This window comes from Azospirillum soli (assembly GCF_017876165.1).
GTDB lineage: Bacteria > Pseudomonadota > Alphaproteobacteria > Azospirillales > Azospirillaceae > Azospirillum > Azospirillum soli.
In genome coordinates this window covers 1-57671 of the sequence record NZ_JAGINQ010000014.1, presented here as the reverse complement: position 1 = coordinate 57671, position 57671 = coordinate 1, and the positions used below count along the sequence as shown (strand labels likewise).

The following is a 57671-nucleotide window of genomic DNA, read 5'->3' as shown; positions in this document are numbered from 1 at the left end:
TGACTGGTGCTGCGGACGCGCTGGTCCGGCGGCAGCGGGCCGACGGGCATTGGGTGTTCGAGCTGGAAGCCGACGCCACCATCCCCGCCGAATACCTGCTTCTCCAGCATATCCTCGACGAGATCGACCCGGTTCTGGAGGGTGAGCTGGCCGCCTTCATCCGCGCCGGCCAGGGGGCGGACGGCGGCTGGCCGCTGTTCCACGGCGGCGCCATGGACGTCAGTTGCAGCGTGAAGGCCTATTTTGCCCTGAAGGCGGCGGGCGACCCGCCGGACGCCCCGCACATGCGCCGGGCGCGCGAGGCGATCTTATCGCGCGGCGGGGCGGCCCGCTGCAACGTCTTCACCCGCATCCTGCTGGCCCTGTTCGGCGAGATCCCCTGGCGGGCCGTGCCGGCCATGCCGGTGGAGATCATGAACCTGCCGGAGTGGTCGCCCTTTCACATCTCGCGCATCTCCTACTGGTCGCGGACGGTGGTGGTGCCGCTGCTGGTGGTGATGGCCTATCGCCCGCGCGCCGCCAATCCGCGCGGAGTCCGCATTTCGGAGCTGTTCACGGAACCGCCGGAGCGGGTCCGCAACTGGCACAGCAACACCGGCCGGAGCGGCTGGGCGACCCTGTTCCGGGCGCTGGACGCCGCCCTGCACGCGGTGGAGCCGCGCTTTCCCGCCGACTGGCGGCAGCAGGGCATCGACCGCGCCGTCCGCTTCGTGACGGAGCGGCTGAACGGGGAGGACGGGCTGGGCGCCATCTTCCCGGCCATGGCGAACGCGGTCCTGATGTTCCACTGCCTGGGCCACAGCCCGGACCATCCGGACGCCGCCATGGCCCGGCGGGCTCTGCGCGGGCTGCTGGTGCGGCAGCCGGGGCGGACTTACTGCCAGCCCTGCCTGTCGCCGGTCTGGGACACGGCCATCATCTGCAACGCCCTGTGCGAGACGGGCATGCCGGTGGCGGTCGAGGCGGCGCGGCGCGGCGCCGACTGGCTGGTCGGGCGGCAGATCCTGGACGTGGTCGGCGACTGGGCATGGCAGAGGCCGGGGCTGGCGCCGGGGGGCTGGGCCTTCCAGTACACCAACCCCCACTATCCGGACACCGACGACACCGCCATGGTGGTCATGGCGTTCCAGCGCATCGACGCCGGGCGGTACGACACGCCGATCCGGCGCGCCCGCGACTGGATCGTCGGCATGCAGAGCCGCAACGGCGGCTGGGGCGCCTTCGACGCCGAGAACCAGCACGACTTCCTGAACCACATCCCCTTCGCCGACCATGGCGCGCTGCTCGACCCGCCGACCACGGACGTGACGGCCCGCTGCGTCATGATGCTGGCCCGGCTGGGGGAGGACCGGGACACCTTCGCCCTGCGGCGCGGGCTCTCCTTCCTGGAGCGGGAGCAGGAGGCGGACGGCGCGTGGTTCGGACGCTGGGGCACCAACTACGTCTACGGAACGTGGTCGGCGTTGGAGGCGCTGGCCGCTGCCGGGGTGCCGTCCTCCGCGCAGGAGGTGGCGCGGGCGGCGCGCTGGCTGCTGTCGCGGCAGAGGCCGGACGGCGGGTGGGGGGAGGACGGCGCCTCCTACTGGCCGGACGGCCCGCGCGGCGAAGGGCCGGTCGCCACGCCCTCGCAGACCGCCTGGGCGCTGCTCGGCCTGATGGCGGCGGGGCAGGTGGACCACCCGGCGGTGGCGCGCGGCATCGATTACCTGCTGGCGACCCGCAACGCCGAGGGCCTGTGGAGCGAGGAGCCCTTCACCGCCGTGGGCTTCCCGCGCGTCTTCTACCTGAAGTACCATGGCTATCCGGCCGCCTTCCCGCTGTGGGCGCTGGCGCGGTACCGGGCGCTGCGGGGGTGATGGCGCAGCTCGCCTTGGCGCTTCTGCTGGCCGCCGCGCCGGCCATGGCGGGGGCCATGGCGGGGGAGGTGGCCGTTCGGGTCCAGGGTGTCCGGAACGACCAGGGCAGCATCGTCGTCGGCGTCTGCGCGGAGGAGGTCTTCATCGGCGGAACCTGCGCCTTCCGGGCCTCCGTTCCGGCGCAGGCGGGGGCCGTCACGGTGACCGTGCCCGGCGTGCCGCCGGGGACGTACGCCGTGCGCGTGTACCATGACGAGAACGGCAACGAGCGTATCGACCGCAACTTCCTCGGCGTGCCGCTGGAGGGCTTCGGCTTCAGCAACGACGCCCCCGTACGCATGGCCCCACCCAGCTTCAAGAACGCCGCCGTCACGGTCGGGCCGGGCCGGTTGGAGACGAGCTTGACCCTGCGCTACTGGCTCTCCCAATGATGCCGGCCCTGCTCACCGGCATGGCGGTCGAGGCTCGGCTTGCCCGCCGGACCGGCCTTCCCGTGGCCTGCGCGGGCGCCGACGCCGAAGCGGCGGCGGAGGCGCTGCTGGATGCCGGGACGGTGGGTATCGTCAGCTTCGGCGTTGCCGGCGGCTTGGCGCCGGACCTGCGGCCGGGAACGCTCGTCCTGGCGACGGCGGTGGTCGGTGACGGTGTTTCCTACGGTACGGATCCGGTGTGGCGGAGCCGGTTGGCCGGTGCGTTTCCGCAGGCCCGTTCAGGGGCGGTGGCCGGGGCCACCCGCCCGGTCGTCGCCGTCTCTGAAAAGACCGATCTCCACACCCGCACGGGGGCGCTGGCCGTCGATATGGAAAGCCTCGCCGTGGCGCGGGTGTGCCATCGGCGGGGGCGGCCCTTCGCCGTGCTGCGCGCCGTGGCCGACCCGGCGGGCCGCGCGCTGCCGCCGCTGGCGTTGTCGGGGCTGGACGGCCAAGGGCGGATCGCGCCGGCGGCGGTGCTGGCGCGGCTCGCGGGGGAGCCCCGGCAGGTTGCCGGGCTATGCCGGCTGGGCCTGGACTTCGGGTGGGCCTTGCTGGCGCTACACGCGGCTGCCGGCGCGTTTCCGGGGGGCGTCCTCGGCCTCGATCCGGTGGAGCGCGTCGGCGACGTGGCGTGAGAAGACTTCCTGCGCCGGGCGCTGGCGGTCCAACGGGATCTCCGGAGCCATCGGACCGTCCGTCCGGGGACCCCGCAGTGCGGCGGCCATGGCCTTCAGCGGGTGGCGCACGGCCTCGTCCACGGCGGTCGGCTCATAGCCGCTGTGGACCATGCAGTTGGCGCACTTCTCGTAATGGCCGGTGCCGTAGGCGTCCCAGTCCGTCTCTTCCATCAACGCGCGGAAGCTCGGCGCATAGCTTTCGCCCAGCAGGTAGCAGGGGCGCTGCCAACCAAAGACGTTCCGGGTCGGGTTGCCCCAGGGGGAGCAGTGGTAGGTCTGGTTCCCCGCCAGGAAGTCGAGGAACAGCGGCGACTGCGCGAACCGCCAACCCTTGCCCCGGCCGCGCGAGAATACGGCGCGGAACAGTTCCTTGGTCTTGCGGCGGTTCAGGAAATGCTCCTGGTCCGGGGCGCGTTCGTAGGCGTAGCCGGGCGACACGGTGATGGCGTCGATGCCGGCCGCCATGGCCTCGTCGAAGAAGGCGGCGACCTTGGCCGGCTCCGCCCCGTCGAACAGGGTGCAGTTGATGTTGACGCGAAAGCCCCGCGCCTTCGCCGCCCGGATCGCCGCCACGGCGCGGTCGAAGACGCCGTCCTGGCAGACCGCCCGGTCATGCTCCTCCCGCCCGCCGTCGAGGTGGACAGACCATGTGAAGAAGGGGCTTGGCTTGAAGCGGTCCAGCCGCTTTTCCAGCAGCAGGGCGTTGGTGCAGAGGTACACGAACTTCCGCCGCGCCGTGATCCCGGCCACGATCCGGTCGATCTCCGGATGCAGCAGCGGCTCGCCGCCGGCAATGGAGACGACGGGCGCGCCGCATTCCTCCACCGCGTCCAGGCATTCCGCGACCGACAGGCGGCGGCGCAGGATCGGTTCGGGATAGTCGATCTTGCCGCAACCCGCGCAGGCGAGGTTGCAGCGGAACAGCGGTTCCAGCATCAGGACCAGCGGGAAGCGCCGGTTGCCGCGCAGATGCTGGCCCACGACGTAGGCGCCGACCATCGCCGCCTGGATCAGAGGAACCGCCATGCCGTTGTTCACTTTCAGTTGTGGACGGAACTCCGTTGTGGACGGAACTCCGTTGCTCAGTTTGCGCAGGCCATGGACGAGCGGCAGGTAGATTACTGTATGATACCCGGCCCGGACCCATCGCCCCGCCCCCGGTGTTGTCGGAAGGGTCATCGAGACGCGAATCCATGGACCGACGCAATCCTCTCGAACCCCGGCGCGGGCTGCTGCGCCTGTACGGTGCGCTCTGGCACTTCGCGGCCGGCTGCCGCCATCTGGTCGTCCTGTTCTTCGTCCTGCTGATCGCGGCGCAGCTGGCGCGGCTGGCCGTGCCGTATTTCTTCGGCATGGCGGTCAACGCGTTGCAGGACACCCGCGCCCAGGACATCGAGGCGGCGGCCAAGGCGCTGCTTCTGATGCTGGGGGCCGGCGTGGTCGGCTGGCTGCTGCACGGCCCCGGCCGGGTGGTGGAGCGCTTCACCGCCCTGAAGATCCGCGAACGCTTCTCCGACGCCGTCTACGCCAAGCTGATGCGCCTGCCCATGGGCTGGCACGAGACCCACCATTCCGGCGAGACGATCCAGCGGGTCGGCAAGGCCAACCTCGCCCTGTTCGGCTTCGCGCAGAACCAGTGGACCTACCTGCGCAACGGCGTCGGCCTGTTCGGGCCGCTGGTGGCGCTGTTCGCCATTTCCCCGCCGGTCGGGGCGGCGGCGATCGCGGCCTACGCCGTGCTCGGCCTGATTGTGCTGCGGCTGGACCGCACCATGGCCAAGCTGATCGACGACGAGAACGTGGCCGAGCGCCGCTACACGGCGGAGATGGTGGACAGCCTGGGCAACGTCGGCACGGTGCTGACGTTGCGGCTGGAGGAGGCCACCCGCTCCGCCATGATGGGGCGCCTGCACGCGGTCTTCGCGCCGTTGCGGCGGAACATCGTGGTCAACGAGGCGAAGTGGCTGACCATCGAGCTGTTCGGGCAGTTCCTGCGCGTCGGGCTGGTCGCCTTCTACGCCTGGACGGAGTGGCGGTCGGCGGGCGTCATCATGGTCGGCACGGCGGTCATGGTCTACCAGTACTCCGAACAGATCGGCGAGGTGGTCGGCTCCTTCGCCACGCAGTGGCAGGACATCGTCCGCCACGGCACCGACCTGTCCGGCGCCGACGCGATCTTCGACGCCGAGGACCGGCGCGGCTCCGGCGGGCACGTTCCCGACGACTGGCGGGAAATCCACGCCGAGGGTTTGCGCTTCCACCACCCGAACCGCCGCCGCGCTGTGCCGACCCTGGACGACGTGTCGATCACGCTCCGGCGCGGCGACCGCATCGCGCTGGTCGGCGAGAGCGGGTCCGGCAAAAGCTCCCTCATGCGGGTGCTGAGCGGGCTATACGAGCCGGGCTCCGTCCGCTTCGTCATCGACGGGGTGGAGCATCCGGAGCTGGTGGACCTGCGTTCGGCCTCCACACTGATCCCGCAGGACCCGGAGATCTTCGAGAACACGGTCGAGCACAACCTGACCATGGGCATCGAGCATTCCGACGAAGCCGTCCGGCACGCCTGCGACCTCGCCCGCCTGACGCCCATCGTCGATGCCATGCCGCATGGGCTGAAGACCCGCATCGTGGAGCGCGGCGGCAACCTGTCCGGCGGGCAGAAGCAGCGGCTGGCGCTGGCGCGCGGCATCCTGGCCGCCAAGTTCAGCCCGATCATCATGCTGGACGAGCCGACCAGCAGCCTTGACCCCGCGACGGAGGCGCAGGTCTACGCCAACCTGATGGCGGAGTTCCCGGAATCCTGCATCGTGTCGGCCATCCACCGGCTGCACCTGCTGCCGCGCTTCACGACCATCGTCTACATGTCCGACGGGCGGGTTCTGGACGTCGGTTCCCTGAACGAACTGCTGGTTCGCCAGCCGCGCTTCCGCGAACTGTGGGAGCAGGCGACAGGGGAGATGGGGCGTGGCGAAATTTCCCCTCTCCCATCCCCGATGGGAGAGGGCGGGACCCGCGCCGAAGGCGTGGGAGGGTGAGGTCATGCACTTGGCGCATAGCGTGGATTGTGCATCGTTGTGCAGATTGTGCAGACCTTCAAAAATGCACAATGACGGAAATCGACGTTTTTCCGCATCGGATCATAGTGTTGCCGGTGTTCGTTCGTGTGCTGCCATTGTGCAGTCGATGCACAACGATTTGTGTGCGGATGTTTTGCTGGCTATGCGCTGGACGCGGAACGTGCAACATCATGCAACATTCATCCGGTGAATGTTACACTGGTTAACGGGCGCATTTCGGGTGTTGTTGGACTGAGTTTAGCCAAAGCGAGGGTTTGAGGCAAGGCGCCGGCTATTGCCCAGCGCCGCGCTGGGTTGCAAATGCGACTGACTATCAATACGATCGCTCCGGTCTGTTGGACGAAGGAGCGACCGGATGATTTTGTGCATTGCCGACCTGCTTCCGCCGGAGGAGGTCAAGGCGGTCCGTGAGGCCCTGGACGAGGCCACCTTCTTCGACGGCAAGAAGACGGCAGGCTGGCACGCCAAGCTGGTGAAGGAAAACCTCCAGCTCGCGTCCGGCAATCCGGCCATCGACGCGCTGCGCGAACGCCTGACCGCCCGCGTGCGCGAGAATGAGCTGTTCCAGATGGCCGTGCGGCCGAAGGCGGTGACGCCGGTCATCGTGTCGCGCTACGAGCCGGGCATGCGCTACGGCACCCATGTGGACGACGCGGTGATGCACGGCATCCGCACCGACGTGTCCTTTACCGTCTTCCTGGAAGACCCGGAAAGCTACGACGGCGGCGAACTGGTGATGGAGAGCACCGCCGGGGAAGAGGCCTTCAAGCTGCCGGCCGGAGCGGCCATCGTCTACCCGTCCGGCCAGCTGCACCGGGTGGAGGAGGTCACGCGCGGCGCGCGGGTCGCCATCGTCGGCTGGGCGGAAAGCATGATCCGCGATCCCCGCCAGCGCGAAATCCTGTTCGACCTGGACAGCGCGCGGCGGACGATCTTCCAGAGCCAGGGCAAGACCGCCGAGTTCGACCTGATCACCAAGTCGGTCGCCAACCTGATCCGCATGTGGGCGGAGACGTAACCGGGCCGCTTTTCCGATATTGCGACTTACTCGCATTTTCATTATAGCGTCGATGACGCTAGCATCCGCTACAGACGCCACACGAGGAAAGGCACCCCATGCACAAGAAGACGCTTAAGCTTTGGATGGGTATCGGCACGTTCGCGCTTCTCGGCGCCGGAGCGGATGCCGCCGAGCTGCACGGCAAGGGCCATGCCGATCATGCGCCGCTCCAGGTCGCGCAGGCCGCCCACCAGCATGGCGCCGGCGGCGAGGGTGGTGAAGGCGGTGAGGGTGGCGAGGGCGGCCACGAGGCCGACGCCTTCGCCGAAGCTCCCGCCGGCGAGGCTCTGGTCGGGCGCCTGCTGATGCTGAAGGGCCACCTGACGGTCGGCAAGGAGCTGTACGCGGCCGGCCGCCTGGACGACGCCGCCCCGCATTACCTGCACCCGGCCGAGGAGATCTACGGGCTGGTCGAGGGTGAGCTGAAGAAGCGCAAGCTGAACCAGTTCGACAAGGATCTGAAGGCCCTGGCCGATCTGGTGAAGGCCAAGAAGCCGGCTGCCGACGTGTTCGCCAAGCAGGACGCGGTGATGGCCAAGGTGGACAAGGCCATCGAGGGCGCCGACAAGAAGGCCCCGGCCTTCACCATGGGGGTTCTGCCCGGCGTGCTGGCGACGGCGGCGGACGAGTACAAGGAAGCCTTCGCCGAAGGCAAGCTGGTCAACGTGGTCGAGTATCAGGACGCGCGGGGCTTCGTCATCGCGGCGCGCGGCTATGTGTCCTCGCACGCCAAGGAACTCGGCGCCAAGGACAAGGAAGCCTACGGCAAGCTGGCCTCCGACCTCGATGCCCTCGCCAAGGCCTTCCCGACGGCGGTCCCGCCGCAGCCGGTCGTGATGGACGCGGGTGCGGTGCAGGCGCTGGTCTCCAAGGTTGAGCTGCTGAAGGGCTCGTTCAAGTAAGACGGGCACGCAAGACGGCTATGAAGGACCGCTCCGGCCAGCGCGCCGGGGCGGTCTTTTTCGGCGTTGCCTTGGCGCTTCCGGCTCTCCATCTCAAGGAGTTGGGATGTGGTCGGAGCGGAAAGGAAACGACTCGTGGATTCGCCCGAAGAAGCCCTGCCGTCACGGCTGGAGCGCGCGTGCGCCGAACGGGGGTTGAAGATGACCGGCCAGCGCCGGGTCATTGCGCGCGTTCTGTCGGAATCCGCCGATCATCCGGACGTGGAGGAGGTCTACCGCCGCGCCGCCGAGATCGATTCCGCCATCAGCCTAGCGACTGTGTACCGGTCCATGCGGCTGTTCGAGGACATCGGCATCATCCAGCGGCACGATTTCGGTGACGGCCGCGCCCGCTATGAAGAGGCGCGGGGAGACCATCACCACCACCTGATCGACATCGAGTCGGGCGAGGTGGTGGAGTTTCAGGACGCCCAGCTGGAAGCGGCCGTCGCGCGGATCGCGCGGGACCTGGGCTTCGACCTGATCGGGCAACGCCTGGAAATTTTCGGGCGCCGAACCAAGAGCAAGACCAAGGGAAACGAGCCGACGTGATTTCGGGCGAAGACGACGAATCCGCGCGCTTCGCGGCTTGCGAGTCGGCGGTCTGCGGCTGCCGCCCCATCGTGGAGCGCGCCTATCGGGAACTGGTCGGCCGCGGCCGGCCCGACCGGCACGCGCTGGAGGCGGCGACCGTCGTCCTGCGCTGGCATCACCCCGAGTTGCCCGAGCCGGAGGCCGTGCTGATCGTCGAACGCTGGGTCGCGGGCGGCGTGCTGCATTGACCCCAGTTAAGCATTGATTCCAGGCGGCCTTAGAGCGGATTTCGATCCGCTCTGGACCGCGACGGCGGGCCCGGACGCTCATGCGTCCGAAGCCCGGCCGGCAAGTGAGGCCATTTGAATCTAAAGCGAACGACAGTTCGCTTTAACGCGCGGGTTTCGTGCCGGCCATGCGCTCCGCCTGACCGCGGCAGTCGGCCAGGATGTTGCCGACGGTGACGCGCTCGCGCTCGTCCATGGTCAGTTCCCAACGCGCCTTCACGGCGATCCAATCGACCACATAGACGCAGATGTAGTCCTCGCGTGGCGGCAGCCACTCTTCCGGCCCTTTTGAACCTTTGGCGCGGTTGGCGGCGGCGGAGACGGTGACCAAGGTCAGCGGATCGGTCAGGTCGTTGGCGTAGGCGGCGCGGCGCTCGCGCGTCCAGTCGTAGCCGCCGCTGGCGTAGGCTTCCTCCAGGGGGACGCGGTGGTCGATGTCCACCTTGCGCAGGTCGGTGAAGGTCTCCCCCGTGTAGGGATCGCGCCAGACGCCGGACAGCACGGTGCAGCCGTTGGGCGTCAGCTTCGCCCGCTCGACGGAATCGCGGATCAGCACCTCCTCCCGCGTGTTCAGGCAGTTGTTGTTGAGGGTGAGCCAGTGCGGCCACTCTTCGCGCTGATAGCCGCGCCGCTGCTCCGCCTCGACCTGGATGCTGTCCAATTGGGCCTGCGCCCGCGCGTAGTCGATGCGGTCGTCCGGGCGGTGGACCGGCCGGGGCGGCGGGCGGTTGGCGGTGCGCCTGGGCTGCGATTCCTCCTGGCCGAGCAGGGCGTCCAGCGTGCCGCGCGGCACCAGATCGTACCGCTCCGCCACCCACACCACGCCGAGCACGAGCAGGACGGCGATCAGGCCGCTCAACGACAGCGAACGGCCGCGCCGCGTCCCCTTGCGCGCACCCCGACGTGGCGGGATTCCGGAATTCCACTTCGCCATGCCAGCCCCCTTCGCGCAGCCGGACTGAACCGATGCAAACAGCCGGCAGGCCGAAAAGAACCGGCCCGCCTGCGCTTGTAACGCAGACGGGCCGGTTTGGGGTACGGTGCGATTACTTCTTCTTTCTGGCGCCGGCCGGGGCGGCGGACACCGACGGCAGCGGCGGCATGCCGCGCACCGTCTTCACGACGTTGTTGTAGGCGTCCATCAGCGAGGCGGCGATGACCTGACCTTCCGGCGTGTTGGAATAGCCGCCGACCGCGCCGCCGAGGCCGCCGCCAAGCCCGGCGCCGAACAGCGAGGCGCCGAGGCTCATGTCGCGCGCGGTCGCCGTGCCCTGCGCGGCGGAGACCTGCACGCCGCTGCGCACGTCGGTCAGGGTCAGGACGCTCTGCGCCGAGGTGAACTTGACCGATCCGGCCACCGCCGAGGCGATGACGCCGCCCCAGCCGGGGATCAGCGCGCCGGCCAGACCGGCCCCACCGCCGCCCGTGTTGCCGCTGAAGATGATGTTCGGCGAGAGCACGAGATCCGCCGCGACCATCTGGCCGCCGCCCATGTTCGAGCCGGCGCGGGTCTGGCCCTGCTGGGCGAGCGCGCGCTCCTGCATGATGTTCTGCATGGCTTGGCCGCGGTCCACGACCATGAAGCAGTTCGACTGCTGCATCAGCAGGCGCAGCACCGGGATCGGCGAGCCGAGGCCGAAGGAGGCCAGCGACGACTGCATCGACGGATCCTGCCCCTCGACCAGCGCGATGACGCCCAGCGGACGCTCGCAGCGCTCAAGCTGGGAGGAGGCGTCGGCGGACGCGCCGTTCGGACCGGCGGCCCCGGTCACGACGCCCTGCTTGGTGCCCATGGTGGTTTCCTGGCAGGCGGTCAGCGCCAGCGCGGCGACGCAGGAAACAAGAATAGTCTTGATGGCGGTCATGCGGTTTCCAATCCCGGCTGTTTGTTGATCGACATATGCCTTCTGTTGAAGCTTTTCGGTGTCGCGCTGCCAAGACGCGGCACCTTGTTTGGCGTTCATAAAAAGCGGTTCATTGGTCCCTACCAACGCAATCATTTGGTTGTCAATTCGGATGGATTGAGGAGTTTCCGCGCTATTTGATTCAATTGTTTTCGGGGTGACTGCGGCAAAGCGTCTCGCTGGTTTCACGGAATTATGGTGGGGAAAGGCTTCAACGCCGGACCGAAGGGCGTATAGTTGACCGGTCACAGTCGCGACGCGGGGTGTCGCCCATGGAGCGCACCGGAACGGTGAAGGACCGGCTGGCCGGCAACGGCAAAGCCGTCGTTGGCATCGAAGGATTGGACGCCCTGATCGCCGCGCTGCGCGACGACGGATACGCGGTCATCGGGCCGCGCGTGCGCGACGGCGCCGTCGTCTATGATCCGCTGGACAGCCCGGCGGACCTTCCCTGGGGCTGGATCGACGAGCAGGACGGCGGGCGCTACCGGCTGGTGCGCGAGGGCGAGGCGGCGTTCGGGCATGTCGTCGGACCGCAGAGCTGGAAAACCTACCTCTACCCGCCGCGCCAGACTCTGTGGACGGGCAGGCGGGACGGTCCGGGCTTCACCGTGTCCGCGCCGGACGGGGCCGTGCCGCGCTACGCGTTTCTGGGCGTACGCGGCTGCGAGTTGGCGGCCATGGCGGTGCAGGACCGCGTGTTCGGGGTGACGCCGCACGGCGGGCGGGCCGTGGGGGAACAGCAATTCACCGACAGCGGCTACGCCGCGCGCCGGAATGCCGCCTTTCTCATCGCGGTCAACTGTGGGCGGGCCGGCGGCACCTGCTTCTGCGCGTCCATGGGCACCGGGCCGAAGGCGGCGGGGGGCTACGACCTCGCGCTGACCGAACTGGTCGGGGACGGGCGGCACGAGTTTCTGGTGGAGGTGGGCTCCGAGAAGGGGGCGGCCGTCCTCGAACGCCTGCCGCGCCGGGCCGCCGAGACCCGCGACGTGGACGCGGCGGAGCGCGCGGTGGAGCGTGCCCGCACCCACATGGGCCGGACGATGGTGGAGGACCCCGCGTCGCTGCTCGCCCGCAATCTGGAGCATCCGCGCTGGGACGAGGTCGCGGCGCGCTGCCTGTCCTGCGCCAACTGCACGATGGTCTGCCCGACCTGCTTCTGCACGACAGTGGAGGACAAGACCGACCTGACGGGCGACCATGTGGAGCGCTGGCGGCGCTGGGATTCCTGCTTCACGGTGGACTTCAGCTACATCCACGGCGGGGCGATCCGGCAGAGCGCCCGATCCCGCTACCGGCAATGGATGACGCACAAACTGTCCAGCTGGTGGGAGCAGTTCGGCACCTCGGGCTGTACCGGCTGCGGGCGCTGCATCACCTGGTGCCCGGTCGGCATCGACATCACCGAAGAGGCGCAGGCGATAAAAAACAGCGAGGGGAGGGGCTGACCATGGTGCAGGTCGAGGGTCTGGGCCGGCTTCTGGCCGAGCATCCGTTCTTCCGGGACATGCCGCCCGACGTGCGCGACGTGGTGGTTGGCTGCTGCGCCAACGCCCACTGGCGTCCCGGCGAGTTCCTGTTCCAGGAGGGCGGCAAGGCCGATCACTTCTACCTGATCCGCCAGGGCAGCGTGGCGGTGGAACTGCACGCCCCCGGCCGCTCCGCCGTGGTGGTGGAGAACATCGGGGAGGGCGACATCATCGGTTGGTCCTGGCTGGTGCCGCCCTTCGTGTGGACCTTCGACGCCCGTGCCATCGATCAGGTGCGCGCCATCACCATCGACGGCGCCTGCCTGCGCAGCAAGATCGACGCGAACCACGAGCTTGGCTACCACCTCTACAAGCGCTTCATCCCCGTGATGGGCCGCCGTATCGCCGAGGCGCGCCTGCGCATCGTCGATCTGGCCACCGATGGGGCGGATTAAGGGAGGGCATGGTCATGGATGCCGCCATCCTCTCACCCGTTCCCGCCGTTGCTGTGGATCCCATGGTGCCTCGGCCCTTCCGCATCGTGCGGCGGGTCAAGGAGGTGGACGGCTGCTTCACCCTGCATCTGCGCAGCCTGGACGGGCGGCCCTACGCCTTCAAGCCGGGGCAGTTCAACATGCTCTACGTGTTCGGGGTGGGGGAGGTGGCGATTTCCGTCTCCGGCGACTGCCGCGACCTGAACCGGCTGGTGCACACGATCCGCGAGGTCGGCACGGTCACCCGCGCCATGGCCCAGTTGAAGGTCGGCGACACCATCGGCGTGCGCGGCCCCTTCGGCAATCCCTGGCCCATCGAGCCCGCCTACGGGCACGATGTGCTGTTCGTGACGGGAACGGTGGGGCTGGCGCCGCTGCGCCCGCTGGTCATGGAGGTGCTGAACCGGCGCGAGCATTTCGGCAAGGTGGTGGTCTGCTACGGCTCGCGCGGGACGCACGACATTCTGTATGAGACGCTGCTGCACCAGTGGCGCGGCCGGTTCGACATGCAGGTGCACGTCACCGTGCATTCGGCACCGGCGGGCTATCGCGGGCGGGTGGGCAGCGTGGCGGGCCTCGTGAAGATCGCGCGCTTCGACCCGGAACAGACCGTCGCCTACGTCTGCCGATCGGAGACGATGACCCGCCCCGCCGTGCAGGCGCTGTATGAGCGCGGCGTCACCGCCGACCGCATCTACGTGACGCTGGAGCGCAACATGAAATGCGGCGTCGGCTTTTGCGGGCACTGCCAGATGGGCGGTTCCTTCATGTGCAAGGATGGCCCGGTCTACCGCTACGACACCATCGAGCACGTCTTCTCCGTGCGGGAGCTGTGATCATGGGCCAGCGCAGACCCAAACTGGCGGTGTGGAAATTCTCGTCCTGTGACGGGTGTCAGCTGTCGCTGCTGGACTGCGAGGATGAGTTGCTGACCGTCGCGGGGGCGGTGGAGATCGCCTATTTCCTGGAAGCGACGCGGGTGGAGATCCGGGGACCGTACGACGTCTCGCTGGTCGAGGGCTCCATCGGCACGCCGCACGACGCGGAGCGCATCCGGAAGATTCGACAGCAATCGAAGACGCTGATCACCATCGGCGCCTGCGCCACGGCGGGCGGCATCCAGGCGCTGCGGAATTTCCGCGACGTGGAGGGCTTCATTCGCGCGGTCTACGCCCGGCCGGAATTCATCGACACGCTGGCGACCTCCACCGCCATCCAGGACCATGTAAAGGTCGATTTCGAGCTGCGCGGCTGCCCGATCAACAAGGAGCAGCTGCTGGAGGTGCTGAACGCCTTCTTGAACGGCCGCCGCCCGGTCGTCCCGCCGCACAGCCAGTGCGTGGAGTGCAAGCTGCATGGCACCGTCTGCGTGATGGTGGCGCGGGGGACGCCGTGCCTCGGCCCGGTGACGCAGGCCGGCTGCGGCAACCTGTGCCCGCGCCACGACCGGGGCTGCTACGGCTGCTTCGGCCCGAAGGAGACACCAAACACGGCGGCGCTGGCCAAGCAGCTGACGGCGCTGGGGTGGAACGATGCGGACATCGCCAACGCCTTCCGCTCCTTCAACGCGAACGCCGAGGCGTTCCGGAGGGAGGGGGATGTCCATGAGGGGTGAGTTTGCGTGGTCGTACCCGGCCCCTACCCCGACCCTCCCCCACCTTCGGCGAGGGAGGGAGCTTGGCGTTCATTCCCTCCTCCGTGCGCAGCATGGGGGAGGGTTAGGGTGGGGGCTCAACGCGACGACGTTCGGGAGGCTGTGATCCATGGCCTACACGCCGAGAGCCACGAGGACGCAGGCGCGGTCCCTACGGACCAATCCAACGGACGCCGAAAGGAAGCTTTGGGCGCTGCTGCGCGGGCGGCAAATCGACGGGCTGCGGTTCCGGCGCCAGCACCCGGTGCCGCCCTACATCCTCGATTTCGCATGTGTGGAGATGATGGTCGCCGTGGAGGCGGATGGCGGACAGCACAATGAATCGCAGCACGATGCGCATCGGGATGCGGAACTGCGGTCGTTCGGCTGGCGCGTGCTGCGGTTTTGGAACACGGACATTCTGCAAAACCCGGAAGGCGTGGCCGAGACGATCCGGGCGGCGCTGGTCGGGGACGGGCGAGAGGTTTGAGGATGGAAACACGCACCATCAAGGTCGATGCGCTGGCCCGCGTGGAGGGGGAGGGGGCGCTGTATGTCCGGGTCAAGGACGGGGTGGTGCGAGACCTGAAGTTCCGCATCTTCGAACCGCCGCGCTTCTTCGAGGCGCTGTTGGCCGGGCGGCCCTACGGCGACGCGCCGGACATCACGTCGCGCATCTGCGGCATCTGCCCGGTCGCCTACATCGTGGGGGCCAGCCAAGCAATGGAGGAGGCGCTGGGCGTCACGGTGCCGGAGCCGGTCCGCAAGGCGCGGCGGCTGCTTTATTGCGGCGAGTGGATCCAGAGCCATGTCCTGCACACCTACCTGCTGCACGCGCCGGACTTCTTAGGCTTCGAGGATTCCATCCAGCTGTCCAAGGCGCATCCTGGCGTGGTGGAGCGGGCGCTGGACCTGAAGAAGACCGGCAATCGGATTTTAGAAGTGCTGGGCGGGCGCGCTGTCCATCCGGTGAACACGCGGGTCGGTGGGTTCTGGAAGGCACCGGCGAGGGGGGAGGTGCGCGGGATGCTCGATGCGCTGAAACGGGCGCGGGACGAGGCGCTGGCGACCGTCCGGCTGTTCGGCGGGTTCGAGTTTCCGGACTATGAGGACGACTACACCTTCGTGGCCCTGCATCATGGGGACGAGTACGCGATCGACCGGGGACGCATCGTGTCGAACCGGGGCATGGATATTCCGGTCGGCGCGTTCGAGGAGCATTTCGCCGAGGAACATGTCGCCCATTCGAACGCGCTGCACGGGATGATGGTCGGGGCGGGCAAGCCGTACCTTGTGGGGCCGCTGGCGCGCTATGCGCTGAATTACAACCAGCTGTCGGACTTGGCGAAGGAGGCCGCGCGGGATGCCGGGTTGCCGCGCGTGGTTCGGAACCCGTTCAAGAGCCTCGTCGTGCGGGCGGTGGAGACGCTGTACGCCTGCGAGGAGGCGGTGAGACTGGCCGAGGAGTATGAGGCGTTCGACCCGGCCGCCGTGCCGATCACGCCGCGCGCCGGGCGGGGCACCGGCTGCACGGAAGCGCCGCGCGGCATCTGCTATCACCGCTACGATCTGGACGGGGAGGGGCGCATCGCCTCGGCCAACATCGTGCCGCCGACCTCGCAGAACCAGAAGCAGATCGAGGCCGACCTGCTGGGCGTCGTCCAGGCGAACCTGCATCTGCCGGATGACAAGCTGAAATGGCGGTGCGAGCAGGCGATCCGCAATTACGACCCCTGCATCTCCTGCGCGACGCATTTCCTGGCGCTGACGGTCGAGCGGGACTGAACTTTATGCCCAGACCGGTTCGGGCAGGCTTTCGACCAGCATGCGGGCGACGAGGTTAGCGCCGTCGCCGCGCGTGCCCTCGCCGACCAGAAGCGCCAGTTCGGTTTCGGGCAGGGCGGGCAGGCCGTCCGCCGGACCGAGCATGCGGGCGCCGGGCGGCAGGGCGCTTTCCGGCAGAACGCTGATGCCGAGCCCGCCGGAGACCGCCGCGCGCACGCCCGCGTGGTTGGGGCTGGAATAGGCGACGCGCCACGCCCGGCCGGCGCGATCCAGCTCATGAACGGCGCGGTTGCGGTAGACGCAGCCCAGCGGGAACAGAACCAGCGGCAGCGGGTCCTCGCGGTGCAGGTCCTCGCCCTCCGGGCCGACCCAGCAGAGCGGTTCGCGCCATGTGGTCCGGGCGCCGGGACGCCCCGGCTCCTGCTTGACCAGGGCAAGGTCGAGGTCGCCGGCCTCCACCTCCGCGCGCAGCCGCACCGACAGGTCGCAGCGCACGTCCAGCCGCACCCGGCGGTTCTGCCGGGCGAAGCCGGCCAGCAGGCGCGGCAGCCGCTCTACCGCGTAATCCTCCGGCACGCCGAGGCGCACGACCTCCGCCACCGGGCGGCCGGACAGCACCGTGCGCGCCTCGTCGTTCAGCGCCAGCATGCGCCGGGCGTAGCCGAGCAGCCGTTCGCCGTCGTCCGTCAGCGCGACCGAGCGGCTGTCGCGGTCGAGCAGCGTCAGTCCCACCTGCTCCTCCAGTCGGCGGATCTGCTGGCTGACGGTCGATTGGGTCTTGTGCACGCGCTCGCCCGCACGGGTGAAGCCGCCGGCATCGACAACCGACACGAAGGTGCGCAGCAGGCCAAGGTCCATCTCGCGCATGGCTGAGCCATTCATGATGTGAATGAAAAGGATCATACCATTCCATTTCCAAATGGCAAGGGGGCGCGCCATCCTTCAGGCCAAGGCAAAAAATGCAGGAGCGCCCGCCATGTCACTCGCCGATGCCCTGTCCAGGTCGAAGACGTCCCGCGCCGCCTCGACCGGGGCGCCGCTGCATCTGGTCGTGCCCTTTTGTCTGGCCTGGAGTTCGGCCTTCGCGGCGGGGAAGATCGGGCTGGCCGACTGCCCGCCGCTGCTTCTGCTGGCGCTGCGATTCCTGATCGCGGGGGGCTTGCTGGTTGCCGTCGCGGCTCTGAGGGGCGAATACCGGGGGGTGAACTGGGCGACCTTCGCGGTGCTCGCCCTGCTGGGGCTGCTGAACCACGCGCTGTATCTTGGCCTCAGCTACAGCGGCATGACGATGGTGCCGTCTGGCTTGACGGCGCTGATCGTCAGCGCCAACCCGGTGCTGACCGCCGCCTTGGCGACCGTCCTGCTGGGCGAGACCATGTCCCTGCGCAAAGCCGCCGGGCTGGTGCTGGGCGTGGTGGGGGTGGCGCTGGTGGTGCGCGGGCGGCTTGGGTCTGGGTTGGACGAACCGGCTGGGATCGCGCTGGTCGTCGGTGCGCTGTGCGCGCTGTCCTTCGGGACGCTGCTGTTCAAGCGTCTGGCGCCGAACGCCGGCCTGCTGGCGGGCACCGGGGTGCAGGTTCTGGTCGCCGGGATGGCCCTGCTGCCGGTCAGCCTGGGACTGGAGGATGTCGGCGCCCTGCGCCTGACGGCGAGCTTCGTCGGGTCGCTGGCCTTCCAGGTGCTGATGGTGTCGATCGGCGCGTATCTCCTGTGGTTCCACCTGCTGCAGCGGACCACCGCGACGGAGGCGAGCGCCTATCACTTCCTGATGCCGCCACTGGGCATGCTGTTCGGCTGGCTGCTGCTGGGCGAGGCTGTTCAACCCCTTGATTTGTTGGGCATCGTGCCGGTCGCCCTGGGGATCCGGCTGGTGACGCGGGGGTAAGGGCCACCCAACCGACCCTACGCGAAAGAGGTAGCCCTTTCGCGTAGGGTCGGGTTTGAGACACCGACTGTTACGGTTTTGTGAAGCTCTCAAACTTTTCAAAGCCGGAGAAACGCCATCACCCCCGTCCCTGTATCCCCCACACTCGTTTTGATCGACATTCTCGGCGCGGTGGCGCTGCTGCTGTGGGGGCTGCGCCTCGTGCGCACGGGGGTGTTCCGATGCGGGGGCGGGACGCTGCGGCGCTGGGTCGGGCTGGGGACGCGGAACCGGGTCGTCGCCGTGCTGGCGGGGACGGGCGCCACGCTGGCCCTGCAAAGCAGCACGGCCACCGCCCTGATGACCGCCGCCATGGCCGGGCAGGGCTTCATCACCACCTCCATGGCGCTGGCGGTCATGCTGGGCGCCGACGTGGGAACCAGCCTCGTGGCGCGGGTGCTGGCGGTCGACCTGCACTGGCTGTCGCCGAGCCTGCTGGTGCTGGGCGGCGCGCTGCACGCGCTGGGCGAGGGGCACCGAACGCGCCGGGCGCTGGCGCGCGTCCTGGTCGGCGCCGGGCTGATGCTGCTGGCCCTGCGGCTGCTGGGCGCCGCGACGGAGCCGGTGCGGGAGTCGGCGCTGGTGCAGGCCATGCTGGTGGCATTGGGAGGCGAGCCGCTGTTCGCGCTGATCGTCGCAGCGGTGCTGACGGCGGCGGTGCATTCCAGCCTCGCTGTGGTGCTGCTGATCGCCTCGCTGGCCGGGGCGCGGGTGATCGGGCCGGATTTGGCCTTGGCGCTGATGCTGGGCGCCAATCTGGGCGGGGCCGTGCCGGCGCTGCTGGCGACGATGCGGGACGGCGCGGCAGCGCGGCGCGTGCCGGTCGGCAACCTGATCGTACGGGCGCTGGCGGTTGCGGTGGCGCTGCCGCTGATCCCAGTCGTGGTGCCGATGCTGGCGGGGATGGCGCCCTTCACCGCCGTGGTCACGGCGCATGTGGGGTTCAACGTGGCGCTGGCGCTGGCTTTCCTGCCGCTGGTCGGGCCGCTGGCGCGGCTTGCCGAGCGGCTGGTCCCGGACGCACCGACCGCCGAGGACGCGGCGCAGCCCCGGCATCTGGACGAATCCGCGCTGGAGGCGCCTTCGGTCGCCATCGCCGGGGCGTTGCGCGAGACGTTGCGGCTGGGCGACCTCGTCGAGGACATGCTGTGCCGCAGCCTGGAGGCGCTGCGCCACGACGACGAGCGGCCGATCGCCGAGATCAGCCGGACCGACGATCAGGTGGACCGGCTGCACACGGCCATCAAGCTGTACCTCGCCAAGCTCGGTCGGGGGCATCTGGACGAGGCGGAGAGTCGGCGCGTCAACGACATGATGGCTTTCGCGATCAATCTGGAGCATGTCGGCGACATCATCGACAAGAGCCTGATGGACCTCGCCACCAAGCGCGTCCGCCACCGGCTGCACTTCGCGCCGGAGGATTTCCGCGAGGTGGAGGAGCTGCACCGCCGCACGGTGGAGAATTTGCGCACGGCGCTCGGCACCTTCATCGCCGAGGACCGGCGGCTGGCCCGGCAGCTGATCGCGGGGAAGGACGCCGTGCGGGCGCTGGAGCGGGATGCCACGGCCCGGCACCTCGACCGCGTGCGGCGCGGCGACGCGGAGAGTATCGAGACGAGCGCGCTCGTGCTCGACATCCTGCGCGACCTGAAGCGCATCAGCGCCCACGTCGCCGCCGTCGCCCACCCGATCCTGGACGAGGTCGGGGAACTGAGCGAGAGCCGGCTGAAGGTGGTCGGTTTGCCGCGCCTGGAACGTCGCGACGTGTGACGGGGCTTCGGCTATTCTTCAAGGTAGGGTGCCGGTGGGGCATGCCCTGGGGGCCGTGGAACGATGATCGAGTTGGTTTTGGGCATCGGCAACCGCTACCGGTCGGATGACGCGGTCGGGCCGGTGGTGGCCGACCGGCTGGCGGCGCTGGGGCTTCCGGCGCGGGAGCACAGCGGCGAGGGCGCCGGCCTAATCGAGGCGTGGAGCGGGGCGGGGCGCGTCGTGGTGGTGGACGCCACGCAGTCGGGCGCTCCCCCCGGCACGGTCAGGCGTTTGGATGCGGGGGCGGAGGCGTTGCCCGTGGGCATGTTCCGCTATTCCAGCCATCGCTTCGGCTTGGCGGAGGCGGTGGAGACGGCGCGGGCGCTCGGCCGGTTGCCCGAGAGCCTTGTGATTTACGGAATCGAGGGACGGGCGTTCGGGTTTGGTGAAGCTCTGTCGACGGAGGTCGCCGAGGCGGTCGAGGAGGTGGTGCGGCGGGTGGCCGGGGAATAAGGCACGGTCACCGTGCGATCAGCAGGAACACCCCCTGGCCGAGGTAGGCGGTTCCGGTCAGGACGATCAGGCGTTGGCTCCAGCTGCGGAACTGGGCGTCGGTCATGCCATCCAGCGCACGGCGCGACAGGCTGGTGCCCAGCACGGCGGTCGCGATGCACATCAGCGTCGCGACGATCTCCAGCGATTCGGACTCCGATCCGGCAACCAGGGAACCGAAGTAGACTGCCTTGAACAGGTGGCCGAAGACCTGCGTCGTGGCCTTGGTGGCGACGATGCTCTGGCGCGACAGGCCGGACTTTACGAAGAACACGTCGAGCAGCGGGCCGGAGATGCCGGCGATCATCTGCACGCCCATGCACAGCAGGCCCGCCAGCACGCTGTGGCCGCGCCGCGTCACGTTGGGTGACCAGTGGGCCGGCACAGCCATCGCCATGAAGGGCGACAGGCCCAGCACGATCAGCGACACCGCCTTGTCCGGCACGTAGCCGATCAGTGCGAAGATGGCGACCGCCATGGCTCCGCCCAACAGGAATTGCGCCACGACACCCCAACGCACGTGCCGGCGCCACAGCCACGCCCGCCAGCCGTTGGAGGTCATCTGCGTGATGCCGTGCAGCAGCATGGCCGAGGTGACGGGCAGCATCAGCAGCAGAACGCCCATAAGCACCATGCCGCCGGCCATGCCGAACAGGCCCGACAGGAACGAGGTGACCAGCACCGCAAGGCCGAGTCCGACCGTCAGGGGAAACGTCAGCATCCCGCTCCATCCAGTTTTTTTGAGGCTGTGGAAGAATGATGGCGCTGGCGGGCTTGCGCCGCAAACGGCATTGTCTGATGCTGACCCTCAGGAAATGTTGGGGTGGAGAGAGATACAAGAATGCGGCGCCTGCCTTCGCTGAACGCCCTGCGCGCGTTCGAGGCCGCGGCCCGGCACGGCAGCTTTACGGCGGCGGCGGGGGAGCTGAACGTCTCGCAGGCCGCCGTCAGCCGCATGGTGCGCCTGCTGGAGGAGCGGTTGGGCTTCGCCCTGTTCGAACGGCGCGCCAATGCGCTGGAACTGACCGACCGGGGGAGGGCGCTGCAACCGGGCCTGACGGGTGCCTTCGACATGATCGCCGACAGCGTCGAGCGGGTCACCGCCATGCGCGGCGGGCCGGTGCTGACCGTGGGGGTCGGCGCCACCTTCGCGGTGCGCTGGCTGATTCCACGCCTGTCGGGCTTCCACGCCGGTCACCCGGACGTGGAGGTGCGCATCGCCACCGGCGGGGCGGGCATGCCGATCCGCGACGACTGGACCTGCGCGGTGCTGCTGGGCGACGGGCACTGGCCGGGTTACGAGGCGGAGCCGCTGTTCACCGCCGCGATGCTGCCGGTCTGCGCACCCGCGCTGGCCCGGAGCTTGCGCCGGCCGGAGGATTTGCTGTCCATCACGCTGCTGTCGGTGTCGCACTGGGCGGACGACTGGCCGCACTGGTTCGCGGCGGCCGGACTGGCGCCGTCCGCGTCGAAAGGGCTGTCCTTCGGCAGCTACGCCATGGCCTTGCAGGCGGCGCTGGACGGGGTGGGGGTGGCGCTGGGGGCGCAGCCCTACGTCGTGGACGATGTGGCCGCCGGGCGGCTGGTCACGCCCTTTCCGCTGGCGGTGCCCATGGGGCGGGCGTGGTATCTGGTGTCACGCCCGGCCCGCCACGCCGATCCGGGCTTCGCCGCCTTCCGCGCGTGGCTGCGCGGCATCGCGGCGGCGGAGCCCGGCCCATCGGTTTAGGGCGCTTGGCGTTTATGGCATCTGGCCGGTCAGGGTGGCGCTGAGCCCTTGCAGCAGGCCGACGCGGGCGCCCTCGCCGAAGGCCGCGCGCAGGCGCGCGGGGTCGCCGATGGACACGCGGATGTCGCCGGCCCGCGCCGGGTGATGGTGACGGCGCACCTGGCTGCCGCACAGCTCCTGCAACACGTCCAGCAGCATCAGCAGGGAGGTCGGGCGGCCGGTGCACAGGTTGAACACCTCCGACCCCGCCGGCCTCATCTCCATGGCGCGGGCGAGGAAGTGCACCACGTCGCCGACGAAGACGAAGTCGCGCACCTGTTTGCCATCGCCGTGGATGTCCACGCTCTCGCCGCGCGCCACCCGGCGGGCGAAGATGGAGATCACGCCGGAGTAGGGGGAGTGCGGATCCTGGCGCGGGCCGTAGACGTTGAAGAAGCGGAAGCCCACCGTCGGCACCCCGTGGATTTCCCAGGCGACGCGGGCATGCAGCTCGCAGCCCAGCTTGTCGGCGCCGTAGGCGGACAGAGGCCGAGTGGCGGAGTCCTCGCGCAGCGGCGTCGCCGTGTTGTCGCCGTAGACAGCGGCGGATGAGGCATAGACGACCGGCACCGGCGCGCCGTCGCGGGCGGTGCGCGCCGCCTCGAACACGGTGATGGTGCCGGACAGGTTGGTGCGGTGCGTCTCCGCCCACAGCTCCCGCGAGCGCTGGACGGAGGCGACGGCGGCTAGGTGGAACACGCCGTCCACCCCTTCCATGGCGTGGCGCACGGCGTCCGGATCGGCCACGTCGCCGGTGACGAGCCGGGCGCCTTGCGGCTTGTTCTCCAGCCGTCCAGTGGACAGGTCGTCGAGGATCGTGACCCGATGGCCATCGGCGATCAGCCGGTCGGCGAGATGGGAGCCGATGAAACCGCAGCCGCCCGTCACGAGGTAGTGCGCCATGCGCCGTCCTTTCCGGGGTTGGTCCTGTGAACGGTCCCGATAGTCGGGATGCACACACGGGCCGAACAGACCATCTTCGGGATAGCGGGTGGCGCAGGGGGTGGTGGGACCTCCGCCGTTCGGAGAAGGCGGGCCGAATCGGCGGCGCCGGAGCCGACGCGCAAGCCGGAGAGGCGGGACCGATGGTTCAACAGGCTTATCCACGGCCTTATGCACCGTTCTGTGGATAACTCCGGTCAAGCCGGCGCAAGGCGGCGGGCGACGATTGAGGGCGACTGTTGCCGATAGCCCGCGTTTATGGTAAATGAAAGCCATGGTTGAAACCCGACGCACCGGCGAACGCTCCAACGAACCGATCCGCTCCGATCTCGGCGGCCGGCGCGTCGCGCCGTCCGGCCCGATTGGCGTGCGCGGGCGGGCCGAGGCAGTCGGCGGCGGGCGCCAGCGCATCCCTACGGTCCGTGAACTGGCGAGCCTGCTGGTCAACGGCATCCTGATGCTGCCGCGCAACTATCGCCGCGGCATGTTCCTTGATGTGCAAGTCTGAGCTGGCAGATTTGAACCGGCAGGTCTGAGCCGGGAAAACGCGACTCCCCTTTCGAAAGATGAGGATAAGGATCCGGAAGGACACTTGCGGTTGAACACCGCAGGTGAGAGCCTTCATGGGCATACGGGGGCATTCGCCAGTACACAAACAAAAAGAAAGGCCATGGATCCACGCGGATGGCTTGTGCCAAAACTGAAGGACATCGTCGGCCGCGCGCGGGAGCGTCATGCCGTCTACCTGCTTGACGTCTTTCAGGACAGCATCGCCGTCTTAAGCGAAGACGGGACGATCATCCGCGCCAACCGTTCTTGGCGGGATTTCGCCCGCGACAACGGCTGGGCCGATTCGAAGGCGGGAATCGGGGCCAACTATCTGGCGGTGTGCGACCGGGCCGCCGAGGCCGGCGACACCGACGCGGCCGAGGCGGCGGCCGGAATCCGCGCGGTGCTGGCGGGGCGGCGGCCGTCCTTTCACATGACCTACCCATGCCACGGGCCGAAGCAGCCGCGCTGGTTCGACCTGTATGTTTCCGCCGTCAACGGGCCGGGGCGGGCGCGGGCGCTCGCCCGGCATTCGGACACCACGGCCCTTGTGCTCGCCGCGGCGGAGCAGGAGCGCGCGCGCGCGGCGGCGGAGGTGGCGGAAGACGCCAACACCGCCAAATCCCGCTTCCTGGCCATGGCCAGCCACGACCTGCGCCAGCCGATGATGGCGCTGCGCCTGTTCCTGGAGGTTCTGAGCCGCCGCACCACCGACGCGCAGCTGCGCCCGGTGGTGGACCGGGCGAACGAGACCCTGGCGGCACTGACGGAGCTGTTTGAATCCCTGCTCGACCTGTCGCAGCTGGAGACGGGGCAGCGCGCCGTGCAGGCCATGCCCATCGCGATCAACGACCTGCTGGAACGGCTGCGCGGCGAGTTCGAGATCATGGCGCGGGACAAGGGGCTGACCTTCCGCGTGAAGCCCTGCGGCCTGGCGGTCTACGGCGATCCAGTGCTGCTGGAGCGCGTCCTGCGCAACTTCATCTCCAACGCCATCCGCTACACCGACCGGGGCGGGATCCTGGTCGGCTGCCGCCGTCTGGACCACCGGCTGCGCATCGACGTGGTGGACACCGGCATCGGCATCCCGGCGGAGCAGAAGGCCCTGATCTTCCGCGAAGCCTACCGCGCCCCCGGCAGCGCGCGGAGCCCGGAGCAGGGCTATGGCCTGGGCCTTGCCATCGTGCAGCGGGCCGCCGGGATGATGCGCGCGCCGGTCGAGGTGGCCTCGACGCCGGGCAAGGGCTCCCGCTTTTCCATCACGGTGCCGACCACCCGCCAGCGGGCCGAGCCGGAAGTTCTGGCTTCGCCGTGCGCGGCCAAGCTCGTGGCGGGACGTCCATGCCTTGCCCTGGTGATCGAGGACGACCCGATGGTGGCGCTGGCCCTGCGCCTGTTCCTGGAGGAGGTCGGCGGCACCGTCCTGACCGCCACCAACGCGGAGGAGGCGGAACGGCTGGTCCATGCCTCGCCGGCGTTGCCCGATCTGCTGATCGCCAACTACCACCTGGGCCGGGACGGCAGTGGCCTGAAGGCGGTGGAGCGGCTGCGCGCCGACGTGGGGGAGGAAACGCCGGCCTGGCTGATCACCGGCGACGTGTCCGCCGAGCTGTACGGCATCGCCCGCGCCAGCCGCGTCGGCTATCTGCGCAAGCCCGTCCGGCCCGAAGACATCCAGGCTTGCGTGCTGGCCTGCAACCCCGCCAACCGGCCGGCAAGGCGGAACGGAAGGCGGGCGGGGTGAGGGATTTCAGGGCGTCTGCGTTGCCACGTACGGCGCCACATCCGGGCCGAACAGGCGTTCCAGCAGAACCGGGGGCAGTTCGTATTGGGGCAGGCACAGGCTGGTGCTGCGGGCGTGCAGCGTGTGCAGGCACAGCCCCTCGGCGTCCGGGAAGGCGGCAAAGCGGAAACGCTCGCGCGCGGCCTTCATGAAGGGGGCGTCCTCGCAGGCGTTGACGGTCGGGAAGCGTACCGCCTCCCACACGGACCGGCGATAGGCGTAGGAAAAGCCGTAGCCGGTCAGGTTGTCGTCGGCCGGCGGCGTGTCGGGGGCATCGACGTAGGCGCGGGTCGTGCGGCCCCAGCGATGGTGTGCGCCGCCGCGCGCCGTGTCCCAATAGCCGAAAGTCCCGTGCAGCGCGCTGAACAGGAACCAGCCCGACAGCTTCACCGCGTCGAAGCCCCGGCCATCAAATCCCCGCTCCAGCCAGCCGACGAGACGCTCCACGTAAGTCGGCGCGTAGAAATCGTCGTCGTCGAAATGGACGATGATCTCACCCTTCGCGTGTTCGGCCAGGATGTTGCGCTTCTCGCCGATGGCGTAGCGGCTGGCCGAGTAGAAATACTTCAGGCGCGGGCCGGCGAGCGGCTGGAGATGGGGCGACGGGCGCGGGCTGTCGTCGAAGACCAGCCACTCAATCTCCGGGTAGGTCTGGGCGGTCACGCGGGCGTGGCACAGCGGCAGGAAGTCCTCGCGCCCCCAACTGGGCGTGATGATGCTGACGAGCGGCCGGTCGGCCATGGAACCTCCTTCGCGAGGGCGCATCCCTGGACAGGGCGGCCATCTTAAGGTGCCGCCGTCAAATGGGAATCAGGAAAGCGTTCCTTCGCGCACGCAACGCCCGTCCGGGCAGTCGCGGCAGCACTGGGCGCACAGATCGTCGAGATCCACCTGGATGCCGTTGGCCTGGAGCATGCCCTGGGCGTAGACGCTGTAGAGCCGGGCCAGCGTGTCGCCGGTCGCCGTCGCCACGCTGGGGCGGTTCGCCAGTGCGGCGGCGGTGGCAGCCCGCTCCACATCCTCGATCGCCCGTCGTACGGCCACGAGATCCAGCATCCAACACTCCCGGGCGCCGGTCGAAGGGTGGGCGCCACGTTGGTTTTGACTGATATTCTACTTTAAAACAACCACACATATAATGCGGCTGTTCGTCATGCACCCTTAGAGATATATGACTTTCGTTTTATGTGCCGGCGGACGGGTGCGGAATCGCGGCATTCCGGCATCCTGCCAGATCAGCACTTGACCCACGCCTCTCTCCCCGTCAGCTTCACGCCGGATTTCCCGCGACGCACGCTCATGAATCGACTGCAACGGTATCTCTTCCGCAACCTGCTGGTCGCGACGCTGTATTCCACCGCCGGTCTGACGCTGACGATCTGGCTGAGCCAGTCGCTGCGCCTGATCGAGATCGTGGTGGAAGCCGGCGCGCCGATGCGGATGTTCCTGTGGCTTCTGCTGCTGACGGTGCCGACCTTCCTCGGCATCGTGCTGCCGCTCGCGCTCGTGGGGGCGGTGCTGTTCACCTACAACCGGCTGGCCACGGACAGCGAGCTGGTGGTGATGCGCGCCGCCGGCGTCGGCCCCTTCTCGCTGGCCAAGCCGGCGATGGTGCTGGCCTTCGGGGTGACGGTCGTCGTCTACGCCCTGAACCTGTGGATCACGCCCGCCGCCCACCAGGAGCTGGTGCGCATGGAATACGCCGTGCGCAACGACTATTCGCAGCTGTTCCTGCGCGAGGGCGTGTTCAACGACGTGGGCGAGCGATTCAGCGTCTTCCTGCGCGAGCGCGATTCCGAGGGCAACCTGCACAACGTGGTCATCCACGACGGCCGCGTGGCGGAAAAGCCGGTGACGATCATGGGCGAGCGCGCGGTGATGCTGACCGGGCCGGAGGGGGCGCGCTTCGTCGTCTACAACGGCAACCGGCAGGAGCTGGACCGCAAGACCAACCGGCTGTCGCAGCTGTTCTTCGAACGCTACGCCGTGGACCTGAAGGTGCTGACCAACGCCCCCGGCGAACGCTGGCCGGACGCGCGGGAACGCTCCACCTCCGAACTGCTGAACCCGCCGGAACCGGTGGCCGGGAACGAGAAGATCGTGCGCGACCTGATCGCGGAGCTGCACCACCGGCTGTCCTCGCCGCTGCTGGCGCTGGCCTACACGATGGTGGCGCTGGCCAGCCTGCTGTCGGGCGAGTTCAACCGGCGCGGCCAGACGGTGCGCGTGACCACGGCCGTGCTGCTGGTGATGGTGCTGCAATCGGCGGTGCTGGGCCTGACCAGTCTGGCGTCGAAGATGCTGGGCTTCGTGCCGTTGATGTACCTGCTGCCGGTGCTGGCGCTGGTGCCGGCGGTGTGGATCATGGGGCGCGGCCTGCGCCGGCGCGCTGGCTCCGCCGAGACGGCGGCGGGGTAGGGGCTTGGGCTTGCGCATCCTGTTCATCACCTCCAACCGCCTGGGCGACGCGGTGCTGTCCACTGGTCTGTTAGGCCATCTGGTGGACCGCTATCCGGGGGCCGCCCTGACGGTCGCCTGCGGACCGCTGCCGGCGCCGCTGTTTCGGGCCGTGCCGGGGCTGGAACGGCTGATTCCCATGCCGAAACGGTCCTTCGCCCGGCATTGGCTGGCGCTGTGGGGAGCCTGCGTCGGCACGCGCTGGGACCTCGTGGTGGATCTGCGCAATTCGGCCGTGGGGCGTCTGGTCCCGGCCGGGCGCCGCGTCTTCCACGCTCGCGCCCCCGAACTGCACAAGGTCGAGGAGATCGGCCGGGTGCTGGGGCTGGCGGCGGCGCCCTCGCCCCGCCTGTGGGTCGACGCGGACGCGGAGGCTGAGGCCGCCCGCCTGCTGCCGCCGGACATCGGCCCCTTCCTGGCGATCGGGCCGACCGCCAACTGGCCGGGCAAGGAATGGCCGGCGGAGCGCTTCGCCGAACTGGCCGGACGCCTGACGGCCGACGACGGCCCGCTGCCGGGAGCCCGCGTGGCGGTGCTGGCGGCGGGGCCGGAGCGTGAGCGCGCCCGTCCGGTGCTGGAGGCGCTGGGCGCGCGCGCCGTGGACCTGACCGGCCGCACCGACCCGCTGACGGCGGCAGCCTGCGTGCGGCGGGCGGCGCTCTACGTCGGCAACGACTCCGGCCTGATGCACATCGCGGCGGCGGCGGGCACGCCGACGCTCGGCCTGTTCGGGCCGGGCTTCCCGGAGATCTATGGGCCCTGGGGCACACGGGCGCGCGCGGTCATCAGCACCGTGCCGCGCGACGAGCTGTTGGCCCGCCAGAAGGCCAGCCCAACGGCCAGCGGGCTGATGGACGGCATCGCCGTGGACGCGGTCGAGGCGGCCGCGCGGGAGCTTCTCCGGCCAGTCGCGCGCCGCCGGGACGAAGTTGTGGCAAATGCTTGCAAAGCGTCGGAAATAGGTCCCTCAAGTTGACAAAAGTCGGCGGATCGCCGACAATCCTCGCTGCCCAAGTGAGGGGGTGCGACGCCTGGATGTGGCGAACATGCACCCTGGTTTGACGGGCTGCACCGAGGGTTTGGAATGAAGCCGACACCGAAATACGCAAGCAAGCCGACCTCGGACGATCCGCGCGACGTCGAAGCGTGGGCGCTGGCGGAGGCGGCGCGCCGCCTGATCGACGCCGGCCGCAACCCGGGCAACACCGAAGCCCTGCAGGCGGCCCTGCAGTTGAACCAGCGCCTTTGGACGATCTTTCAGGCCGCGATGACCGAGGACGACTGTCAGCATCCTCCGGAGGTGCGGACGAACATCGCCGCCCTGTCGCTGCTGGTGGACCGCGAGACCATCGCGCGCCTCGTCGATCTGGACGGCACCAAGCTCGACACGCTCGTGAGCATCAACCGTCAGGTCGCCAGCGGCCTGACCGCCCAGCGCGAGGCGCTGCTCGCCGCGCAGCAGGCCGGCGCAGCCGCCCCGGCGCAGGCCCCGCAGGCGGCTCCGGCGCAGGCCGGGATGCCCCGCCCGCCGGTCGCTCCGCCCACCGCCGCCCCCGATGGGCCGCCGGTCCATCGCGAAGGCCTGCGGATTTCGATCTGAGGAATACACGCAACTAAAAAAGCGGCGCCCCCAATGGGGCGCCGCTTTTGTTTTGGGTGTCGCCGTTCCTGATAGGGTCGGGATGAACGCGATTCACCACGAAGACACAAAGACACGAAGATTTTCACAAAGGAGCGCCGGCGTCGCCTGCGGTGCGCGCGGAGTGGGCGGGCCTTTGTGACGTTCTTTGTGTCTTCGTGTCTTGGTGGTGAATCGTCGGTGTAGCTACAGTTTTCCGTTCTGTCGGCCGCCCCCTCATCGCAAGCTCTTCTCCCACAGAGGGGAGAAGGGCTTTGACGGTCACGCGATGTAGTTCAGCAGGGACAGTTTCTGGGTCTGGCCGGCGACGGTGTAGGCGGCTTCCAGCGCGTTCATGGAGGCGCGCAGGCGGGCGGCCACTTCGGTTTCGTCGATGCCCTCGATCTTGGCGACACGCTCGGTCACGGTGGCCATCGCGTCCTTGTGGGCGGAGCTTTTCTGCTCCAGCGTCGAGAGGTCGGAGGCCACCTTCGCGTGCACCGACCGCACCTCGTCCTTGGCCTGGGCCATCAGCTCGCGGGACTTGCCGATGTATTCCTCGTACTTGCCGGGGTTGGAGGCGGCGACGCGGGCCATGCGGAAGGCGGTGATCAGCTTCTGGAAGGCGCGATCGTCGCTGGTCACGCCGTAGGTCAGGCTGAATCCGTCGTCGGCCGTCACGGCGGCCTTGTCGAAGGCCTTCGCGTTCTGCCGCTTGGTCAGATACTCGTTGTCGTAGAAGGGCAGGTCCGGCGGATTCACATAGGGAATGTCGGTGATGGGATCGGCTTCCGGCGGCAGGGTGGCCACCGTCACCGTGTTCTCTATGCTGCCGTTGATCACCTTCGCCGAGGTTGAGAACAGCTGCTGCCGCGTCGGGTGGTTCGGGTCGAGGGTGTTGGTGCTGGTCAGCTCGATGGCCGGACCCACGCCGCCGATGGTGATCGGCGGAGCCGGATCGAGCTTGCCGAACTGTTCGCGCAGCTTGGCCGCGACCTGGGTCACGTCCATGACATTGTTGGGAGGGTTGTAGTCCTTCTCGGTCACCGTGTAGCGGACCGTGTATTCCCGGTAGGGCGGCAGGTCGCGCGGTTCGTGCGGATATTCGTTGTAGTGTTTCTGATTGTAGGGGTCGTCCGGATCGCCCACGGCGACCGTGAATTCGAAAGTGTCGCCAATGTCCACGTTCACGCCGTTCAGCGAGAAGCTGTCGATCTGCGGAGTACCCGGTACGGGGAGGAGCGTCACGGGATCGATAGAGGGGAGCGTTGCAGGCGAGGACGTCGGCGTGCTCGCCGTGTTTTCGATGGTCGTCCGGTTCTGAACCCGCGCCGTCACGTCGAACGGCTTGCCGGGATCGTTGCCGACCATCGTGATGATGCCGTTGGCCTGCGACACGATCATCGGCAGGTTCAGGTTGCCGAACTGGATCGCGCTGGCCATCGTCTGCGCGATGGCGCTCGCCACGTTGACCGTGCTGGCGACGCCGCTGGGGATCGTGTAGCTGGGCGGCGTGGGCGACTGGGGTATTTGCCCGTCGATGAACACGTCCAGGCTGGTGCCGTTGTTCATGCACGAGATGATGTGGCCGCCGACCTTCAGCTCGTAATAATCGTCCTTCTCGGTCATCGGGCCGTTGAAGGTCACCTTGCTGGTCTGCTTCTGCGCCAGCAGGTCGCCCACCGGTTCCGTCGAATAGCGGGAACCGGCGAAGAGGTAGCGGTCGCCGAAACGCTCGTTCAGCATCTGGCGGATGTCGCGCAACGCGCCCTCGACGCGTTCGCGCGTCTGGTCGGCCTGTGGCCAGGTCACGGTGAAGCTGCTGGAGGACGCCGCCTGCAGCTTGTCGAAATTCAGGTTGAGGACTGCGCCCTCGCCGGGGCCGCCGGTGATCGCGAAGTTGTAGCCGCCGCCGTCGTTGGGCGGAACGGTCTTCAGGTTGAGGGTGCGCGTGGACTTGCCTCCCAGACCATCGCTCACCGTGATGTCGAAGGTTCCGTTCTCGCCGTTCTGCGACGGGACCGCCGTCACCGTGTAGCGCGCGTTCTGGGTGAGTTTGGACTTGTCCGGGTCCACGGTCACCGACATCGCGTCGGGCTTGGCGTTGAAGGGCGAGGTGATGCTGGGGGGACCCGGCTGGAAGGGCATCAGGTTGTTGCTCTGCCAGTCCGTCGCCATCTTCTCCAGCTGGTCCAGCACCACGTCCGATGCCTTCACGCGCGGGAGCGCCGTGTCGATCTGCTGCACGTAGTTGTCGCGCTTCACCAGTTCCGCGCGAAGCTCCAGGAGCTTCTGCGTTTCCGCCCCGTACGCGTTGAGATCGACCGACTTCTTGCCGGTCGTCAGCTGTTGCGACAGGTCGTCCACCTTCTGCTGGCCCGCCGTCAGGTTGCGGACCAGGCCCAGGTACTTGGCGTAGCTGCCAACTTGCGTGATCGTGCTCATCGAACGATCGCCTCCAGCGCGTCAAACATCGTATTGGTCACTTGCATGACCCGTGCCGAAGCGGCGTACGACGTCTGAAGCTGCTGGAGGTTGGCGATTTCCTCGTCGATGTTCACGCCCGTGACGGAGTGGTAGCGCTCCTCAAGGATCTGCTTGGCGTCCTTGTCGAACTCGTTGGCGGTCTTGACGGTCTTGGCCGCCGACATCCAGGTGCCGGTGATGTTGCTGGCCATGCTGCTGTAGGAGGAGTCGGACAGCTTAAGGCCGTCGGCTTCGAAGCTGCGGCCCGTGGCAGTCATCGCCGCGACCACGTCCTTGATCGCCGACTGTTTGATTTTTGCTTCGTTGTTCAACAGCTTAGCGTTCACCTGAAGGGTGAAGCGGTCCTCGCCCGTGAAGAATTGGTTGGCCTGCTCGCCCTCCAGCGCCGGGTTGGCGTTGTCGTAGGCGTCGCGGAAGCTGGTCGGTTCGCCGGGCTTGGTGTGGGCGGTGAACATCTTCGCGAACTCGTCCAGCTGCGAGCGCAGCTTGCGGATCACCTCGGCGGTCGGGTCGCCGCTGGCGGGCGCCGGCGGCTCGCGCCGGGAACCGTCGGCGCGCATGTTCAGCAGCGCCGCGATCTTGCCTTCGCGGATGTGATGGTTGATCGAGGTGACGTCGTTGCCGGTCACTAGGTTGATGTTGCCGCCGTCGAAGGAAAGATTTGCCGGTTCGGCATCGACCAGCGCCTGGCCCGAGGCGGTGAAGATGGCCACGCGGCCGTCCGGACGGTCCACCGTGCGGACGCCGATGTAGGTGTTCAACTCCTTGATGAGGTTGTCGCGCTTGTCGGCCACCTCGTTCGCGGCCGAGCCGTAACCCTGCAGCGAAACGATGTCGCGGTTGATGCGATCGATGTCCTTCAGGAGGCGGTTGACCTCCTTCATCGAGGTGTCGATGTCGGTCCGCATCTCGCGGTCCAGATCCTCCACGCCCGTGGACACCCGCACGATCTCGCGCGCGAAGGTGTCGGCCGCCTGCACCAGCTGGTACTGGGCGACTTCGCTTTCCGGCGAGGTTTCCACCGACTTCCAGGCGGCTTCCAAGTTGCTGGCGTAGGTGTTGAGGAGCGGATTGCCGTTGGTCGTCCGCATCAGGTCGCCCAGCTTCTGCATGTACTCGGACTTGGTGGCCGAGGTGCCGTCGCGGGCGGTGAGATCCTCGACCTGGGCGCGCATGGCCTGGTCGACTTCACGGCGGTACTGGGTGGTGAGCACGAACCCGCTGCGGTCCACCACCTGACCCACGGTGTGGCGGGTGCGGGCGGGATCGTCGGCGCGGGCGACGTTGTCCGAGACCACCTTCACCTGGGCCTGGACAGCGCGCAGACCTGCCGTCGCACTTCCAATGGCGCTGAAGAGGGACATGGTCGTTGGACCTTTCGTCTGCGGGGGAGGTGGGATGGCCGCGCCTCACGCGGCCATCCTGTCAGGAGCGGGCGCTTAGCGCTTCAGGCCGAGGACTTCCTGAAGCATCTCGTCGGAGGTCGTGACGATCTTCGTGTTCGCAGAGTAGGTCCGCTGGGTCACGATCAGCTTGGTGAACTCGTCGGCGATATCGACGTTGGAGCCTTCCACGCTGTTCGAGATGACCGCGCCGGCACCGTTGGTCTCGGGATCGTTGAAGTTCGGCTTGCCCGCGTCCTCGCTTTCCAGGAAGACGCCGCCGGCCTCGCGGCGCAGCGCGTTGGCGTTGTTGAAGGTGACGATCGGAACCTTCGCGATGACCTTGCTGCGGCCGTTGTCGTAGTTGACCACCACGTTGCCGCCGTCGCCGAACACCACGTCCTTGAACTGGCCGCGCGGCGCGCCGTTCTGGATCAGCTGCGTGACGTTCATCTGTTCGCCCGCATACTGCGTCAGGCCGCCGGGGCGCTGGAACTGGCCCATGTTCAGCTTGATCACCTGCGGACCGAAGCCGTAATCCACCGTGAAGGTGATCGTGGCGTCGGTGCCGGCCGACTGGGTGGCGGCGGACACCGCCGTGCCGGTACCGACCAGCGCGGTCGAGATGCCGGTCAGCGTGCCCACCGATTCCGGCGTCGTGCCGAAGGTCAGGCCGATGTGCGCCGGGGTCTGGCCGGCCACGCAGGTCTGCGTCAGCGTGAACTGCGGGGCGGGAGCGTCGGACACCGACGCCGTCGCCGCCGCGTCGCTGGTGACGTTGAGCGTGCTGCCGGTGACGGTCGCGGTGCCGCCGTTCGCGTTGATCTGGGCGGCGAAGTAGTTCAGCACGTCGGCCGGGGTCCGGTAGTTGCTGATGTTGCTGGCGGTCAGTTTCAGCGAGAAGTTGCCGTGCGTCGTCTTCACGCTGTAGGTGTCGCCCACGTCCACGGTGGAGCCGCCCAGCGTCAGCGACCCGGTGCCGGTGAAGGTGTTGGGGTAGGCCGGGCTTTCCGGTGTCTTGGAGATGATCGTGATCACGCCGCCCTGCGCCGTCGCGGTGACCGGCAGCGAGGTGTTGGAGTTGATCTTGTTCGCGAGCGCGGCGGAGATGTCCTCCATGCTCATCTCGTCGCCGGTGGTGCTGTAGGTCACCGGCGTGCCGTTGATGCTGAGCGAGTACATCGTGCCGACGTCGCCCGGCGTGCCGGTCAGCGTGACCGTGCGGCGCTGGCGCACGCCGGCCACGTTGCCGGTGGAGAAGACGCCGGTCATCGAGTTCGACGCTGTGGAGGAGTTCGACACGCCCGCCGACGACGTGAAGGTGCTGCCCGCCGTGTTGTCCTGGATGCTGAGCACGCCACCCTGCGCCGTCGCGGTCACGCCGAGGCCCTGCGCGTTGAGGCGGTTGGCCAGTTCCTGCACCACACCGGTGATGTTTTCGTAGGTGGCGTAGGTCTGGGCGGTGACCGTCACGGCGACGTCTACCGGACCCGTGCCGTTGTTGACGCGGATCCGGTAGACGTCGCCGATGTCGATCTGCGACTGCGGGAAGGTGTACTTGCTCATCTGGCCGGCGGTGGGGGTCGCGGCGGTGATGCCGGCGCCCGACGTGTCGGCGAGTGTCGGACCCAGGATCGTGTTCCAGGTTGGCGTGGTGCCCTCGACGCTCTGGCTCACCTTGAAGGGCGTGCCGGGGTTGCGGGCCTGCAGGTGGATGACGCTGCCCGTCACCGTCGCCATGACCGGCGCCGACGGCGAGGCCGAGTTGATCTGGTTCGCCAGCGCGCCAGCCAGGCCCGAATAGGTGTTCAGCGACGCGATGTTGTCCTTCGTCACCTTCAGGCTGTAGGTCGTGCCGTCCACGACCACCTTGTAGGTTTCGCCGATGCGCAGGTTGTCCTGGCCGTTGTTCGACGCCGCGCCCATGCCGCCGATGACCACCGCGTTGACCTGGGCCACCGGCGTGACGCCGGCGATGTTCTGGCCGAAGGTGATGGTCGCCGGGTAGCCGGCGAAGCTGCCGTCCACGGGCTTCACGTTGGAGCCGGGCGCGTCCAGGATCAGGCGCCAGTCGTTGGAGCCTTGCTGGCGCCACTTGAAGTTGACAGTGCGCGAGTTGCCCTGCGTGTCGAAGATCTGGATGCTCGAATCCGGGACCGTCTCGCCCTTGACCGGGGTCGCCGGCAGGTTGGCCGACAGGTCCACCTGGGAGGTGGAGACGGGCTTGTCGATCAGGGCGTTGACCTGGATCGGCGCCACCTGGTCCTTCTTCAGCTGTCCGGTCAGCGGATCGACCAGCCAGCCGTTCAGCGCGTAGCCCGCGCTGTTGACCAGATAGCGGCTCTTGTCCAGTTCGAAGTCGCCGGTGCGGGTGTAGTAGCTGCTGGACGCGGACAGTGTGCCCGTCTGGGTCTGAACCTGCGCGGTGCCCTGCTGGACGCCCAGCTTGGTGACGCTGAAGAACCCTTGCCCCTGGATCGCGATGTTCGTCGGGCTCTGCACCTGCGTGAGGTTGCCCTGGATCGTGTTCATGAAGACGGGCTGCGCGGTGACGCCGCCCGGCGAGTGCAGCCGTTGGTTGGACTGCAGGACCAGGGTCTCGAACGCCGTGTTGACCCGCTTGTAGCCGATCGTGGACGCGTTCGCGATGTTGTCCGAGATGTGACCAAGCGCCTTCGACTGGGCGTTCAGGCCGAGGACGGCGGTTGTCATCGATCCGAAAATGCTCATGGCCAGGGATCTCCACGGAGAAGGGCAAACTGTTCTTGCGCCCTATCTAGCAAGGAGGATGCCAACCCGAGCGCTCGGATAAGATCGTTGATTTATAAGGATTTTTTGGAGGTGCGGGGCTGTCGGGCCGCTTTTTGCCGGGGGCACTGGGAAAGTTTCGCCTAGTGCCCCGTGATCGGGGAGGGGCAGAAAGATCCGGTTCCGGTCCTTGCCCCAGTCCGCGTCCCCGTCAGCCGCGATGCCAGTCCAGCAGCTCCCGCCCGTAGGCGAGCAGGCGGTCCACCGACTGGTGGCGGGTGTCGATGGTGGCGTAGCGACGCCGCGCCGCCTCGGACTCCTCGTTGCGGAAGTCACCGTCATGACACAGGCGCTTGGCCCGTTCGATGAAGGCGTCCCAACCGTCCACGGCCCGCTCGGTCCCGACCACGGCGGCCACGTCGCCCTGGTTCAGCGTGACGACCGGCACCCCATCGGCCAGCGCGTAGGCGGCGCTTCCCCCGCCGCCCTGCCGCGGCGGGTTCAGGTAGGCGCCGGCCAGCCGGTAGAGCGACCGGATTTCGGCCACGAAGCCCAGCGGGCGCAGCCGTCCGGCGTGCCGCGCGGTGGCGAGCCGGCTGGGCAGCGTCCGCACCGGGCCGGCAAAGGCCACCACCGCGCGCGGGCAGAGGTCGAGCAGCGCGTCGAGCCGGTCCACGAAGCTCTGGTCCACCTCCTGGTCCAGGCGCCCGCCGACCACCACGAACAGGAAACCGTCGTCCGGCAGGCCGAAGGCGGCGCGGCTGGCGGCGGCGTTCTGCGCCGGGGCGGAGAAGCCGAAGCGGAAGGGGCGGAACTGGGCGGCGTAAGGGGCGCGGTATTCCTCCGGCAGGCCGGCGGTGGGGTCGCCATCATCGTAGCCCAGCACGATGTCGGCCAGCGAGACGGTCAGGCCGCTGGTGGTCGGCAGGCAGATGGTCGGCCGCACCCCGGCGAACAGGTCGGCGGCGATCACCGAACCGCCGAAGGACACCACCAGATCGGGGTCGAACCCCTCGATGGTCTCGACGAGGCCACGGATCTTGTCCTCCGACAGGCTGCGCTCCACCGACGACCAGACCGGTACCGTGTGGCCGTCCTGGGTGATCGGCGTGTGCCCGACCAGCGTGTCCGACACCGCCGCCGCGAAGGGCGGCACGAAGGCGTTGAAGGGCACGCTGGGCATCAGGTTGCCGTTGACCAGCAGCACCGCGCAGCCGAAGGCTTCCTGAAGCAGCCGCGCGTAGTCGAAGGCGTCGCGCGAGGGTTGGTGCATCGGCATCAGGAACTGGTTGGTGACAATGACGACGCGCTGCGGGGCTGGGCGTTGGGCCTTGAAGGGCCTCAGCCGGACGCCGAGGCGGCGGCGCACCTCGCCGACGATCCAGCGGTAGAAGCGCGGCAGGTCGTGGGCGTTGAAGGCCGCCGCGCGGGTCGGCAGGGCGCGGCCGAGGAACATCTGCCGGGTGATGCACCAGTAGGTGTAGTGCGCCACGTCGAGCGGCAGCCGGTCGCCGCCGTTCATCAGCAGGTGCAGCAGGCGCTCGTAATAATAAAGGTCGCCGCTGAGGTGGAAGAGGATCGAGTTCTCAAGGATGAAGTCCTCGGTCAGCCGGTCCGCCGTCAGGGCGTCCAGCACCGCCGGGGAGACGGCCTTGCCGCCCTGGAGCAGCGTGTCGCATAGGGCGCCGATGCGCTCCAGCCGCTCGATGCCGCCGCTCTCTCGGCACAGCGCGCGGAGGTCGCGCAGGGCGACGTCCAGGTAGGCCGGCATCCGGCCGGCGGGCGAGGGTTTGGGGGAGGGCGCGGGCTGTGCGGTGGGGGCGACGGTTGTGCCGGCGAGCCGCTGCTTGGCCTCTGCGTGGTTGGGATCGTGCTCCAGGCAGCGGGCGAAGGCGTCCAGGGCCTCCGGGGTACGGTCCTGCGCCTCCAGCGCGAGGCCCAGCCCGTACCAGGCGGGGGCCAGGCCTTGGTTGCGCGCCAGCGCGCGGTTGAAGGCGTCTGCCGCCTCGGCCGGCTTCCCCTGGGCGATCAGGACCACACCCAGATTTTGATAGGCGTCCACGAAGTTGGGGTCGAGTTCCACCGCGCGGGCGTAGCTGGTGGCGGCCCGGTCGAGTGCGCCGGTAGCCCGCAGCGCCTCGCCCAGATTGCTGTGCGCGGCCGGGTTGCGGTCGTCCAGCGCGATGGCCCGGCCGATCACGTCGATGGCGGTGAACGGGTCGCCGGTCTGGTAGGCGATCACGCCGATCAGGTGGATGGCGTCGGCGCAGCGCTGGTCGGCGGCCAGGGCTTGGCGGTAGAGCGCCAGCGCGCTTTGCAGATCCCCCGCCTGATGCGCGGCCAAACCCTGGTTGAGAAGCGAAGCGGTGTCGGCCATGGGCGGGGGCTCTTCGGGACAGGGAAAAGGATCGTGCGCCGGCACTATGCCATATGTCCGGTCGGTTTCCGTGCGCACGTTGCGCTACAACGGATCCGGTGTGAGGGAGAGGGGCATGGACCGCTTCGAACAGGCGCTGATTCCGCTGCTGGCCGCTGCCCTGCTGGGCCAGATGCTGAGCACCGCGCCGGTGCGGTGGGAGGCGATCACGTTGGCCTTCGCACCGCCCGATCCCGCCGCCGTCGTCATTCCGCCGCCCGATCCGGCGCCTGATCTGTCCCCCGATCCATTGATGGCGCCGGCCCCCCGGCGGGTCGCGGCCATGGAGTTGGACCCCTACAACTGCTTCTGCGGCGCGAACTGAACTACCACACGACCGGCGGCAGGGCGGCGACCTTCAGCGGTCCCAGAAACAGCGCGCGGTTCTGCACGGTCACCGGGGCGGTGATGACCGGTTCCCCGCCGGGTTCGGCCGGGCGGGCGAGCATGGTCAGCACGGTGCGGGCCAGCGCCACCTCTTTGGGCCGAAGCTGGTCCTGCACGGCGTCCAGCACGGCCTGGGCGCCGCGCACCTCGGCGGTCAGGGCGGCCTGCGGCTGAAGCGCCCCGTCCAGCGCCAGTGTGCCGTTCATCGCCAGCTTCAGCGGTCCCCAATCGAGCGACAGGTTGTCCAACTGCACCGTGCCGCCCTCGCGGCTCCAGGCCGATAGGCTGGCCGGCTCCGGCCGGGGCGGCCGGCCCAGGATGCGGGCGGAGACCAGCGCCCGCTCCACCTTGCGGCCGAGCGAGCCGGGCGCGTCCTCCGGCAGATCGACCCCGGCGGCGACCACCGAGACGGACAGGCCGGTGTCGGTGTGGGCGGCCGGCGGCTCGGCCGGCTGGGTGGCGGTGATGTCCAGGGCCGCGACGGGCACCGGCTGGATGTCCGGCTGCGCGATCAGGTCGCTGAAGCCCAGCCACAGTTCGGTCGGCTGGCCAGCCAGCGTCAGCGACACGTTGCCTTGGCCGCCGCCTTTGGCCAGCAGGTCCAGCGGCGGCTGGCCGGCCTGCACTACGGACAGGCGCTGCTCGCCGGGCAGGGTCAGCGCGATGCGCGTGTGGTTCCAGGGCGGCGCCTGGGCGACCAGCCGCGCGCCGCGCCACTCCACCCCGCGCGTGGCGAGGTGCGGGGCCTCCAGCGTCGCGCGCAACGTCATGGGGAAGCCCGACATGGTCAGCCCCCGGTGCTCGACCAGCGCGCCCTCGGCCCGCCGCTCCTCCATCCAGGCGAGCACGCCGCGCTCCACGGCCGAGGCGGCTTGCCACCACCAGACCGAATAGGCGGCGGCCGCGACGACCGGGACCAGGGCGGCGAGACCGAGAAGCTTGCGAACGCGCATCTGTGGCATTTCCGTTTTATGACCCCCACATTATAGCGGGCGGTCGGGGGACCGTGCTAGTTTTGAACCCGTTGTTTGACCCCCCTCATTCGACCTTGTCGGCGCCGGTTCGCGCCAACTGCGTTTCTTTGGGACATGCGGCGGGACATGCTGCTCGATACGCAATCGCTTGTCGCCGAACGTCCGGTCGCCGCGCCAACGCGCGCACCGGCAAACACATCCTGGTCCGCCTCTGTTTGGTCTGGCGACATCACCGTCACGCCCGGCGCCGAGCTGTGGGTCTTCGCCTACGGTTCGCTGATGTGGAACCCCGGTTTTCCGTTTCTGGAAAGCCGTTCGGCGCTCATCAACGGCTATCATCGGCGCTTCTGCGTTTCCTCCCACCGCTATCGCGGCACGCCGGAACGGCCGGGTCTGGTGCTTGGCCTCGACCGGGGCGGCTCCTGCCGGGGTATCGTCTTCCGGGTGGCGCCCGACCATGTGCCCGCGACCCTGGATTACCTGTGGGAGCGGGAGATGATCAACCGCGTCTACCGGCCGAAGCTGCTGCCCGTGCGCCTGCGCGATGGCGGCGTGCGCGATGGTGACCGGACGGTGACCGCCTGCACCTTCGTGGTGGACCGCCGCCACGGCCAGTATTGCGGCTGCCTGGACGAGGCCACCATGGCGCGGCGCATCGCCGGCTGCTGCGGCGAGCGCGGCCCGAACGTCGAATACCTCGCCAACACCGTCGCGCATCTGGAGGAACTGGGCATCCGCGACGAGCAGCTGTTCCGCCTGTACGCCGCCGTGATGGCGGCGGTCGGGTAAGGCGGCGCTGGCGCCGTCTGGCCGGCGCCCCATATGGAAGGGCATGCTGCCCCGCCTCATCGCCGTCCTGGCCTTCGTCCTTGCCGCCGGTCCAGCCCTCGCCGCCGGCCTCCATCACGACCTCGACGTCACGCTCGACCCGGCCGCGAGGCGGCTGGAGGCGGTGGACCGTCTGCGGCTGCCGCCGGGGGCGCACACGCTGCGCCTTGCCCAAGGGCTGACCGTCAGCGAGGCGAGCGCCGCCGGCCGTCCCCTGGCCGTGGACCGCCGGGGCGACAGCCTGCGCCTGACCGTGCCGGAGGGGGCCGACACCGTCCTGTTGCGCTACGCCGGCACCCTGCCGCCCTTCGACAAGGACGCGCGCGGCCATCCCATGGCGGGGGAGGAGGGCGCCTACCTGCCCGGCGGCACCGGCTGGCTGCCCTCGAACGGTGACGAGCCGCCGACCTGGACCCTGTCCGTCCGCGTCCCGGCCCCGTTCACGGCGGTCGCCACCGGCCGTCTCGTCAGCGAGGCCCGCGAGGGCGATGGTTACCGAGCCACCTTCGCCGAGGACCGCAGCGTCGAGGAACCCTCCCTCTTCGCCGGGGCGTGGGAGGTGACGGAGCGCATGCACGGAACTCTTCGCCTGCGCGCCTACCTTCATCCCGAACAGGCCGCGCTCGCCGACGACTATCTGGACCTGACCGCCCGCACCATCGACGGGCAGTCCGAACGCATCGGCCCCTATCCCTTCGCCGGTTTCGCCATCGTCTCGGCGCCGCTGCCCGTGGGGCTCGGCTTTCCGGGGCTGACCTACATCGGCCGCCAAGTGCTGCCGCTGCCCTTCATCCGCGCGCAGTCGCTCCCCCACGAGATCCTGCACAACTGGTGGGGCAACGGCGTGCGGGTGGGCGAGGGCGGCAACTGGGCGGAGGGGCTGACCACCTTCATGGCCGACTACGCCGCCGCCGAGGCGCGCGGGCCCGAGGCGGCGCGCGCCATGCGGTTGGACTGGCTGCGCGATTACGCAGCCTTGCCGGCCGAGCGCGACTCCGTGCTGTCCGCCTTCCGCGCCAAGACGCACGACGCCTCGCAGATCGTCGGCTACGGCAAGGCGGCGATGCTGTTCCACATGCTGCGCGCGGAGGTCGGGGAGGGTGCCTTCCGCGACGGTATCCGCCGCTTCTGGGACGGCAACAAATTCCGCGACGCCTCCTGGACCGACCTGCGCCGCGCCATGGAGGCAGCGTCCGGCCGCGATCTCGCCCCCGTCTTCGCGCAATGGCTGGACCGGCCGGGGGCGCCCGCGCTGCACCTGACCGAGGCGCACGCTGACGGCAACGCCGTCACCGTCTCCCTGCGCCAGGGCTCCCCGACCTACGCGCTGACCGTCCCGCTGGTGGTCGAAACCGCCGCCGGCCCCGAACGGCATAGCGTCCGCCTCGACGGGCGGGAGGCCACGGCCACCGTCAGGACCGCCGCCGCGCCGAAGTCCGTCACGGTGGACCCCGCCTTCGACCTGTTCCGCCGTCTGGCCCCCGGCGAGGCGCCGCCGACGCTGCGCGACGTAACGCTCGACCACGCCGCCAACTTCGTGATCGCCGCCGATGGCGATGCGGCGGAGCCCGCGCGCGCGCTGGCCGGGCGGCTGGCCGACGGCAAGGCCCGCATCGTCGCCCCCGACCGCGTTGGCTCGGCCGGTCCGCTCGCCCTGATCGGCACGACGGAGGGGGTGGAGCGCCTGCTCGGCGTCTTCCGCCTTCCCCCCACCCCCGAAAGCCTCGCCAAGCGCGGTTCCGCCCGCGTCTGGGCCTTCCGCACGCCGCAAAGGCGCGCCGTGCTCGCGGTGGCTGCCGACGACGCAGCTTCGCTGCAGGCCCTGCTGCGCCCGCTGCCCCACTACGGCCGCCAGAGCTGGCTGGTGTTCGAGGGCGCCAAGGCCGCCGACCGGGGCGTCTGGCCGGCGGGGGAAAGCCCGCTGCGTGTGTCTTTCGAATAAGTACGAAGGGATCATCCGCCCGCCTTCGCCTGTTGAAGGGGAAAGATCGCGCCGTGCGCGCGTTTTGCGGGAGGGCAAGCTATGACACGGACAGTGAAGGCCACTCTGGCCGGTTTGGGCGTGCTGGGCATGGCGGCGGCGTTCGCGCTGCCGGCGGCGGCTTCGCCGGGCGACATCCACACGGTGACGGGCGAGAAGGTCAACCTGCGCGCCGCCCCGTCGGACGACGCCTCGATCCGCTCCACCGTCACGCGCGGCGACGAGGTGATCGAGCTGAAGCAGGAAGGCAACTGGATCGGCGTGCGGTCGCTCCGTACCGGCGAGGAAGGCTGGGTCTTCTCCGAACTCGTCAAGCGGCGCACCCCCAGCACGCTCAGCGGCGGCTCGGCCGGTGTGTCGGACGCCGGGTTCGGGCGCATCTCCTCGGGCTTCGACGGCCTTCTGGGCAACATCAACAACCAACTCGGCTACCGCTTCGCCGAACGGGTTGAGCAGACCAGCAACGGCGGCCTGCGCGTCATCCCGACCCAGGAATGGCTCTACAACACCAGCCGTGAGGCCAAGATGTACGCGGCTCTGGCGCTGTACCAGATGTGGAAGAACCACAACAACGGCCGTCCGGTGAACGTTGCCCTGGGCACGCCGGGCTCCGCCGCCATCGGCATCGAGGATACCGGGCGCGGCCCGGAATGGACCCTGCCCCTGATCGGCTCCTCGCGCTGAGCTATCAAAGCCCTCCCCCGCCGGCCGGTGGGGGAGGGTTGGGTGGGGGCCTATCGCAGCGGCTTTTCTTGATCCGCATCAACGCCCGGCCCATGCTGTTGCAGCCAAATGCCGCGACAGGAAGGCTGACGGGCAGGCCCCATGAAATACGTCGATGAATTCCGGGACGCGGAGCTTGCCCGCGGACTAGCCGCCGCCATAGCGCGGGAGGCGGCAACCAGCCGTTCCTACCACCTGATGGAATTCTGCGGCGGGCACACCCACGCCATCTCGCGCTACGGCATCCCCGATCTGCTGCCGGCCAACGTGCGCATGATCCACGGGCCGGGCTGCCCGGTCTGCGTGCTCCCGGTCGGGCGCATCGACGACGCGATCTCCATCGCCCGCCAGCCGGGCGTGATCCTCTGCACCTACGGCGACGTGCTGCGCGTCCCCGGCTCCGGCCGCCTCAGCCTGTTGAAGGCCAAGGCGCAGGGCGCCGACGTGCGCATGGTCCTGTCCACCATGGACGCCCTGCGCATCGCCGAGGAAAACCCCGGCCGGGAGGTGGTCTTCTTCGCCATCGGCTTCGAGACGACGACTCCGCCGACCGCGCTCGCCATCCGCGCCGCGCAGGCCAAGAATCTCAAGAATTTTACGATCTTCTGCAACCACGTCCTGACCCCGTCGGCCATCGCCAACATCCTGGAAAGCCCGGAGGTGCGGGAACTGGGCACGGTGCCGCTCGACGGCTTCGTCGGCCCCGCGCATGTCTCCGTGGTCATCGGCAGCCGTCCCTACGAATACTTCGCCGAGGAGTACCAGAAGCCCGTCGTCGTCGCGGGGTTTGAGCCGCTGGACGTGCTCCAGGCCATCCTGATGCTGGTCCGCCAGATCAACGAGGGCCGGGCGGAGGTGGAGAACCAGTTCACCCGCGCCGTGACCCGCGAGGGCAATCGCAAGGCCCAAATGCTGGTCGCCGACGTGTTCGAGATGCGCCGCTCCTTCGAATGGCGGGGCCTCGGCGTCGTGCCCTACAGCGGCCTGCGCATCAAGGATGCCTACGCGGAGTTCGACGCCGAACGCCGCTTTGCCGTCCCCGGCCGCTCCGTCCCCGACCACAAGGGGTGCGAGTGCGGAGCGATCCTACGCGGCGTCAAGAAGCCCAGCGACTGCAAGCTGTTCGCCACCGTCTGCACGCCGGAAAACCCCATGGGCTCCTGCATGGTGTCGGCGGAGGGCGGCTGCGCCGCGCACTACACCTACGGGCGCTTCCGCGACCACCAGACGACAGTTGGGGCCGCCTGATGCGCATCCTGATCCTCTGCCACGCCTTCAACAGCCTCGCCCAGCGCCTCTACGTCGAACTGGCTGAGCGCGGGCACACCCTCTCCCTCGAATTCGACATCAACGATTCGGTGACGCGCGAGGCGGTCGGGCTGTTCGGCCCGGACCTCGTGCTCGCCCCCTTCCTGAAGCGCGCGATCCCCGAGGATGTCTGGCGCCGCGTGCCCTGCCTCGTCGTCCACCCCGGCCCGCTCGGCGACCGCGGGCCGTCGGCGCTCGACTGGGTGGTGCTGGAGGGTGCGAAACGCTGGGGCGTCACCTTGCTCCACGCCAACGCGGAGATGGACGCGGGCGACGTCTGGCGCTCGGTCCCCTTCGAGACGCGCGACGCGGCCAAGGCCAGCCTCTACCGTCATGAGGTGACCGAGGCGGCCGTCGAAGCCGTCCTCGACGCTCTGGAACGGCTGAAGGCCGGCGGCAAACCCACGCCCTTCGACCCCGCCGACCCGGCCGCCTTCGGACGCCCGCGCCCGCCCATGACCCAGGCCGACCGCGCCATCGACTGGTCTGCCGACGAGACTGCCACCGTCCTGCGCAAGATCCGCAGCGGCGACGGTGTGCCGGGCGTGCGCGACCGCATCGGCGGCCTGGACGTGAACCTGTTCGACGCCCACCCGGAAGCGACTCTGCGCGGCGCTCCCGGCGCCCTTATCGCCCGTTGCGAGGGCGCCGTATGCCGGGCCACCGTGGACGGCGCCGTCTGGATCGGCCACCTGAAGGCTCGCGACGCCGAAACGTCCCTGAAACTCCCCGCCACCCAGGTCCTGGGCGAGGCCGCCGCCGCGCTGCCCGAAGCCCCCGGCTACCGCGACCTGTGGTACGAGGAGGAGGACGGGGTGGGCTGGCTGCACTTCCCTTTCTACAACGGCGCCATGAGCGCCCGTCAGTGCGAACGGCTGCTCGCCGCCTATCATGCCGCTTGCCGCCGCGACGTGCGCGTCATCGTCCTGGCCGGCGGCGAGGATTTCTGGAGCAACGGCATACACTTGAACGTCATCGAGGCGGCGCACAGCCCCGCCGACGAATCCTGGCGAACCATCAACGCCATCGACGATCTGGCCCGCGCCATCCTGACCACCGGCGATAAGCTGACCGTCGCCGCCCTGTCCGGCAACGCCGGGGCCGGTGGCGTCTTCCTGGCGCTGGCCGCCGACCGGGTGTGGGCGCGCAGCGGTGTCGTGCTGAACCCGCACTACAAGGGGATGGGGAACCTCTACGGCTCCGAATACTGGACCTACGTTCTGCCCCGTCGCGCCGGGGAGGAGCACGCCCGCGCCGTGACCGAGGCCCGCCTGCCCATGGGCACGGCGCAGGCGCACCGTCTCGGCCTCGTGGACGAGGCGTTCGGCCGGCGCGTCGCCGACTTCCGCGCCGGGGTGCGGGACCGCGCCCGCGCGTTGGCCGCCGACCCGGCGCTGGCGCTTCTTTTGGAGGAAAAGCGCCAGCGCCGCGCTGCCGACGAAGCGGCAAAGCCGCTGGACTCCTACCGGGCCGAGGAGTTGGAGCGCATGCGCCTGAACTTCTACGGCTTCGACCCCAGCTACCACGTCGCCCGCTACAACTTCGTGCTCAAGGTGCCGAAGTCGCGGACGCCGCTGTATCTGGCGCGGCACCGGCGGGTGGCAAAAGTCACCTGAGCGGATGGCTTGCGGCCGCGGACGGCGCGGGGGTATTCTATTCTTTGAAGTTCTTCTTGTACATTTTGCTTGCCTGTTTTTTATTTCCAGCGTGCCTGTCTGTTGCGGCGAAAAACTCGATCAAAAGGTCGTTGCCTACGCTCGTTATGCTTCCTTTCGGGCTCTCGGTGTTGTCTATGGCACCGTTGCTGGCTTGACTTTGCGAAATTGTTGCTTTGATGACATAATAATTTCCCTCCTTCTTGACCCCCGGCTTCCCCGTTGATTTTGATTCAACGAGGCCCTTCTTCATTATGTCTATGTAGAATTGACGTTTTTCGTCGTCCCCGCTGAATGTGTTTTCATTCAGGCATCCATAAAGATCTTTTTTCTCGACAGTGCTGATGTAATAACAAACTTTACCATTTATTCTTTTTGCTCCCTCGGGCAGTGGCCTCTCCCACGGCCTGATCTCTTGCCTTATGGTTATGAAGTCGTTTGTCACATCAATTCCTTCGGCGATTTTATTCGCTATGGTGCCCAGCTCGATCTGGAGCTCCTTCTTTCTTTCATTGGACAGGGATGAATTTTTTGCAACTTCTTCAGAAAGAGTCTTTTTCAGGCTGAACAGGTCGTTCTGCGCATCGGTGATCATGGGCTGGATCACGGACGAGCGGTCCATCGGGGTGCCGGGAACGCCGGGGCGGGGGCTAACGTGCTGGGGCCTTATCGCCTTCGGTTGAGCCACCGGTGAACCGTACCGCGTCGGTGGCGGGGTTGCTCCAGGCCGCGCAATGGGAGCGGCCTTCGGCTGGACAGCCGGGGTGCCGTATCGGGTCGGCGGCGCGGGCACGGTCGGTCGGGCCGGTGTGGCGGGTTTCAACTGGGCTGTGGGCGTTCCGAACTTTGTCGGGGGAGGCACGTTTCCCACTCCGGCAGGCGTTGCAACGTGTGGAGCGGGAACGGTCTTCTTCGTCATTGCTGCCTTCCGAATCTTGCGGTTCGGCCGGCCTTTTCGCTCGCCTGGAGAAAGGGCGGCGACGGCGTCCGCCGGTCCGTGCTGCGGAGAAGACTAGAACAACCTCTGAGGGCTGTGAAGTCGTGGCGAAGCCGGACCGGCGTTTTGCCTTGGGCGCCGCTATTCCGCAGTGGCGACCTTCTGACCCGCGACCTTCTTGGACAGGCGCCGCAGGTCCAGCGCGGCCTTGTCGGCGATCCGCTGCGCCTCGACCAGCGTGGCGGTCAGGTCGCCGACGTCCGGCGCGATCTCGCCGGCTGCATCGGACAGGTCGTCCAGCGCCTTCGCGGCGGTGTCGATCAGGTTGATGACCAGCCCCGCGGGGCCGTTCGCGTTGTCGTAACCAGCCACCCTACATCCTCCGTTGCCTGAAGCCCGCACGACACCATCGGCAGTGTCCGGCCTGTCCGGAAAAACCGCAAGGCGTTGTTGCGGCGCCGCAGACGCCGGGCGAGGGGCTACCGCTGGAGTAGGCCCGGCAGCAGGCTGCACGCGCTGAGGAACAGCGCTCCCGTCACGAACTTCCAATAAACGACGGACTGGAAATGCTTCACGTCGTCGGCCGTCAACGCCTGCGCGCGCTGCATGGCGGTGACCGCCCGGCTGTTCAGGACCCTCATGGCGCTTCTCCTTCGCTGATCCTGTCCTCGACTTTAGCATCCGGTGGATGATCATAAAGTTAACGGCGCCACACCGCCGAATAACGCTATGACCCGACAATAAAGGATTAGAGAAGCGCGCAAGCCTGCTCTGGATCGGTTGGAGTTTGCAAAGTCCGAAAGCAAAGCCCGAAAGCCGGCGCAGCGAGGGAGGCGCGTCATGCAGGAGCAGGTCCCGACGGCGGCGTCCGTTCCGCAGCATCCCCACAAACCCTTATACAAGCACCTTTATTTTCAGGTCCTGTGCGCGATCGCGCTCGGCATCCTGCTCGGCTACTTTTCCCCGAAGCTGGCCGAGAGCATGAAGCCGCTGGGCGACGGCTTCGTGAAGCTGATCAAGATGATGATCGCCCCCATCATCTTCTGCACGGTGGTGCACGGCATCGCCAGCATGGAGGACATGAAGAAGGTCGGCCGCGTCGGCATCAAGGCCCTGATCTATTTCGAGGTGCTGACCACCGTCGCGCTCGTCATCGGCCTCGTCATCGTGAATCTGTGGAAGCCCGGCGTCGGCATGAACGTCGATCCCGCCACGCTCGACACCAAGGCGATCCAGTCCTACACGGCCCAGGCGGCCGCGCAGGGCGGCGTGGCCGACTATCTCCTGCACATCATCCCGAACACCGTGGTCGGCGCCTTCGCCGAGGGCGATATCCTGCAAGTCCTTCTGTTCGCCGTCCTGTTCGCCTTCGGCCTGCATTTCCTGGGCGAGCGCGGACGACCGCTGCTGCACATCATCGACCTAACCTCCCACGCTCTGTTCAAGGTGGTCGGGATCATCATGCGCGCGGCCCCCATTGGTGCCTTCGGCGCAATGGCCTTCACCATCGGCAAATACGGGCTGGGGACGCTGCTGTCGCTGGGCAAGCTGATGGCCGGCTTCTACGCCACCTGCCTGATCTTCGTCTTCGTGGTGCTGGGGGGCATCGCCTGGATGACCGGCTTCAGCATTTTCCGATTCATCAAGTACATCAAGGAAGAGTTGCTGATCGTTCTCGGCACCTCCTCGTCCGAATCGGTGCTGCCGCGCATGATCGCCAAGATGGAGAATCTCGGCTGCGACAAGTCGGTGGTCGGGCTGGTCATCCCGACCGGCTATTCCTTCAACCTGGACGGCACCTGCATTTACCTGACCATGGCCGCCGTCTTCCTGGCGCAGGCCACCAACACGCCGCTGACCCTCGGGCAGGAACTGGGGATCATCGCCGTCCTGCTGCTGACCTCCAAGGGGGCGGCGGGGGTGACCGGCAGCGGCTTCATCGTGCTGGCCGCCACGCTGGCCTCGGTCGGCACCATCCCGGTGGCGAGCATCGCGCTGATCCTGGGCGTGGACCGCTTCATGTCGGAGGCACGCGCCCTGACCAACCTCGTCGGCAACGGTGTGGCCACCGTCGTCGTGGCGAAGTGGGAAGGCGCCTTGGACGAGGCGCGGATGCGCAGCCACCTGGAGCACGAAACCGAGGAGGAAGCCGAGGTGCCCGAGGAGGTTCTGGTTGGGCAGGAGGCCGCCGGGGTCGCCATGCGCGGCAGGGTGGCGGAATGATCGTTACTGTTGCCCGGCGTTTTTGTCGGGCGTGCCATACGATTATTGCAGGGCTAACGGTTTGTCACCTCCACAACGGCGCTGATACGTTCGTCTCAGAACAATTATGGAGAGGGACGCTTCATGAAACGGCGCTCGTTTTTGACCTCAGTTGGCGTTGGGGCCGGTGTCGGCGTCGCTGCCAGCACGCTTGCCGCCCCCGCCATCGCCCAGACTCAGCCGGAAATCCGCTGGCGCTTGGCCTCCAGCTTTCCGAAGAGCCTCGACACCATCTACGGTGCGGCCGACGTGATCTCCCGGCGCGTTGCCGCCGCGACCGACAACAAGTTTCAGATCCGTCCCTTCGCGGCGGGCGAGATCGTGCCCGGCCTTCAGGTGCTGGACGCCGTCAAGGACGGCACGGTCGAATGCGGCCACACGGCCAGCTACTATTACGTCGGCAAGGACCCGACCTTCACCTTCGACTCGACGGTGCCCTTCGGCCTGAACGCGCGCCAGCAGAACGCCTGGATTCATCAGGGCGGCGGCATGGCCCTGCTGCGCGAGTTCTTCAAGGACTACAACGTTCTCAACTTCCCGGCGGGCAACACCGGTGTCCAGATGGGCGGCTGGTTCCGCAAGGAGATCAAGACGGTCGATGACCTGAAGGGCCTGAAGTTCCGCATCGGCGGCTTCGCCGGCCAGGTGCTCAGCAAGCTCGGCGTCGTGCCGCAGCAGATTGCCGGCGGCGACATCTACCCGTCGCTGGAAAAGGGCACCATCGACGCCGCCGAATGGATTGGCCCGTACGACGACGAGAAGCTCGGCTTCAACAAGGTCGCCAAGTACTACTACTATCCCGGCTGGTGGGAGGGCGGCCTGAACGTCTCGCTGCTCGTCAACCAGCAGCAGTGGGAGCAGCTGCCGAAGCCGTATCAGGCGGTGCTGGAAGCGGCCTGCTTCGAGGCCACGGTCATCATGAACGCCAAGTACGACGCCGAAAACCCGGCGGCGCTGAAGCGTCTGGTCGCCGGCGGCGCCCAGTTGAAGCCGTTCCCGCGCGACGTCATGGAGGCCTGCTACAAGGCCGCCAACGAACTGTACGACGAGACGGCCAAGACCAACGCCAAGTTCGCCAAGATGTACGAGCCGTGGAAGAAGTTCCGCGACGAGGAGAACCTGTGGTTCCGCGTCGGCGAGAATTCCTTCGACAACTTCGTCTTCACCGCCGGCCAGCGGCGCTGATGAAACCGTCGTGGTGCGGCGCTTCGGCGCCGCACCAGACGGCATCATGGTCAGGGGTTCTTGCCCGGCGGCGCGGTTCCGGGAAGGCTCACGGTGAAGACCGTGCCGCCGCCTTCGCGGTCGGCGAAGGACAGGGTGCCCGCGTGGCGGGCGATGATGGAACGGGCCAGATAGAGCCCGAGGCCGGTCCCCGGCACCGACGACACGTTTGAAGCGCGGTAGTAGCGCGAAAACAGCTCCGCGCGATCGCTTTCCGGTATGCCTCGGCCACGGTCGAGGATGCGGACCCGCAAGCCGCCAGTCGCGCCGTCCTTCACACCGCCGTTCAAGCCGGCGATCTCCACGTCGATGGCGCTTTTCGCGGGCGAGTATTTGGCGGCGTTGTCGAGAAGCGCGTTGAACGTCATCCGCAACAGTTCCGGATCGCCCTCGATGGGCGGGAGGGACGCGTCCGCATGGACCCGGATCGCGCGGGAATGAAGCAGCCGCTGGTGGTGCGCCACATCCTCGACCATCGCCAGCGGATCGATGGGTTCCGTTTTCAGCACCAGCCCCTTTTCGTCGAGCCGGTCCTCGGCGAAGCAGGCATCGATCAGGCTCAGCAGCCGCCGGACGTTCGCCCGTATGTTGTCGAGCCGGCGCCGGGCGTCGTCGGTCATCGCGCCGACCAGCAGGGGGAGAACCTGCGCGGCGGTGTCGATCACGGCCAGCGGGGTCTTGAACTCGTGCGCGGCCATCCGGATGAACTGGCGCAGGTGTTGCCGGGCCGCCTGCTCGGCGATCAGGGCCTCCTCGGTTTGGGCGTTCGCCTGGATCAACTGCCGCGTCCGCTGCGCCACCAGCTTGCTCAAACGGAAGCGGAACTGGTCGGCCATCGCCAGGGCGAAGCCCATCAGCAGGGTGGCCAGACCGATCGAGAACAGCTCCTTCACCCACCCGCGCCACGGCAGCAGGTCCGGCGCCCAGCGGTTGAACGCCACGAGGTGGAAGCAGTTCAGCACCAGGAACGGACCCATGGCCAGCAGCAGGGACCGGCGGTCGCGCTTTCCAATTCCGGGCTGGATGAGCATCAGCCAGAGCGAAACCGCCGAGACGGCGAAGAAGCTGGCGGTCAGCCCGGTGAGAAGCCGGTGCGGCAGGAACAGCATCAGGCCGACGTTGATCGCCGTCATGACCATGACGCCACGGCACAGCGTGCGGTGCATGGCCGGGCGGTGGCTGGACAGATCCAGATAGGCGGCGATGAACAAGGGCAGGCAGTGCAGGCCGAGAATGCCGCCCCCTTCCAGGAGCCACCAATCGACGTTGTTTCCCCAGCTGACGCCGTAGACCCGGTTGAGGCCGGACCCGAAGAAGCCGGTGATCAGAATTCCGAGCGCCGCACCGAAGGCGTAGGCGTAAAGCCGGCTGCGCAGGAGCAGCCAATGCGCCCCGAACAGCAGCGCCATGCTGGCGATCGACCCCGCCAGGGGCGCGTGGAGGCGCGTCATTTCGGCTTCATGCCGCAGTTGGGCAAGCGTGGTGCGCAGGACCGGCGCCATCACCAGGGCAAAGCGCGATTGGACGCGCAGGTACAGCGTGACCGGCTGGCCGACGTAGGGCGTCAGCCCGACCGTGTGCTGGATCGCGCCCGCCGGCACCGCTTCCATCGTCAGCCCCCGCGCCGCGTGCGCCAGCACCCGGCCATCGTCGGCCACCAGATAAATGTCGGCGCGGGCAATCAGCAGCGTGTCGATGGCGAGCAGCCAGCGGTCGGCGGTCTTGGCGTCGGTCAGGTCCAGCCGCACCCGGCCCCAGAGGGCGCCCGTGCTCTGCCCGAACGATGCGGGCCCGGCCGACAACCGATGGAACGCGCCGCCGCCGCCCCGTTCCGCCGCGACGGCGTCGAGGGTCAGGGTGCCGCCGGGATCGAACAGCACGTCGATAATGGGCGCGAGCGGCACGACGTCAGCGGGGCCGGGCGCGATGCCGTCGGGGGACGCCTCGGTCTGCGCGAGGGCCGCCGCGGGATGGAAAAGCACCAGCATGGCGGCCACAACCCCAACGAGAACAAAAAACCTCACGCGATCCATCCTCCGGTGCCGGGCGCCACGACGGAAGAGAAGTCAAACGCCCGTGCCGGTCAAGTGACGAGAACAACAAACTTCACGATTGCCTAATATGCTCGTGATATCGCTTTGACTAAATCGGTGCAATGGCTCATATATTGCCGGTTATTCTCGATGATCGCGGCGGGTGGAGGATATGGCGCGAATCGTCATCGTTGAAGATGAAACGGCGCTTCGCGAGGACATCGCGTTGTACTTGCGCTCCGCAGGGCATGACGTGTGCCAGGCGGGGTGTGGGGCGGAGTTTGACGCGCTGCCGATGGAAGGCGTCGATATCGTCGTGCTGGACGTGAACCTGCCCGACGAGAGCGGCTTCGACATCGCCGCCCGCCTGCGGCAATCCTCCAACTTGGGCATCATCATGCTGACCGCCCGCCAGCTGGAGGACGACCGGCTCACCGCGTTGGACGCTGGCGCGGACATCTACCTCTCGAAGCCCGTGAGCCTGCGCGAATTGGCCGCCCACGTCCGCGCGCTCGACCGGCGCCTGACGCGCGAAGCGCCCGTCGCGGAACCGATGGCGGAGGTGCCGGCCTGGATGCTCGATCAGACGGCGTGGCGCCTCAACACGCCGGGCGGTGCCGGCGTGCAACTCTCCAATCTGGAGATGCGTTTTCTCGTTTGCTTGGCCGAGAGTCCGGATGCGCCTGTGGAACGTGACCTCCTGTCCCAGGCCGTTTATGGCACTCCCCTCGACCATGACAGCCGGGCCCTGGATGCGATGGTCCGTCGCCTGAAAATCAAGGTCGAGCGGACGGCCGGAGCGGCGTTGCCGGTGCAGGCGCTCTACGCGTCCGGGTACCGCTTTTCCGCGCCGCTGCGTCTTGTTCCGGCGAAACCCACGAGCGAATAAGCCTCTTTTCTCGCGATGCCGAGGGGTGTTTGGCGGCATGGCGGTGATGGTGGGTGGCTCTCCGCCTCGCCCGGCCATCCAGCGTCACCACGACCGGATCAATGACTCGCGCACGGTCGGGACGCTTCCCTCGACGCATGTCAAAAACGTTTTTTTTCGTTAAAATAATCAGTCAAAGGTTGTATTATAAAATACTGATGGCGACAATGTTAAGTTCTGTGGCGTGACGGATGCCAATTGAATGTGCCTATCCATAAAGCGGTAGAAAAATCATGGCCGTATTCTACGCATTCGCGAAGAGTTACAATGCGTGCCATTTGATTCTTTGACGAAAAAATACGCCCATCAGTAAATGCTTCCAACAAGTACGCATCGGTTGATCCGCCAGCACGCGCCGCTTCGCCGGCCGGCGGCTGACGCGGCCCGTATCCGAAGGAGGCAATGGTGGCTGGTGAATTTTCTTGGTCTCATCCGGTCAATTATAAGTTTAATCCATCCATCAAGCAGACCGCGTATTATCTTGATGGTATCAACAACTATAACATTGCGCTTGTCGCGCAGGGAAATGACCCCGTTTCCATTCGGGTTGACAGCAATCAATTCGAAATTTCTTTCCCTTTCTCCACCAATCCGAGCTGGTATGGCATCACCACTGTAGACAGCACCCCCCTGGGTGCCGACAAGGCGTTCTATTTCAGCTGGTGGGGCCAAAGCGGTGCGGCGACGTTCAGCGGCGGTTCGTCCGGCGATGAGGTGTGGGGTGGAACCGGCAACGACACTCTGTCGGGCGGCGCCGGCATCGATAACCTGATCGGCGCCAATGGCAATGATTCGCTGTCGGGCGACGACGGCGACGATAGCCTCAATGGCGGCGACGGCGACGATACCGTCTTGGGTGGTGCCGGCAATGACCAGCTCTGGGGCGCCCAGGGCAATGATTCGCTGTCGGGCGGCGCCGGTGCCGATACCCTGAATTGCGGCGGCGGTACGGATACGATGACCGGGGGGGACGGCGACGACGCTTTCGTGGCCGATATGTGGTCGTACTTCAACGGCGTCACCATCACCGATTTCAGCGCCGGCGACTCTGTGGTCATTCGCAACGACGACCTTGTGAACACGTTCAACGGCGTGAGCGCGGGTGGCACACTCACGCACAACGGCTCTACGCTGAACCTCACCGGGGTGACGTCCGGTACGTGGAGCGCCTCCCTCAATGGGAACGACACCGTTCTGACCCTGGGGCCTTCCGATACGACTGCCCCCGTGTTCCAGAGCGCGACGGTCAGCGGCAAGACGCTGGTGCTGACCTATGACGAGGCCCTCGACGCCACCTCGATGCCGGCCGGCCTCAGCTTTTCGGTCATGGCGGGCAACACGCCGGTGCCGGTCGCTGGCGTTGCGATCGACGGCCCCGGCAAAACCGTCACCCTGACCTTGGGCACCGCCGTCACGGCCGGTCAAGCCGTCACCGTCGCCTATGACGCGGCCAGCAATCCGCCCACCAGCGTGATCCAGGATTCTGCCGGCAACGATGCGGCGACGCTCAACGCCACGGCGGTGACCAACAACACCCCGACCATCGACATCATGTCGAACTCCGTCAACATACCTTTGCCGTTCAGCGGCTACGTCGGGCAAACCTTCACGGCGACGGGAACCAGGCTGGAGAGCGCGTCGCTCCAGATGCAGCTTCCTCTTCTGCCTATCGCTTCAAGCTATCGCCTCCTTCTCACCGGCGTCAGCAACGTCGGCGGCGAGATCAACCCGACCACGGTGCTGTTCGAAAGCAACACATTCTCGGCGAACCTCAACCATATGGGGCCGGAGCGGTTCAACGTTTCGGTCAACTATGACGGCCTGACGGTCGGATCCCAGTATGCGATCATCCTCGACGGCGTGGTCGAGAACACGCCGCTGGGGAACGTGTTTTTCGATACGCCGGATGTTTACAGCGGCGGCATTGAGATCAGGGGCACTCACACAAACGGCAACACGCGGGAGCAGGATTTCGTGTCCAACTGGACCGAAGTGGCCGGCAGCGATTTCGCCGTCCAGATCACCATGTCCGGAACGGCGCCTCCCCCGCCTCCGTCGACGCCGGACCCGGCGCCCCCGAGCCCGACCACGGTTGATGGCGTTCCGGTGCAGACCGGTTCGGTGACCAACAGCGACGGCACGATCTCGCAGACGATCACGATCCCGGTGGTCACCGCCTCGCGCCCCGAGCAGGTCGGCAACAACACGGTGGCCGACATCCCGCTGGTCACCGGCGGCGGCGCCAGCCTGCTGACCGCCCAGGTGCCGACCGGCTTTGGCCTGACGGTGAGCGGCTCCGGCGCCCCCAAGGCGGCCGGCTCCTCGCTCAGCGACCTGGTCCGCGAGATCCAGACACGCACCACCGCCGGCTCGGCCGACCAGACCCAGCTCACCGGCGGCGGCTCCGGCTTCTTGCAGGGCCTGCCGGCCGACGCGCCCCTGCTGGTCCAGACCATCGTCCCGACCACCGCCCCCGGCGCCACCGCGCCGGGCACGCCGCTGGTCATCACCGGCACCCCGGCCGGCGCCGGGCCGCAGACCGCGCTGGTCATCGACACGCGCAACCTGCCCAGCGGCTCCGAAATCCAGCTGCAGAACGTCGAGTTCGCGGCGGTGATCGGCGCGGCGCGGGTGACCGGCGGCGAGGGCTCGCAGAGCGTCTGGGGCGACGGCGCGGCCCAGTACATCGTGCTGGGGGCGGACGACGACACGCTGCACGGCGGCGGCGGCGACGACTTCGTCGGCTCCAAGACCGGCAACGACGTGCTGTATGGCGACGAGGGCAACGACACCGTCCAGGGCGGCGAGGACTACGACACCCTGTTCGGCAACACGGGTACCGACCTTCTGTTCGGCAACACGGGCACCGACACCCTGTACGGCGGGCGTGACGCCGACACCGTGTACGGCGGGCGCGACAACGACCTGCTGTTCGGCGACCTGGGCGACGACAGCCTGATGGGTGACCTGGGCGACGACACCGTCATGGGCGGTGACCACAACGACCAGGGTTTCGGCGGCGATGGCAACGACCTGCTGGCCGGCAACATGGGGGCCGATCTTCTGTTCGGCAACATGGGCGCCGACACCTTGTACGGTGGGCGTGACGCCGACACCCTCCACGGCGGTCGCGACGACGATCTCTTGTTCGGCGATCTCGGCGACGACGTGCTGTTCGGCGGAAGCGGCAACGATACGTTGAGTGGAGGTGCCGGGGCCGACATCTTCGTGTTCGGCGAACATCACGATGCCGGGCTCGCCAGCGGCCATGACGTAATCATCGACTTCTCGGCGGCGGAAGGCGACCGGATCCGCTTGCGCAGCGGAGCGTCCTATGACCTGCGCGCCAATGCCGCGGGCGACGCGGTGATCGTCTTCTCCAACCAGGACGATCTGACGCTGCAAGGCATCAAACACGCCTCCCTGAACGGGAGCATCCCTGGAACCTGGTTCCTGTTCGGATAGGGGCGTCGGGGCCCGGCTCGCCGAGAGCGTTCGGCGAGCCGGGTTTCCATCCGGTTCAAACCCTCCGGCGCCTCGCGCGGCAAGCCGGCTTATGGGTTTACTCATAAATTGAGATACCCGACTAAGAGTGCCCAACAGAACCATTTCTGGACGAAGCGCCAGCAGATGAGGCTGGCGGCGATGTGGTGGAAGGCGGTGCAGATGTCGGCGCGCCGTTCGTAGCGGACGGCGAGGCGACGGAAGCGGGCGAACTAGTGGGGTGTAGAGCTGAAATGAAGAGTAGAGGCTGCGCATCTTGACGCGCGCGTCGTCAGTGGTGAACTGCCGGTTGAGGTGGGTGCCGGCGGCGGTGCGGGCATTCTCCCAGTATCGGACGTGGCGCTCCAGGGTGGCCT

At 68.0% G+C, this 57671-nt stretch carries 50 protein-coding genes (1 of these 50 running past the window's edge); 33 read left to right on the top strand and 17 right to left on the bottom strand.

The features are described 5' to 3' along the window. The 3 genes in view from shc to J2852_RS20605 are tightly spaced (each overlapping or abutting the next) and all read left to right on the top strand, a layout consistent with a single transcriptional unit that may run on beyond the window. Positions 1-1856, top strand: partial view of a squalene--hopene cyclase gene (gene shc / locus J2852_RS20615; RefSeq protein ID WP_209879041.1) — the 3' portion only. It extends 76 nt beyond the left edge of the window; 1856 of the gene's 1932 nt are visible here — the last part of the coding sequence; its start codon lies beyond the left edge, outside the window; its stop codon occupies positions 1854-1856. Next, the gene (locus tag J2852_RS20610; protein WP_246499883.1) at positions 1856-2287 is read left to right on the top strand and encodes a DUF2141 domain-containing protein; all 432 of its coding nucleotides are present in this window, start codon (positions 1856-1858) and stop codon (positions 2285-2287) included. The genes shc and J2852_RS20610 overlap by 1 nt, the downstream gene beginning before the upstream one ends. After that, positions 2284-2964 carry a phosphorylase family protein gene (locus J2852_RS20605; protein WP_209879039.1) on the top strand — a complete coding sequence of 227 codons (681 nt, stop codon included), beginning with the start codon at positions 2284-2286 and terminating at the stop codon, positions 2962-2964. Before J2852_RS20610 ends, J2852_RS20605 begins: the two co-directional genes overlap by 4 nt. Here J2852_RS20605 and hpnH read toward each other — a convergent pair. Then, a complete protein-coding gene (gene hpnH / locus J2852_RS20600) occupies positions 2887-4032 on the bottom strand; it encodes an adenosyl-hopene transferase HpnH (RefSeq protein ID WP_209879037.1) in 1146 nt (381 codons plus the stop codon). The two genes, J2852_RS20605 and hpnH, sit on opposite strands and share 78 nt — an antisense overlap. A gap of 167 nt (positions 4033-4199) precedes the next feature. Here hpnH and J2852_RS20595 point away from each other — a divergent pair, with 167 nt between their 5' ends. The 5 genes from J2852_RS20595 (at position 4200) to J2852_RS20575 (ending at position 8866) form a co-directional block, all read left to right on the top strand. Continuing rightward, entirely contained in the window at positions 4200-6041 is a 1842-nt protein-coding gene (locus J2852_RS20595; protein WP_209879035.1) for an ABC transporter ATP-binding protein, read from the top strand. A 397-nt stretch (positions 6042-6438) separates the two neighbouring features. After that, positions 6439-7101, top strand: a complete 663-nt coding sequence (locus J2852_RS20590; RefSeq protein WP_209879033.1) for a Fe2+-dependent dioxygenase — start codon at positions 6439-6441, stop codon at positions 7099-7101. Between the two features lie 98 nt (positions 7102-7199). Next, positions 7200-8045, top strand: coding sequence for a hypothetical protein (locus tag J2852_RS20585; protein WP_209879031.1), 846 nt, complete (start codon positions 7200-7202; stop codon positions 8043-8045). Between the two features lie 135 nt (positions 8046-8180). Further along, positions 8181-8636, top strand: a complete 456-nt coding sequence (locus tag J2852_RS20580) for a Fur family transcriptional regulator (RefSeq protein WP_425514397.1) — start codon at positions 8181-8183, stop codon at positions 8634-8636. Beyond that, positions 8633-8866, top strand: coding sequence for a hypothetical protein (locus tag J2852_RS20575; protein ID WP_209879029.1), 234 nt, complete (start codon positions 8633-8635; stop codon positions 8864-8866). Before J2852_RS20580 ends, J2852_RS20575 begins: the two co-directional genes overlap by 4 nt. Before the next feature lie 142 nt (positions 8867-9008). Here the strand turns inward: J2852_RS20575 and J2852_RS20570 are convergent, their stop codons facing one another. Together J2852_RS20570 and J2852_RS20565 are read right to left on the bottom strand one after the other, a co-directional pair. Then, positions 9009-9839, bottom strand: a complete 831-nt coding sequence (locus J2852_RS20570; RefSeq protein WP_209879027.1) for an HNH endonuclease family protein — start codon at positions 9837-9839, stop codon at positions 9009-9011. 112 nt (positions 9840-9951) lie between these two features. Next, positions 9952-10770: a CsgG/HfaB family protein gene (locus J2852_RS20565; protein ID WP_209879025.1), complete on the bottom strand. Its 819-nt coding sequence runs from the start codon at positions 10768-10770 to the stop codon at positions 9952-9954. A 311-nt stretch (positions 10771-11081) separates the two neighbouring features. Between J2852_RS20565 and J2852_RS20560 the strand changes: the two genes are divergently transcribed. From J2852_RS20560 to J2852_RS20535, 6 genes are all read left to right on the top strand, one after another. Then, complete coding sequence (locus J2852_RS20560) at positions 11082-12260, top strand: 4Fe-4S dicluster domain-containing protein (RefSeq protein ID WP_209879024.1); 1179 nt, start codon at positions 11082-11084, stop codon at positions 12258-12260. Positions 12261-12262: 2 nt separating this feature from the next. After that, positions 12263-12736, top strand: a complete 474-nt coding sequence (locus J2852_RS20555; protein ID WP_209879022.1) for a cyclic nucleotide-binding domain-containing protein — start codon at positions 12263-12265, stop codon at positions 12734-12736. 14 nt (positions 12737-12750) lie between these two features. Then, positions 12751-13611 (top strand): FAD/NAD(P)-binding protein, encoded by an 861-nt coding sequence (locus J2852_RS20550; RefSeq protein WP_209879020.1) that lies wholly within the window; start codon positions 12751-12753, stop codon positions 13609-13611. Positions 13612-13613: 2 nt separating this feature from the next. Beyond that, positions 13614-14390 (top strand): NADH-quinone oxidoreductase subunit B family protein, encoded by a 777-nt coding sequence (locus J2852_RS20545; RefSeq protein ID WP_209879018.1) that lies wholly within the window; start codon positions 13614-13616, stop codon positions 14388-14390. 148 nt (positions 14391-14538) lie between these two features. After that, positions 14539-14898 carry an endonuclease domain-containing protein gene (locus J2852_RS20540; protein ID WP_209879016.1) on the top strand — a complete coding sequence of 120 codons (360 nt, stop codon included), beginning with the start codon at positions 14539-14541 and terminating at the stop codon, positions 14896-14898. Positions 14899-14900: 2 nt separating this feature from the next. Next, positions 14901-16193 (top strand): Ni/Fe hydrogenase subunit alpha, encoded by a 1293-nt coding sequence (locus tag J2852_RS20535; protein WP_209879014.1) that lies wholly within the window; start codon positions 14901-14903, stop codon positions 16191-16193. 3 nt (positions 16194-16196) lie between these two features. Here the strand turns inward: J2852_RS20535 and J2852_RS20530 are convergent, their stop codons facing one another. Next, entirely contained in the window at positions 16197-17096 is a 900-nt protein-coding gene (locus tag J2852_RS20530; RefSeq protein ID WP_246499882.1) for a LysR substrate-binding domain-containing protein, read from the bottom strand. 73 nt (positions 17097-17169) lie between these two features. On the opposite strand from J2852_RS20530, the gene J2852_RS20525 reads away from it, so the two are divergent. From J2852_RS20525 to J2852_RS20515, 3 genes are all read left to right on the top strand, one after another. Beyond that, entirely contained in the window at positions 17170-18078 is a 909-nt protein-coding gene (locus J2852_RS20525; RefSeq protein ID WP_209879012.1) for a DMT family transporter, read from the top strand. A gap of 150 nt (positions 18079-18228) precedes the next feature. After that, positions 18229-19887 carry a Na/Pi cotransporter family protein gene (locus tag J2852_RS20520; RefSeq protein WP_211112295.1) on the top strand — a complete coding sequence of 553 codons (1659 nt, stop codon included), beginning with the start codon at positions 18229-18231 and terminating at the stop codon, positions 19885-19887. Between the two features lie 63 nt (positions 19888-19950). Then, positions 19951-20382 (top strand): hydrogenase maturation protease, encoded by a 432-nt coding sequence (locus J2852_RS20515; protein ID WP_209879010.1) that lies wholly within the window; start codon positions 19951-19953, stop codon positions 20380-20382. Positions 20383-20389: 7 nt separating this feature from the next. Here J2852_RS20515 and J2852_RS20510 read toward each other — a convergent pair whose 3' ends face one another. Beyond that, positions 20390-21142 (bottom strand): TSUP family transporter, encoded by a 753-nt coding sequence (locus J2852_RS20510; protein ID WP_209879008.1) that lies wholly within the window; start codon positions 21140-21142, stop codon positions 20390-20392. Positions 21143-21262: 120 nt separating this feature from the next. Between J2852_RS20510 and gcvA the strand changes: the two genes are divergently transcribed. Then, positions 21263-22150 carry a transcriptional regulator GcvA gene (gene gcvA, locus J2852_RS20505; protein ID WP_209879006.1) on the top strand — a complete coding sequence of 296 codons (888 nt, stop codon included), beginning with the start codon at positions 21263-21265 and terminating at the stop codon, positions 22148-22150. Positions 22151-22162: 12 nt separating this feature from the next. Here gcvA and J2852_RS20500 read toward each other — a convergent pair whose 3' ends face one another. Then, positions 22163-23092 (bottom strand): NAD-dependent epimerase/dehydratase family protein, encoded by a 930-nt coding sequence (locus tag J2852_RS20500; RefSeq protein WP_209879004.1) that lies wholly within the window; start codon positions 23090-23092, stop codon positions 22163-22165. A 304-nt stretch (positions 23093-23396) separates the two neighbouring features. Here J2852_RS20500 and J2852_RS20495 point away from each other — a divergent pair, with 304 nt between their 5' ends. Both J2852_RS20495 and J2852_RS32110 read left to right on the top strand, forming a co-directional pair. Next, a complete protein-coding gene (locus tag J2852_RS20495) occupies positions 23397-23639 on the top strand; it encodes a hypothetical protein (RefSeq protein ID WP_246499881.1) in 243 nt (80 codons plus the stop codon). A 183-nt stretch (positions 23640-23822) separates the two neighbouring features. Continuing rightward, positions 23823-25424, top strand: a complete 1602-nt coding sequence (locus tag J2852_RS32110; RefSeq protein ID WP_209879002.1) for an ATP-binding response regulator — start codon at positions 23823-23825, stop codon at positions 25422-25424. A 6-nt stretch (positions 25425-25430) separates the two neighbouring features. Here J2852_RS32110 and J2852_RS20485 read toward each other — a convergent pair whose 3' ends face one another. Then, the gene (locus J2852_RS20485) at positions 25431-26204 is read right to left on the bottom strand and encodes a glycosyltransferase family 2 protein (protein ID WP_209879000.1); all 774 of its coding nucleotides are present in this window, start codon (positions 26202-26204) and stop codon (positions 25431-25433) included. Positions 26205-26273: 69 nt separating this feature from the next. Continuing rightward, positions 26274-26519, bottom strand: coding sequence for a hypothetical protein (locus tag J2852_RS20480; protein ID WP_209878998.1), 246 nt, complete (start codon positions 26517-26519; stop codon positions 26274-26276). Between the two features lie 243 nt (positions 26520-26762). On the opposite strand from J2852_RS20480, the gene lptF reads away from it, so the two are divergent. From lptF to J2852_RS20465, 3 genes are all read left to right on the top strand, one after another. Then, a complete protein-coding gene (gene lptF / locus J2852_RS20475) occupies positions 26763-27881 on the top strand; it encodes an LPS export ABC transporter permease LptF (protein ID WP_209878996.1) in 1119 nt (372 codons plus the stop codon). A 4-nt stretch (positions 27882-27885) separates the two neighbouring features. Then, entirely contained in the window at positions 27886-28896 is a 1011-nt protein-coding gene (locus J2852_RS20470; protein ID WP_343206790.1) for a glycosyltransferase family 9 protein, read from the top strand. 108 nt (positions 28897-29004) lie between these two features. Further along, a complete protein-coding gene (locus J2852_RS20465) occupies positions 29005-29520 on the top strand; it encodes a flagellar biosynthesis regulator FlaF (RefSeq protein WP_209878994.1) in 516 nt (171 codons plus the stop codon). 300 nt (positions 29521-29820) lie between these two features. Here J2852_RS20465 and J2852_RS20460 read toward each other — a convergent pair whose 3' ends face one another. The 4 genes from J2852_RS20460 to J2852_RS20445 form a co-directional block, all read right to left on the bottom strand. Then, entirely contained in the window at positions 29821-31983 is a 2163-nt protein-coding gene (locus J2852_RS20460) for a hypothetical protein (protein WP_209878992.1), read from the bottom strand. Continuing rightward, positions 31980-33389, bottom strand: a complete 1410-nt coding sequence (gene flgK, locus J2852_RS20455; protein WP_209878990.1) for a flagellar hook-associated protein FlgK — start codon at positions 33387-33389, stop codon at positions 31980-31982. Before flgK ends, J2852_RS20460 begins: the two co-directional genes overlap by 4 nt. A gap of 75 nt (positions 33390-33464) precedes the next feature. After that, positions 33465-36137, bottom strand: a complete 2673-nt coding sequence (locus J2852_RS20450) for a flagellar hook-basal body complex protein (RefSeq protein WP_209878988.1) — start codon at positions 36135-36137, stop codon at positions 33465-33467. A gap of 229 nt (positions 36138-36366) precedes the next feature. Next, the gene (locus J2852_RS20445) at positions 36367-38532 is read right to left on the bottom strand and encodes a tetratricopeptide repeat protein (protein WP_209878986.1); all 2166 of its coding nucleotides are present in this window, start codon (positions 38530-38532) and stop codon (positions 36367-36369) included. A gap of 115 nt (positions 38533-38647) precedes the next feature. On the opposite strand from J2852_RS20445, the gene J2852_RS20440 reads away from it, so the two are divergent. Next, the gene (locus tag J2852_RS20440) at positions 38648-38896 is read left to right on the top strand and encodes a hypothetical protein (RefSeq protein ID WP_209878984.1); all 249 of its coding nucleotides are present in this window, start codon (positions 38648-38650) and stop codon (positions 38894-38896) included. Between the two features lies 1 nt (position 38897). Here J2852_RS20440 and J2852_RS20435 read toward each other — a convergent pair whose 3' ends face one another. Beyond that, positions 38898-39911: a DUF2125 domain-containing protein gene (locus J2852_RS20435; RefSeq protein WP_209878982.1), complete on the bottom strand. Its 1014-nt coding sequence runs from the start codon at positions 39909-39911 to the stop codon at positions 38898-38900. A 147-nt stretch (positions 39912-40058) separates the two neighbouring features. Between J2852_RS20435 and J2852_RS20430 the strand changes: the two genes are divergently transcribed. The 5 genes from J2852_RS20430 to J2852_RS20410 all read left to right on the top strand — a co-directional run bounded on the left by J2852_RS20430 (position 40059) and on the right by J2852_RS20410 (position 46388). Continuing rightward, positions 40059-40721, top strand: a complete 663-nt coding sequence (locus J2852_RS20430) for a gamma-glutamylcyclotransferase (protein WP_209878980.1) — start codon at positions 40059-40061, stop codon at positions 40719-40721. Positions 40722-40764: 43 nt separating this feature from the next. After that, positions 40765-42702: a M1 family metallopeptidase gene (locus tag J2852_RS20425; RefSeq protein WP_209878978.1), complete on the top strand. Its 1938-nt coding sequence runs from the start codon at positions 40765-40767 to the stop codon at positions 42700-42702. Between the two features lie 81 nt (positions 42703-42783). Continuing rightward, positions 42784-43425 carry an SH3 domain-containing protein gene (locus J2852_RS20420; protein WP_209878976.1) on the top strand — a complete coding sequence of 214 codons (642 nt, stop codon included), beginning with the start codon at positions 42784-42786 and terminating at the stop codon, positions 43423-43425. 141 nt (positions 43426-43566) lie between these two features. After that, positions 43567-44712, top strand: a complete 1146-nt coding sequence (gene hypD, locus J2852_RS20415; protein ID WP_209878973.1) for a hydrogenase formation protein HypD — start codon at positions 43567-43569, stop codon at positions 44710-44712. Further along, entirely contained in the window at positions 44712-46388 is a 1677-nt protein-coding gene (locus J2852_RS20410; RefSeq protein ID WP_209878971.1) for a hydrogenase maturation protein, read from the top strand. Before hypD ends, J2852_RS20410 begins: the two co-directional genes overlap by 1 nt. A 37-nt stretch (positions 46389-46425) precedes the next feature. On the opposite strand, the gene J2852_RS20405 is transcribed toward J2852_RS20410, so the two are convergent. The 3 genes from J2852_RS20405 to J2852_RS20395 form a co-directional block, all read right to left on the bottom strand. Further along, positions 46426-47346, bottom strand: coding sequence for a hypothetical protein (locus tag J2852_RS20405; RefSeq protein WP_209878969.1), 921 nt, complete (start codon positions 47344-47346; stop codon positions 46426-46428). 159 nt (positions 47347-47505) lie between these two features. Beyond that, positions 47506-47736, bottom strand: a complete 231-nt coding sequence (locus J2852_RS20400) for a hypothetical protein (protein ID WP_209878967.1) — start codon at positions 47734-47736, stop codon at positions 47506-47508. Positions 47737-47843: 107 nt separating this feature from the next. After that, positions 47844-48005, bottom strand: a complete 162-nt coding sequence (locus tag J2852_RS20395) for a hypothetical protein (protein WP_209878965.1) — start codon at positions 48003-48005, stop codon at positions 47844-47846. A gap of 199 nt (positions 48006-48204) precedes the next feature. Between J2852_RS20395 and J2852_RS20390 the strand changes: the two genes are divergently transcribed. Continuing rightward, the gene (locus tag J2852_RS20390; protein WP_209878963.1) at positions 48205-49587 is read left to right on the top strand and encodes a dicarboxylate/amino acid:cation symporter; all 1383 of its coding nucleotides are present in this window, start codon (positions 48205-48207) and stop codon (positions 49585-49587) included. 123 nt (positions 49588-49710) lie between these two features. Further along, positions 49711-50811, top strand: coding sequence for a TRAP transporter substrate-binding protein (locus J2852_RS20385; RefSeq protein WP_209878961.1), 1101 nt, complete (start codon positions 49711-49713; stop codon positions 50809-50811). A gap of 50 nt (positions 50812-50861) precedes the next feature. Here the strand turns inward: J2852_RS20385 and J2852_RS20380 are convergent, their stop codons facing one another. Then, positions 50862-52838 (bottom strand): sensor histidine kinase, encoded by a 1977-nt coding sequence (locus J2852_RS20380; RefSeq protein ID WP_209878959.1) that lies wholly within the window; start codon positions 52836-52838, stop codon positions 50862-50864. A 217-nt stretch (positions 52839-53055) separates the two neighbouring features. Between J2852_RS20380 and J2852_RS20375 the strand changes: the two genes are divergently transcribed. Further along, positions 53056-53772, top strand: a complete 717-nt coding sequence (locus J2852_RS20375) for a response regulator transcription factor (protein WP_209878957.1) — start codon at positions 53056-53058, stop codon at positions 53770-53772. 441 nt (positions 53773-54213) lie between these two features. Beyond that, entirely contained in the window at positions 54214-57276 is a 3063-nt protein-coding gene (locus tag J2852_RS20370) for a SwmB domain-containing protein (protein ID WP_209878955.1), read from the top strand. Positions 57277-57671: the final 395 nt, after the last annotated feature.

Coding starts and splice junctions, on each gene's coding strand:
- J2852_RS20610 (WP_246499883.1), top strand. CDS start 1,856: ATGGCGCAGCTCGCCTTGGCGCTTCTGCTGGCCGCCGCGCCGGCCATG.
- J2852_RS20605 (WP_209879039.1), top strand. CDS start 2,284: ATGATGCCGGCCCTGCTCACCGGCATGGCGGTCGAGGCTCGGCTTGCC.
- hpnH (WP_209879037.1), bottom strand. CDS start 4,032: ATGGCGGTTCCTCTGATCCAGGCGGCGATGGTCGGCGCCTACGTCGTG.
- J2852_RS20595 (WP_209879035.1), top strand. CDS start 4,200: ATGGACCGACGCAATCCTCTCGAACCCCGGCGCGGGCTGCTGCGCCTG.
- J2852_RS20590 (WP_209879033.1), top strand. CDS start 6,439: ATGATTTTGTGCATTGCCGACCTGCTTCCGCCGGAGGAGGTCAAGGCG.
- J2852_RS20585 (WP_209879031.1), top strand. CDS start 7,200: ATGCACAAGAAGACGCTTAAGCTTTGGATGGGTATCGGCACGTTCGCG.
- J2852_RS20570 (WP_209879027.1), bottom strand. CDS start 9,839: ATGGCGAAGTGGAATTCCGGAATCCCGCCACGTCGGGGTGCGCGCAAG.
- J2852_RS20565 (WP_209879025.1), bottom strand. CDS start 10,770: ATGACCGCCATCAAGACTATTCTTGTTTCCTGCGTCGCCGCGCTGGCG.
- J2852_RS20560 (WP_209879024.1), top strand. CDS start 11,082: ATGGAGCGCACCGGAACGGTGAAGGACCGGCTGGCCGGCAACGGCAAA.
- J2852_RS20555 (WP_209879022.1), top strand. CDS start 12,263: ATGGTGCAGGTCGAGGGTCTGGGCCGGCTTCTGGCCGAGCATCCGTTC.
- J2852_RS20550 (WP_209879020.1), top strand. CDS start 12,751: ATGGATGCCGCCATCCTCTCACCCGTTCCCGCCGTTGCTGTGGATCCC.
- J2852_RS20545 (WP_209879018.1), top strand. CDS start 13,614: ATGGGCCAGCGCAGACCCAAACTGGCGGTGTGGAAATTCTCGTCCTGT.
- J2852_RS20540 (WP_209879016.1), top strand. CDS start 14,539: ATGGCCTACACGCCGAGAGCCACGAGGACGCAGGCGCGGTCCCTACGG.
- J2852_RS20535 (WP_209879014.1), top strand. CDS start 14,901: ATGGAAACACGCACCATCAAGGTCGATGCGCTGGCCCGCGTGGAGGGG.
- J2852_RS20530 (WP_246499882.1), bottom strand. CDS start 17,096: ATGATCCTTTTCATTCACATCATGAATGGCTCAGCCATGCGCGAGATG.
- J2852_RS20525 (WP_209879012.1), top strand. CDS start 17,170: ATGTCACTCGCCGATGCCCTGTCCAGGTCGAAGACGTCCCGCGCCGCC.
- J2852_RS20515 (WP_209879010.1), top strand. CDS start 19,951: ATGATCGAGTTGGTTTTGGGCATCGGCAACCGCTACCGGTCGGATGAC.
- J2852_RS20510 (WP_209879008.1), bottom strand. CDS start 21,142: ATGCTGACGTTTCCCCTGACGGTCGGACTCGGCCTTGCGGTGCTGGTC.
- gcvA (WP_209879006.1), top strand. CDS start 21,263: ATGCGGCGCCTGCCTTCGCTGAACGCCCTGCGCGCGTTCGAGGCCGCG.
- J2852_RS20500 (WP_209879004.1), bottom strand. CDS start 23,092: ATGGCGCACTACCTCGTGACGGGCGGCTGCGGTTTCATCGGCTCCCAT.
- J2852_RS20495 (WP_246499881.1), top strand. CDS start 23,397: ATGAAAGCCATGGTTGAAACCCGACGCACCGGCGAACGCTCCAACGAA.
- J2852_RS20485 (WP_209879000.1), bottom strand. CDS start 26,204: ATGGCCGACCGGCCGCTCGTCAGCATCATCACGCCCAGTTGGGGGCGC.
- J2852_RS20480 (WP_209878998.1), bottom strand. CDS start 26,519: ATGCTGGATCTCGTGGCCGTACGACGGGCGATCGAGGATGTGGAGCGG.
- lptF (WP_209878996.1), top strand. CDS start 26,763: ATGAATCGACTGCAACGGTATCTCTTCCGCAACCTGCTGGTCGCGACG.
- J2852_RS20465 (WP_209878994.1), top strand. CDS start 29,005: ATGAAGCCGACACCGAAATACGCAAGCAAGCCGACCTCGGACGATCCG.
- J2852_RS20460 (WP_209878992.1), bottom strand. CDS start 31,983: ATGAGCACGATCACGCAAGTTGGCAGCTACGCCAAGTACCTGGGCCTG.
- flgK (WP_209878990.1), bottom strand. CDS start 33,389: ATGTCCCTCTTCAGCGCCATTGGAAGTGCGACGGCAGGTCTGCGCGCT.
- J2852_RS20450 (WP_209878988.1), bottom strand. CDS start 36,137: ATGAGCATTTTCGGATCGATGACAACCGCCGTCCTCGGCCTGAACGCC.
- J2852_RS20445 (WP_209878986.1), bottom strand. CDS start 38,532: ATGGCCGACACCGCTTCGCTTCTCAACCAGGGTTTGGCCGCGCATCAG.
- J2852_RS20440 (WP_209878984.1), top strand. CDS start 38,648: ATGGACCGCTTCGAACAGGCGCTGATTCCGCTGCTGGCCGCTGCCCTG.
- J2852_RS20435 (WP_209878982.1), bottom strand. CDS start 39,911: ATGCGCGTTCGCAAGCTTCTCGGTCTCGCCGCCCTGGTCCCGGTCGTC.
- J2852_RS20430 (WP_209878980.1), top strand. CDS start 40,059: ATGCTGCTCGATACGCAATCGCTTGTCGCCGAACGTCCGGTCGCCGCG.
- J2852_RS20425 (WP_209878978.1), top strand. CDS start 40,765: ATGCTGCCCCGCCTCATCGCCGTCCTGGCCTTCGTCCTTGCCGCCGGT.
- J2852_RS20420 (WP_209878976.1), top strand. CDS start 42,784: ATGACACGGACAGTGAAGGCCACTCTGGCCGGTTTGGGCGTGCTGGGC.
- hypD (WP_209878973.1), top strand. CDS start 43,567: ATGAAATACGTCGATGAATTCCGGGACGCGGAGCTTGCCCGCGGACTA.
- J2852_RS20410 (WP_209878971.1), top strand. CDS start 44,712: ATGCGCATCCTGATCCTCTGCCACGCCTTCAACAGCCTCGCCCAGCGC.
- J2852_RS20405 (WP_209878969.1), bottom strand. CDS start 47,346: ATGACGAAGAAGACCGTTCCCGCTCCACACGTTGCAACGCCTGCCGGA.
- J2852_RS20395 (WP_209878965.1), bottom strand. CDS start 48,005: ATGAGGGTCCTGAACAGCCGGGCGGTCACCGCCATGCAGCGCGCGCAG.
- J2852_RS20390 (WP_209878963.1), top strand. CDS start 48,205: ATGCAGGAGCAGGTCCCGACGGCGGCGTCCGTTCCGCAGCATCCCCAC.
- J2852_RS20385 (WP_209878961.1), top strand. CDS start 49,711: ATGAAACGGCGCTCGTTTTTGACCTCAGTTGGCGTTGGGGCCGGTGTC.
- J2852_RS20380 (WP_209878959.1), bottom strand. CDS start 52,838: ATGCTGGTGCTTTTCCATCCCGCGGCGGCCCTCGCGCAGACCGAGGCG.
- J2852_RS20375 (WP_209878957.1), top strand. CDS start 53,056: ATGGCGCGAATCGTCATCGTTGAAGATGAAACGGCGCTTCGCGAGGAC.
- J2852_RS20370 (WP_209878955.1), top strand. CDS start 54,214: ATGGTGGCTGGTGAATTTTCTTGGTCTCATCCGGTCAATTATAAGTTT.